At 62.0% G+C, this 57,671-nt stretch carries 50 protein-coding genes (2 of these 50 cut by a window edge); 31 read left to right on the top strand and 19 right to left on the bottom strand.

Translation table 11 applies throughout. From position 1 onward, the window contains the following. Positions 1-215 carry the beginning of a DUF899 domain-containing protein gene (locus QTL94_RS17490; protein ID WP_289802676.1) on the bottom strand. It extends 580 nt beyond the left edge of the window, so only the first 215 of its 795 coding nucleotides appear in the window; its start codon is at positions 213-215; its stop codon lies beyond the left edge, outside the window. Between the two features lie 121 nt (positions 216-336). Here QTL94_RS17490 and QTL94_RS17485 point away from each other — a divergent pair, with 121 nt between their 5' ends. Both QTL94_RS17485 and QTL94_RS17480 read left to right on the top strand, forming a co-directional pair. After that, positions 337-1,569, top strand: a complete 1,233-nt coding sequence (locus QTL94_RS17485) for a winged helix-turn-helix domain-containing protein (protein ID WP_289802675.1) — start codon at positions 337-339, stop codon at positions 1,567-1,569. Then, positions 1,566-2,198 (top strand): Vgb family protein, encoded by a 633-nt coding sequence (locus QTL94_RS17480; protein ID WP_289802674.1) that lies wholly within the window; start codon positions 1,566-1,568, stop codon positions 2,196-2,198. The genes QTL94_RS17485 and QTL94_RS17480 overlap by 4 nt, the downstream gene beginning before the upstream one ends. On the opposite strand, the gene QTL94_RS28360 is transcribed toward QTL94_RS17480, so the two are convergent. Beyond that, positions 2,195-2,614, bottom strand: a complete 420-nt coding sequence (locus QTL94_RS28360) for a siderophore-interacting protein (RefSeq protein ID WP_354666066.1) — start codon at positions 2,612-2,614, stop codon at positions 2,195-2,197. The two genes, QTL94_RS17480 and QTL94_RS28360, sit on opposite strands and share 4 nt — an antisense overlap. Before the next feature lie 4 nt (positions 2,615-2,618). Further along, a complete protein-coding gene (locus QTL94_RS28355) occupies positions 2,619-2,807 on the bottom strand; it encodes a siderophore-interacting protein (RefSeq protein WP_354666065.1) in 189 nt (62 codons plus the stop codon). Positions 2,808-3,704: 897 nt separating this feature from the next. Here QTL94_RS28355 and QTL94_RS17475 point away from each other — a divergent pair. The 4 genes from QTL94_RS17475 (at position 3,705) to QTL94_RS17460 (ending at position 7,966) form a co-directional block, all read left to right on the top strand. Beyond that, a complete protein-coding gene (locus QTL94_RS17475) occupies positions 3,705-5,579 on the top strand; it encodes a TPR end-of-group domain-containing protein (RefSeq protein ID WP_289802689.1) in 1,875 nt (624 codons plus the stop codon). 109 nt (positions 5,580-5,688) lie between these two features. After that, a complete protein-coding gene (locus QTL94_RS17470) occupies positions 5,689-7,020 on the top strand; it encodes a gluzincin family metallopeptidase (RefSeq protein ID WP_289802673.1) in 1,332 nt (443 codons plus the stop codon). A 20-nt stretch (positions 7,021-7,040) separates the two neighbouring features. Continuing rightward, the gene (locus QTL94_RS17465; RefSeq protein WP_289802672.1) at positions 7,041-7,607 is read left to right on the top strand and encodes a hypothetical protein; all 567 of its coding nucleotides are present in this window, start codon (positions 7,041-7,043) and stop codon (positions 7,605-7,607) included. Between the two features lie 32 nt (positions 7,608-7,639). Beyond that, complete coding sequence (locus tag QTL94_RS17460) at positions 7,640-7,966, top strand: hypothetical protein (protein WP_289802671.1); 327 nt, start codon at positions 7,640-7,642, stop codon at positions 7,964-7,966. A gap of 295 nt (positions 7,967-8,261) precedes the next feature. Here QTL94_RS17460 and QTL94_RS17455 read toward each other — a convergent pair whose 3' ends face one another. Genes QTL94_RS17455 through QTL94_RS17435 form a run of 5 tightly spaced genes read right to left on the bottom strand, consistent with a single transcriptional unit; the run spans position 8,262 to position 14,411 of the window. After that, positions 8,262-9,332 (bottom strand): LLM class flavin-dependent oxidoreductase, encoded by a 1,071-nt coding sequence (locus QTL94_RS17455; protein WP_289802670.1) that lies wholly within the window; start codon positions 9,330-9,332, stop codon positions 8,262-8,264. Positions 9,333-9,383: 51 nt separating this feature from the next. Further along, positions 9,384-10,538 (bottom strand): acyl-CoA dehydrogenase family protein, encoded by a 1,155-nt coding sequence (locus QTL94_RS17450; protein WP_289802669.1) that lies wholly within the window; start codon positions 10,536-10,538, stop codon positions 9,384-9,386. A gap of 15 nt (positions 10,539-10,553) precedes the next feature. Then, positions 10,554-11,591 (bottom strand): ABC transporter substrate-binding protein, encoded by a 1,038-nt coding sequence (locus QTL94_RS17445; RefSeq protein ID WP_289802668.1) that lies wholly within the window; start codon positions 11,589-11,591, stop codon positions 10,554-10,556. 10 nt (positions 11,592-11,601) lie between these two features. Further along, complete coding sequence (locus QTL94_RS17440) at positions 11,602-12,780, bottom strand: LLM class flavin-dependent oxidoreductase (protein WP_289802667.1); 1,179 nt, start codon at positions 12,778-12,780, stop codon at positions 11,602-11,604. A 23-nt stretch (positions 12,781-12,803) separates the two neighbouring features. Then, positions 12,804-14,411: an ABC transporter substrate-binding protein gene (locus QTL94_RS17435; protein WP_289802666.1), complete on the bottom strand. Its 1,608-nt coding sequence runs from the start codon at positions 14,409-14,411 to the stop codon at positions 12,804-12,806. Between the two features lie 276 nt (positions 14,412-14,687). Between QTL94_RS17435 and QTL94_RS17430 the strand changes: the two genes are divergently transcribed. From QTL94_RS17430 to QTL94_RS17395, 8 genes are all read left to right on the top strand, one after another. Then, positions 14,688-15,677 (top strand): ABC transporter permease, encoded by a 990-nt coding sequence (locus QTL94_RS17430; protein ID WP_289802665.1) that lies wholly within the window; start codon positions 14,688-14,690, stop codon positions 15,675-15,677. Then, a complete protein-coding gene (locus QTL94_RS17425; RefSeq protein ID WP_289802664.1) occupies positions 15,674-16,678 on the top strand; it encodes an ABC transporter permease in 1,005 nt (334 codons plus the stop codon). The genes QTL94_RS17430 and QTL94_RS17425 overlap by 4 nt, the downstream gene beginning before the upstream one ends. Next, positions 16,678-17,670, top strand: coding sequence for an ABC transporter ATP-binding protein (locus QTL94_RS17420; RefSeq protein ID WP_289802663.1), 993 nt, complete (start codon positions 16,678-16,680; stop codon positions 17,668-17,670). The genes QTL94_RS17425 and QTL94_RS17420 overlap by 1 nt, the downstream gene beginning before the upstream one ends. Next, positions 17,651-18,586, top strand: a complete 936-nt coding sequence (locus tag QTL94_RS17415) for an ABC transporter ATP-binding protein (RefSeq protein WP_289802662.1) — start codon at positions 17,651-17,653, stop codon at positions 18,584-18,586. The genes QTL94_RS17420 and QTL94_RS17415 overlap by 20 nt, the downstream gene beginning before the upstream one ends. Positions 18,587-18,599: 13 nt before the next feature. Then, positions 18,600-19,658, top strand: a complete 1,059-nt coding sequence (locus QTL94_RS17410; RefSeq protein ID WP_289802661.1) for an aldo/keto reductase — start codon at positions 18,600-18,602, stop codon at positions 19,656-19,658. Positions 19,659-19,735: 77 nt separating this feature from the next. Next, complete coding sequence (locus QTL94_RS17405; RefSeq protein ID WP_289802660.1) at positions 19,736-20,977, top strand: acyl-CoA dehydrogenase family protein; 1,242 nt, start codon at positions 19,736-19,738, stop codon at positions 20,975-20,977. Positions 20,978-21,010: 33 nt separating this feature from the next. Next, a complete protein-coding gene (locus tag QTL94_RS17400; RefSeq protein ID WP_289802659.1) occupies positions 21,011-21,973 on the top strand; it encodes an amidohydrolase family protein in 963 nt (320 codons plus the stop codon). 69 nt (positions 21,974-22,042) lie between these two features. After that, complete coding sequence (locus tag QTL94_RS17395; protein WP_289802658.1) at positions 22,043-23,458, top strand: FAD/NAD(P)-binding protein; 1,416 nt, start codon at positions 22,043-22,045, stop codon at positions 23,456-23,458. 69 nt (positions 23,459-23,527) lie between these two features. On the opposite strand, the gene QTL94_RS17390 is transcribed toward QTL94_RS17395, so the two are convergent. After that, positions 23,528-25,144: an ABC transporter substrate-binding protein gene (locus tag QTL94_RS17390; protein ID WP_289802657.1), complete on the bottom strand. Its 1,617-nt coding sequence runs from the start codon at positions 25,142-25,144 to the stop codon at positions 23,528-23,530. A 287-nt stretch (positions 25,145-25,431) separates the two neighbouring features. Here QTL94_RS17390 and QTL94_RS17385 point away from each other — a divergent pair, with 287 nt between their 5' ends. Next, the gene (locus tag QTL94_RS17385; RefSeq protein ID WP_289802656.1) at positions 25,432-26,442 is read left to right on the top strand and encodes a LysR substrate-binding domain-containing protein; all 1,011 of its coding nucleotides are present in this window, start codon (positions 25,432-25,434) and stop codon (positions 26,440-26,442) included. 15 nt (positions 26,443-26,457) lie between these two features. On the opposite strand, the gene QTL94_RS17380 is transcribed toward QTL94_RS17385, so the two are convergent. Genes QTL94_RS17380 through QTL94_RS17365 form a run of 4 tightly spaced genes read right to left on the bottom strand, consistent with a single transcriptional unit; the run spans position 26,458 to position 30,592 of the window. After that, positions 26,458-27,678 (bottom strand): acyl-CoA dehydrogenase family protein, encoded by a 1,221-nt coding sequence (locus QTL94_RS17380; protein ID WP_289802655.1) that lies wholly within the window; start codon positions 27,676-27,678, stop codon positions 26,458-26,460. A 13-nt stretch (positions 27,679-27,691) separates the two neighbouring features. Beyond that, positions 27,692-28,033 carry a DUF3088 domain-containing protein gene (locus QTL94_RS17375; RefSeq protein WP_289802654.1) on the bottom strand — a complete coding sequence of 114 codons (342 nt, stop codon included), beginning with the start codon at positions 28,031-28,033 and terminating at the stop codon, positions 27,692-27,694. Between the two features lie 9 nt (positions 28,034-28,042). Further along, on the bottom strand, positions 28,043-29,401 hold the full coding sequence (locus tag QTL94_RS17370; protein ID WP_289802653.1) for an LLM class flavin-dependent oxidoreductase: 1,359 nt from the start codon (positions 29,399-29,401) through the stop codon (positions 28,043-28,045). A gap of 12 nt (positions 29,402-29,413) precedes the next feature. After that, entirely contained in the window at positions 29,414-30,592 is a 1,179-nt protein-coding gene (locus QTL94_RS17365; RefSeq protein ID WP_289802652.1) for an acyl-CoA dehydrogenase family protein, read from the bottom strand. Between the two features lie 351 nt (positions 30,593-30,943). Here QTL94_RS17365 and QTL94_RS17360 point away from each other — a divergent pair, with 351 nt between their 5' ends. The 4 genes from QTL94_RS17360 (at position 30,944) to QTL94_RS17345 (ending at position 36,296) form a co-directional block, all read left to right on the top strand. After that, entirely contained in the window at positions 30,944-32,542 is a 1,599-nt protein-coding gene (locus tag QTL94_RS17360) for an ABC transporter substrate-binding protein (RefSeq protein WP_289802651.1), read from the top strand. 18 nt (positions 32,543-32,560) lie between these two features. Continuing rightward, positions 32,561-33,646 (top strand): rhodanese-like domain-containing protein, encoded by a 1,086-nt coding sequence (locus QTL94_RS17355; protein ID WP_289802650.1) that lies wholly within the window; start codon positions 32,561-32,563, stop codon positions 33,644-33,646. 92 nt (positions 33,647-33,738) lie between these two features. Further along, on the top strand, positions 33,739-34,992 hold the full coding sequence (locus tag QTL94_RS17350) for an acyl-CoA dehydrogenase family protein (protein WP_289802649.1): 1,254 nt from the start codon (positions 33,739-33,741) through the stop codon (positions 34,990-34,992). Continuing rightward, complete coding sequence (locus QTL94_RS17345; protein ID WP_289802648.1) at positions 34,989-36,296, top strand: NtaA/DmoA family FMN-dependent monooxygenase; 1,308 nt, start codon at positions 34,989-34,991, stop codon at positions 36,294-36,296. Before QTL94_RS17350 ends, QTL94_RS17345 begins: the two co-directional genes overlap by 4 nt. Before the next feature lie 54 nt (positions 36,297-36,350). Here QTL94_RS17345 and QTL94_RS17340 read toward each other — a convergent pair whose 3' ends face one another. Genes QTL94_RS17340 through QTL94_RS17320 form a run of 5 tightly spaced genes read right to left on the bottom strand, consistent with a single transcriptional unit; the run spans position 36,351 to position 41,221 of the window. After that, the gene (locus tag QTL94_RS17340; protein ID WP_289802647.1) at positions 36,351-37,502 is read right to left on the bottom strand and encodes a MalY/PatB family protein; all 1,152 of its coding nucleotides are present in this window, start codon (positions 37,500-37,502) and stop codon (positions 36,351-36,353) included. Next, complete coding sequence (locus tag QTL94_RS17335) at positions 37,499-38,257, bottom strand: SDR family oxidoreductase (protein ID WP_289802646.1); 759 nt, start codon at positions 38,255-38,257, stop codon at positions 37,499-37,501. The genes QTL94_RS17340 and QTL94_RS17335 overlap by 4 nt, the downstream gene beginning before the upstream one ends. After that, positions 38,257-39,183 carry a dihydrodipicolinate synthase family protein gene (locus QTL94_RS17330; RefSeq protein WP_289802645.1) on the bottom strand — a complete coding sequence of 309 codons (927 nt, stop codon included), beginning with the start codon at positions 39,181-39,183 and terminating at the stop codon, positions 38,257-38,259. Before QTL94_RS17330 ends, QTL94_RS17335 begins: the two co-directional genes overlap by 1 nt. A 14-nt stretch (positions 39,184-39,197) precedes the next feature. Then, positions 39,198-40,562, bottom strand: coding sequence for a dihydroorotase (locus QTL94_RS17325; RefSeq protein ID WP_289802644.1), 1,365 nt, complete (start codon positions 40,560-40,562; stop codon positions 39,198-39,200). Next, positions 40,559-41,221 (bottom strand): aspartate/glutamate racemase family protein, encoded by a 663-nt coding sequence (locus tag QTL94_RS17320; RefSeq protein ID WP_289802643.1) that lies wholly within the window; start codon positions 41,219-41,221, stop codon positions 40,559-40,561. The genes QTL94_RS17325 and QTL94_RS17320 overlap by 4 nt, the downstream gene beginning before the upstream one ends. A gap of 204 nt (positions 41,222-41,425) precedes the next feature. On the opposite strand from QTL94_RS17320, the gene QTL94_RS17315 reads away from it, so the two are divergent. After that, on the top strand, positions 41,426-42,127 hold the full coding sequence (locus QTL94_RS17315; RefSeq protein ID WP_244499446.1) for a GntR family transcriptional regulator: 702 nt from the start codon (positions 41,426-41,428) through the stop codon (positions 42,125-42,127). Positions 42,128-42,151: 24 nt separating this feature from the next. Here QTL94_RS17315 and QTL94_RS17310 read toward each other — a convergent pair whose 3' ends face one another. Further along, positions 42,152-43,942 (bottom strand): ABC transporter ATP-binding protein, encoded by a 1,791-nt coding sequence (locus QTL94_RS17310; protein WP_289802642.1) that lies wholly within the window; start codon positions 43,940-43,942, stop codon positions 42,152-42,154. Between the two features lie 153 nt (positions 43,943-44,095). On the opposite strand from QTL94_RS17310, the gene QTL94_RS17305 reads away from it, so the two are divergent. From QTL94_RS17305 to QTL94_RS17255, 11 genes are all read left to right on the top strand, one after another. Continuing rightward, positions 44,096-44,953 carry a sulfurtransferase gene (locus tag QTL94_RS17305; protein ID WP_289802641.1) on the top strand — a complete coding sequence of 286 codons (858 nt, stop codon included), beginning with the start codon at positions 44,096-44,098 and terminating at the stop codon, positions 44,951-44,953. Between the two features lie 228 nt (positions 44,954-45,181). Next, positions 45,182-46,747 (top strand): ABC transporter substrate-binding protein, encoded by a 1,566-nt coding sequence (locus QTL94_RS17300; protein WP_289802640.1) that lies wholly within the window; start codon positions 45,182-45,184, stop codon positions 46,745-46,747. Positions 46,748-46,827: 80 nt separating this feature from the next. Beyond that, positions 46,828-47,838, top strand: coding sequence for an ABC transporter permease (locus QTL94_RS17295; protein WP_289802639.1), 1,011 nt, complete (start codon positions 46,828-46,830; stop codon positions 47,836-47,838). A gap of 4 nt (positions 47,839-47,842) precedes the next feature. Further along, positions 47,843-48,682: an ABC transporter permease gene (locus QTL94_RS17290; RefSeq protein ID WP_289802638.1), complete on the top strand. Its 840-nt coding sequence runs from the start codon at positions 47,843-47,845 to the stop codon at positions 48,680-48,682. Positions 48,683-48,690: 8 nt separating this feature from the next. Beyond that, positions 48,691-50,076 carry an ABC transporter substrate-binding protein gene (locus tag QTL94_RS17285; protein ID WP_289802637.1) on the top strand — a complete coding sequence of 462 codons (1,386 nt, stop codon included), beginning with the start codon at positions 48,691-48,693 and terminating at the stop codon, positions 50,074-50,076. An 8-nt stretch (positions 50,077-50,084) separates the two neighbouring features. Further along, positions 50,085-50,471 (top strand): VOC family protein, encoded by a 387-nt coding sequence (locus QTL94_RS17280; protein WP_244499447.1) that lies wholly within the window; start codon positions 50,085-50,087, stop codon positions 50,469-50,471. After that, positions 50,471-52,546, top strand: coding sequence for an SUMF1/EgtB/PvdO family nonheme iron enzyme (locus tag QTL94_RS17275; RefSeq protein ID WP_289802636.1), 2,076 nt, complete (start codon positions 50,471-50,473; stop codon positions 52,544-52,546). The genes QTL94_RS17280 and QTL94_RS17275 overlap by 1 nt, the downstream gene beginning before the upstream one ends. 331 nt (positions 52,547-52,877) lie before the next feature. Then, positions 52,878-53,138: a YMGG-like glycine zipper-containing protein gene (locus QTL94_RS17270; protein ID WP_083199321.1), complete on the top strand. Its 261-nt coding sequence runs from the start codon at positions 52,878-52,880 to the stop codon at positions 53,136-53,138. A gap of 337 nt (positions 53,139-53,475) precedes the next feature. Further along, the gene (locus tag QTL94_RS17265) at positions 53,476-55,023 is read left to right on the top strand and encodes an AbgT family transporter (protein ID WP_289802635.1); all 1,548 of its coding nucleotides are present in this window, start codon (positions 53,476-53,478) and stop codon (positions 55,021-55,023) included. 45 nt (positions 55,024-55,068) lie between these two features. After that, entirely contained in the window at positions 55,069-56,271 is a 1,203-nt protein-coding gene (locus QTL94_RS17260) for a M20/M25/M40 family metallo-hydrolase (protein ID WP_502944146.1), read from the top strand. Positions 56,272-56,465: 194 nt separating this feature from the next. After that, positions 56,466-57,671: the 5' portion of an SLC13 family permease gene (locus tag QTL94_RS17255; protein ID WP_289802633.1), read on the top strand. The gene runs 630 nt beyond the window's last position; only the first 1,206 of its 1,836 coding nucleotides appear in the window; its start codon is at positions 56,466-56,468; the stop codon falls past the right edge of the window.

Here is a 57,671-nt window from a genome sequence, read left to right as displayed (position 1 = left end):
ATGAGCAGCTGCGACCGACCCTTGAAGAGGTCGGCGAGGGAGGCGCTGCCCTTGGCGGTCTCAAACCGGTAGTCCTTGTCGATCCGAACCCATGGCAGTGCCCGGCGGCGCTCTGCCAGCATATCGCTTTGCCGTGTCAGTTCCTTCTCTTCCGCAAGCAGGTCGAGCCGCGCGGCAAGCCACTCTTCACGTGTGCCCGTGATGTGCATCGTCATTGTACTTCTCCTCTTGATCTCTGTCGGTGCAGTGTACCGCCCCTTGCGGTCGCTTGATGGTCGTGAGCAGACTAGGGTCGAAGCGGGAGAGGGTGGGAGTTACAAGTTTGGCGGGATTTCGATGGACGAGGTGATCATCGCGGCAGCGAGGCTGCTTGCGACCGGCGATCTCCTTGGTGCTTTAAAGAGGGTGGCGTTGCGAGACGATGCGCCGGCGCTCGCGCTTCGCGGTATCGTCATGGCACAGCTTGGTGATCTCGTCCGGGCGAAGGTCCTACTGAAGACGGCGGCCCGCGCCTTCGGGCCGAGGGAAGCTGTCGCGCGGGCGCGCTGTCTCGTCGCCGAAGCAGAAATCGCACTGGTCTCGCGCGATCTTGCCTGGCCGGCCAAGACGCTGACCGCCGCTCGAGAAGTGCTGGAAGCTCATGGCGATCGCCTGAACGCGGCGCATGCGCGCCATCTCGAAGCGAGGCGGCTGCTCCTCATCGGCCATCTCGACGAAGCCGAACGGCTGCTTGTTGGCGTCGATCCAATACAGCTTCCGGCCTCCTTGCGAACGGGATACGAACTCGCCATCGCAGGGATCGCCATCCGCCGCCTCAAAACCGACGTTGCACGCGCGGCGCTCCATCGCGCAGGAAACGCCGCGCGCGAGTCGGGCATTTCTTCGCTGAGTGCCGAGGTCGACAGAGCGTCCGAAGTCCTCAGAGCGCCGGCGGCACGGTTGGTCGGGCAGGGCGAGGAGCGCTTCCTGATGCTACAGGAAGTCGAGACGGTACTGGCATCAGGCGCGCTTGTGGTCGATGCATGTCGCTATGTCGTCCGAGACCGTGACATGATCGTTTCGCTGACGACGCGACCGGTGCTGTTCGCGCTGATGCGTGCGCTGGCGGAGAATTGGCCGAGAGATGTGTCGCGGCACATCCTCGTTGCCCGTGCGTTTAAGGGGAAGGACGCCGATGATTCCCATCGTGCGAGGCTGCGGGTCGAGATTGGGCGGCTCCGCGGCGAGCTTCATCATATCGCCGATATCAGCGCTACCAAGGACGGTTTCGTGCTCGCCCCTCGGCGCGCCACCAATGTGATTATCCTGGCGCCACCGGTCGAGGAGCAGAATGGCGAGATCCTGGCATTCCTGGCGGATGGGGAGGCTTGGTCGAGTTCAGCGTTGGCGATCGCAATCGGATCGAGTCCGCGCACCGTGCAGAGGGCCCTTGATGCGCTTGCTGAAGCAGGCAAGGTACAATCGTTTGGACGAGGGCCGGCACGCCGTTGGACGATCCCATCGCTGCCAGGCTTCCCGTCAACTTTGTTACTCCCAGGTCCACTGCCAACCAGTAGGATAGACCAATGAAACAGAGCAAGGCTGAAATACTTCGCGAATATGGTCCCTTTCCTGACGTCAATCACGTGGCGGGTGTCACCTATGACGGCCGACATGTCTGGTTTGCCTCTGGCGACAGGCTCAATGCGCTCGATCCCGATGCCGGCGACGTTGTGCGCTCGATCGACGTTGCCGCACAGGCCGGCACGGCCTTCGACGGACGCTATCTCTTTCAGATTGCGGAAGGGCAAATCCAGAAGATCGATCCGAAGACGGGTACGGTGCTGAAGACGATCCCAACGCCCGCCAAGGGGGGCGATTCCGGCCTCGCCTGGGCGGAGGGGACGCTTTGGATTGGAGACTATCGCGGTCGAAAGATCCATCAGATCGATCCGGAGACGGGTGCGCTTCTCCGCAGCATCGACTCCAACCGGTTCGTTACCGGTGTGACGTGGATCGATGGCGAACTCTGGCATGCCACCTGGGAAGGCGAAAAGAGCGATATCAGGCATCTTGAGCCTGAGAGCGGGCGCGTACTGGAACTCATCGAGATGCCGCCCGGTCTCACGGTCTCGGGGCTTGAGTCAGATGGAGGTGATCGTTTTTATTGCGGTGGCGGCGATAGCGGCAAAGTCCGCGCGGTCCGTCGGGCGCGCTAACCCGAAGGCTGGTGGCATTGGAGCGACGTGTTCCGGTTCGATGTGTAACAAACGGGACGCTGTCGTGGCTTGCCGATAATCCAGTTGCCGATTGCCGTGACGGAATCCTTGGGCCATCCGCGTTCGTCGCATGGAAGCTTCCGGATTCCAGTCGTCGCTTTTGCTTCGCCGGCGACCCAGATGTAACCGGGCACCGACGGAAACTGGATGGCTTCGAGGATCTGCGGCAATCTCGTCGGCCCATTAATTCCTCCAAAGCCGGCGTGCCAGGTCACATCGCGGAGCGCGCAGAGGTCCGGCAGGGTGTCGTCCAATTTCGGAACTTCGACGTGAGCGATAAAAGGGCGTTCGCATGTCTTCTCATCGAGTATGCGTACAACTGCGGGTGATCCCGTCGCGTCGGCAACAAACAACATCCACCTAGCGTCGTCCAGCGGCGTGTATCTGTGGAGCAGTGACGCCGGTTTCGTCACGCGGGATTGCGTTCATCGCCCAATCCGAGGCGATGCCGCCTTCATGCACGACGAAATCGACGGTAATGGATGCCGCTTCGCGGGCCCATCGTCGGACCGTGTAAGACCGGAGACTTGAGCGCAGGTGGGCTGGCATCTGCCACCGGCCGTCCACCAGGTTGGGAGATCACGCGGCCGCGCTTCCATCGGGCGATGCGCTCCCTTTCGACCATGATCATGCCATCCCGCTAGTTGCCAATCTGTCCGATGCCGCGAGTTCCGCTGGAGATCATCCCGTCATCGGTGGAAAAGCTCAGCCATTCACCAGCATTGAGCGCCGTCGCCGGACATCCGTCGGGGGCAGGCCTGCCCGCACGAGCCCATGACTGACCGCAAGATTGAGCAAGCCACCGTCTTCACTTGCATCAAAAGCGGATCAGTTCGATATCCCGGTGGGCCGCGCCGATCTGTACGGCGATTGCACTGTCTGGCCCGAGCGTAGGACGCCTCCGTCGGCAAGCTCCACTCGCCTTGTTTCGGCGGTCGAGGTCATGATGTCGGATCGTGCCTTGAGGATCAGGCCCGGGGCGACATAACCGGCTGCTAGCGGGCCTCCGGTTCCCAACCGTCCGCCGGCGACGAGACCGCGGCGGGATCCGTGAGGAGTTTGCTGGTCATGCCGTGGATTTCGAGTGCCTCTGCCCAGATCTCGCGATGCTGGTTGCTGCGCGCCAGCCAGCGGGTCGCGATGTCGAATGCGACCGGATAGTGGTCGATAGTGCGATCTTCGCGGCAACCTCGATGCGAACACTAGTGGATATTAATCATATCTTGTTTCTTTCCTCGATGAGTCCACTGCGATGTCGAAGTCCGCGACAGTAGTTTGCCGATGTTCACCGCGTCGCAGGCGACCTGTTCGAAATCGCGTCGGAACTCAATTGCCGGTTTAGCAGCACGGGAATATTTTAGTTGTCAGCAATAGAAACGTCCGGCAACATTGCTGCCTAGCTGATTGAATTGAGTGATGTTGCCACCAGTAGGTCGGGGGACGGGCATGTGCGCCGAGCATGTTGAACGTCGATTGGCGGCTATCCTCGCTGCCGATGTGGTGGGCTACAGCCGTCTGTTGGAGGCCAACGAAGAGGACACGCTAAATGCTCTTCGTCTTCATCGCAGAGAGCTCTTTGATCCCGCCGTCGCAAGTCACGGCGGGCATATAATCAAAGTAATGGGCGACGGTTTCCTGGTCGAGTTCGGCAGCGTGCTCAGCGCCGCACGCTGCGCTGTTGAAATCCAGCGCGGGATGCTGGAGCGCAACGTCGGTATTCCAGCGGACAGACATATCGCGTTCCGGATAGGCCTCAATTTGGGTGACATTGTCTTCGATACAGATGACTTTCATGGGGATGGCATAAACGTTGCCGTGCGGCTGCAAGCGCTCGCTGCTCCCGGCGGCATCGCCTGCTCGGCGCCTGTGCGTCATGAAGTCGGAAACAAGCTTGGTTTCGACTTTGCCGACCAGGGCGAGAGGACCGTCAAGAATATCTCGCGTCCAGTGCATGTCTATTTTGCCGACTGGGGCAACGAAAGCTTGAGCGACCAGCTTCATATTGCCGTGGGCACTCACACACAGGCATCATCCAGCAAGCCGTCGGTTGCGATCCTGCCGTTCGCCAACATCAGCAATGACGCAGCGCAAGAGTTTTTTAGCGACGGCATCACTGAGGACATCATCACCGACCTGTCGAATGTTTCAGGTCTGTTTGTGCTGAGCCGCAACACCGTCTTCACGTGGAAAGGCCGAACCGAGAACCTCCAGCGTATCGCCAGAGAACTCGGCGTCGCCTATGTCGTCGAAGGTAGCGTCCGCAAGGCCGGCAACCATGTGAGGATCAATGCCGAATTGATCGAGGCGGCAAGTGACGGTCACGTCTGGGCCGCGCGTTACGACCGTGACCTGACTGACATCTTCGAAGTCCAAGACGAGATCGCAAAGGCGATCGTCGAGCAGCTGAAAGTCAAGTTGCTCCCGGAGGAAAAGCGGGCGATCGAGCAGGCGCCAACGGAGAGCGTGGAGGCTTACACGCACTATTTGAGGGGGCGCGAGTACTACCACATCGCCTCGAGATCAAACCATTTGATGGCTAGGCAGAGCTTTGCAAGGGCGATCGAATTGGATCCAGGTTACGCTCGCGCCTATGCCGGCGTAGCGGTTTGCGACGCGCGTCTCCGCTCTCAGTTTGGCTTGGAGATCTCGGTGAATGACATTCTTTCAAACACGGCAAAGGCCCTCGCCATCGATCCGAATCTGGCGGAGGCGCATGCGGCCCGAGGATTTGCATTGGCGGTCGCCGGCAATCGCGCCGAGGCGGTTTTCGCATTCGAGCAGGCTTTGTCACTCGGCCCGAGTTGCCACGAGGCCAATCGGTATTACGCTGAGTTTTGCGTCACCGAGGGGCAATTCGAGCCTGCGGCGAGATACTTTCAGCGCGCGTTGGAAATCAAGCCGGCGGATTACGGTGCACCCATCATGCTTGTGAACGTCTTTCGTTCACTCGGACAGTTAGACCGGGCACAGAGCTACGCTCGTATCGCGATCAGGAAGGCTGAGCAGGAAATGCGGTTACATCCGGAAAACGCTAACGTCGCTTGTCTTGGAGCGACCGCCTTGGCTTTTCTTGGTATCAGCGATCGGGCGCTGGAATGGCTGGCCCGCGCTCTGGAAACCGACCCAAACGACATAAACATCCAATACAATGCTGCCTGTACCTATGCGCTGCTCGGCGAGGTTGATCGAGCGATCGATGTGCTGGAAGGCTGGATGCCTCAAGTCGGCGCTGAGATGAGGCTTTGGTTCATGCACGATTCCGATCTGGATTCCATTCGCGAGAACCTTCGGTACCTGAAGTTGGTTGAGCTTTACGCATAATACCCCTTTACATTTAGCCAACTGTTTTCAATACTACTTTACGACGTGCTAAAATTCATCGGACGGCGATGGCCGGCTTTGGCAAATACAGGGTCTTTTGGAGGGGTGGATGGGCACCCGATTCAGACTTTTTGTACAGCCTCCTTTTGAGCATGCTCGGACCAGTCCCGAGACTATTGAGGTGTCATCTCCGTTGGGGAGTTTAGCAGCGGGACCAGCTGACAGACTCATGTTTGTTGTGGAGCCGGTCGGCAAGACCCGTCCTTACGGTGTGAACCGTGGGCCGCTGGGGACGCCGTACATTTATCTGCCTCCCTGGACGGGAAAGATCTCAGAGCCGGCGGTTCCTGACGAGTACGGCAACTTCGACTACCTTCAGCCTAGTATGCCTGGCTTCGAAGCAGCGCATGTCTTCGGTTGCGTCCGGTTCACGCTGGATGTGTGGGAGCGTTATCTCGGGCAGTCGCTTGTCTGGCATTTTCGCGATCACTTCGATCGCATGGAAATTTCTATCCTGCCGCAATGGAACAATGCTCAGTACGGTTACGGCTTTCTTGAGGTCGGCAGTCAGTTCGAGAAGGATGGACGCATCCTCCCCTTCACCCTGGATTTCGATGTTATCGCCCACGAGGTCGGGCACGCGATCATTTTCAGCGTACTTGGCGTGCCGCGCCCGGGAACCGAATACCCCGAATACCTCGGCTTTCAGGAGGCCTTCTCCGACTGCGTGTCGCTGATCGCGGCCATGCATTTTCCGTCTGTAATCGACAATGTTCTCGAGGAGACGCGCGGCAACCTCTACCGGGCAAACAGTCTCTCGCGCTTTTCAGAATTTTCGCCGCATCGTCAAATACGGTCTGCAAACAACAAGCGGACAATGGCCGAGTTCGCTCATGGGTGGAAGGATGAGCACGAGCTCTCGCAGCCGCTGACCGGTGCAATGTTCGATATCCTTGTCGACATCTTCCATGAAAGCCTGGTGGAGCGCGGTTTGATTTCGCGCGCCGTTGAAGATCTCGCGGATATTGCCGAGTTCGATCCAACCGCCGAGGCGCGGGTCCAAAATGCTTTCGACCGCGCGTTTGCGCGAAATTCGGATGGGTTTGTCGAGGCGCTGCTCGATGCGAGAGACATCGTCGGGAGCTATATGGCGGAAACCTTGTGGACTCTTGCCGCGGACTTTCTGGACTATGGCGACGTCGTGAGCGCGATGCTCGCGATTGATAAGGCCGAAAGTGGTGGCCGATTCACAAGGATCATCAGCAGGAATTTCGGGCGTCGGGAAATCGGTGAGGTACATGCCGGCATGCACCTCAAAGGCGGCGAGCGTCGTAGCCACGTCTTCTCTGCGCGTACACTCCTGCCGATAGACTATCTCGAATGTCCGAAGATGGACTATCGCGAGAAGCTTCTACTGTCGAGATTAATTAGCGGTCAATAATCAGGTCGATGGAGGGAAACGTGGCAGACAATGAAACCTTGCTCGGCGTATCATCAGTGTACTTGTTCGGGCGGACGCTTAGCGATGTGATTTTCAGAGGCAGTGTTTACGACCCTCTAGGAATCCCTCGCGCAGGAGTGAACAATTTTCTGAGAAACCAGCTTGCTGCGGACGGCGCCAAACTCGCGCGAATCTATGCGTTCTCTTTCGAGGGTGCTTTTATCGAACTTAGCCGACCGGCAATCTTCGTCGTCCACGGCGCAGGTTCGGATCCCGATGATCCTCCTCCCAGCGATCTGGGATATGAGAGGTTATCTCGGTCCCCCGGTTCGAGCGCCCGAACGGGACTTGGCGCCCAAATCGGATCTCTTGCCAAGGACATGAGGGTTTGGATCTATGACAAGGGCGACCTCTCGATGAGGCTCGATGCCGAAACAGGAACCTTTGAACAAATCCTGCTTGCAGGTGAGGTTTCGACTGACCTTCGAGCAGGAATGTCTAGATCGGGCGGCGCCCTGTCACGCTCTGGCGGCGTAATGTCTAGATCGGGCGGGTTCATACCTCGCAGATCAGGGGATAACGATTAATCTACAGATAGTGACGGATCTTGGAGGCTAACATGTCTGGCAACAAGGCGGAAGTTGAGATCGATAGCTTAAGCGAGCCGCAAGTGGAGGTGTCTTTGGATGACTACAAGCCTTTTAAACTCATAGGTCATGGCTTTAGCAGAAAGACGATCGATGCATACGTATGCACTAATGAATACGGCAATGTCGTCGTTCCAAACATCGATGTAACCATTGACACGAATGCAACGAGCACCGACCGCTTTCTGTCGGTAATCGCTCACGCGGGGCTTGGCGCTGAAACTGGGAAGGTCTTCTGGGTTGCCGTAAGCCTGAACGGTATCTTCCAAAGCGCCCGAGAAGGATTGGAGGTCGTTTGACTTTCGAGAGCGGTGATCACTGCGGGGCCATGCCTCCTCAGCGTTGTGACGCGGCATGGCTACATCGCACCTGACGGGATCGTTCGCGGGAAGCCGATGACGGTTTTTGACAAGATATCCCCGTGTTTTCACCGTTGCTCCGCCTGTCGGGATGAGGCGCGTCTGGGAACGGCAGAGCGAGCCATCGTTTGCGGTTGAAATCTGGCCGTATCGTTTTCCAGGATTTATGCGGCGGGCTAGGTGGCGAAAGGAAAGGTCCAACTAGGGTGTTGCTCAACATCCGGCCACTCACACCTCAACGGCGCAGCAAAGGCAGCAAGTCATTCCCCTGACGCTTGATCTCGTTGAGGTAAGGCGTGTCCGAGAGCACGAAATGGGTGATGCCCAAGTCCTGATACTTGCGCAGCGACCGCGCGACGTCTTCGGCCGAACCGACCAGCCAGGTCGTGCCGGCGCCGCCGCCGCCATATTTGCCGGGAGCGGTGTAGAGGTTGTCGTCGAGAACGTCGCCGGCCTGGTGCAGGTCGAACAGTCGCTGCTGGCCGACGGCGACCGCTCGACGGTGGTCGCTCCAGCTGGCGCCGTTGCCCTTTGCCATCTCCGCCACCTTCGCTTCCGCGTCGGCCCAAGCCTGCTCGGTCGTGTCGCGCACCAGCGCGGTGATCCGGAGCCCGAATTCGAGCGGTGGCAGATCCCGGTCGAGTTCGCGGCTCAGCGCCCTCAGGCGCGCGATGCGTTCGCGGATGCCATCGAGCGGCTCGCCCCAGAAGAGCTGGACATCCGCCTCGGTGGCAGCCACCCTTTCGGCCGCCTCGGAGGCGCCACCGAAATAGAGTTTCGGATGGCGGCGATCGCCGTTTGCCCTGATGCGGGGCACGACGGTTGATTCCGAGACGCCGAAGTGCTCGCCGTCATAGCTCACGTTTTCCTCAGTCCAGAGCCTGCGGACCAGCCGCATGAACTCCCCGGTGCGGGCGTAGCGCTGCGACTGGTCTCCCTCACTGTCGCCATAGGCGGCGAGATTGTCGAGGCCGGAGACGATGTTGACGCGAACCCTGCCGCCGGTGAGATGATCGAGTGTCGCAGCGGCGGAGGCGAAATTCGCGGGCCGCCAGTAGCCGGGGCGGATCGCGATCAGAGGCTCGAACGTCGTCGTGCTCGCCGCAAGGGCTGCGGCGACGGTGAAGGTGTCTGGTCTGCCCCAGCCGGTACCGATGAGCGCGCCTTTCCAGCCATGCTCCTCGAGCGCGCGGGCCTGTTCCGTCAGCGCGGCGAGGCCGTTGTGATTTTCGACAACGGTGTCGCCACGATGGCCCGGCCTTGTGTCATTTGGGATGTACCAAAGGAATTCGCTGTCTTTGCTCATGTTGGCCTGCGCTTGTGAAATCAAACAGTGAAATCCGAGATCGCCATTCCGCTATCGCGATGCGAGACGCTCGATCGCGTTGCGGGCGGCGATGGTCCGGATCATGTGGCTTTGCGGCGCATGGGAGCGCGCCGTGATGGCGTCGCGATGATGGCGCTCCAGCTGGAAGTCGCGGTTGAGGCCAGGATTTCCGGCAAGCTCGAGGGCGAGGCTCGTGATGGCGACCGCGTTGTCGATAACGACATGACGGACATGCATGCCATCAAGTCCGACGACCTTCCCGGCATCGACGTCCTCGCCGAGCGAGCGCAGCAATCGGGCATTGGTCGCCAGCCGCACCTCGATCTCGCCCAGGCCGTCCTGAATGCGGGGAACGGTCGAGAGCGGCGCGCCGAGGCTTGCCGGTGTGTGGTGGGCAGCGAAGGCGAGCACCCGGTCGCGCGCGGAAAGCGCAACACCGTGGTAAACCGCCGCAATCAGCGAAAAGAAGAAGGCGGTCGCATGTTCCTCGCGGCGCAGCGGCTCCGAGGCCGGCTGGGCTTCGATGATGTCTTCGAGCGGAATGACGACGTCGTCGAGAATTATGTCGTCGCTGGCGGTCGCGTGCATGCCGGCGGCGTTCCAAGCCTTCTCGATGCGCAGGCCGGGGCTGTCTGTCGGGACGAGGAAGGAAGCCAGGCGCGGTTCCGGCTCGTCCGTCAGTGCCAGTAGCGCTACCCATTTGAGAACGGGAATACCGGTGACGTAGCTCTTGTGGCCGGTGATGCGCCAAGTGCCGCCGTCGCGGCGGGCGATGGTCTCGGGCAGCGCGCCGTGGGCCGGGGAGCCGATGCGCGGCTCGGCTTGGGCGGCGTTTATCAGGGCGGGGCCATGCCTGTTGGCCGAGAGCACGCGGTCTGCGAGGTGCGCCGGCCACTTGGCGAAGCGGCGCAGGCTGTAATGGCTGTTGTAATGCATGGCGAGCACGAGCGCGGTCGAGGGTTCGCCGCGCGCGATCTCGCTGATCACCGCTTGCGCCTCGGCAAGGCCGCCGCCGTGGCCGCCATGCTCGGGCGCGTTCACCAGCCCAAGCAGGCCGGCCTCGAAGAGACGCGTGAAGTTCTCGAAGGGGAACTCTCCCGTTGCGTCATGGTGAGCGGCGCGTTCGGCAAAATCGACAGCGAGGCGCCGTGCCTTGTCGACCGGATCGATCTTTTCCTGAAGCATGATGTGCTCTCCCGATCAGGCCACTGCGCGCCGGTCGAAGGCGTCGATGTGGCGCCGGTCGACCCAGTCGGCGATGTCGAAATCTGCGGCGAGGAAGCCGAAATCGCGCAGGAAGTCCTTGTAGTGGCCGATCGCATCCACCAGATCGGGCTGGAGGCCAAGACCCAGGTGCTTGTGGATATCGGGGCCGTTGGCAGCGAGAACCTGCTCTTCCGTGGCACCCGCCTCACGCGCGACGAAGCGCCGTGTTTCATCGGGATGCGCTTCGGCCCAGGCGCTCGCCTTGAAGATCGAGTCCAGCAGGCGAGTGACGAGATCCGGCCGCTCGTCCGCCAGCAGTTCGTCCACCGTCAGGACGCGCGGCGAGCCGGAGTTGATACGAATCTTCGGATCGGGGTGAAAGCCGAACTCGGCCACCTGCACAGCGCCGATCAGGTTGGCGACATTGATGCCGGCCGTGCCCTTCACGTAGATGGCATCCACATCACCGCGGATGAGGGCCGCGACTTCCTCGCCATAGGCCTGCCGGCGCTTCAGCCCGAAGAGCGATGGGCCTTCCTGCGTCGACAGCACCGAGTCCGAGAGCGCGATGTCGATGATCTCGACATCGTCGAGCGCCAGACCTTCCAGCGAGAGTGCCGAAAGCAGCCCCTTCAAGGCGGTGGCGCGCATGAAGTCGACGATGCCTTCCGGGCGACGGGCAATGCCGAAGCGGCGCCCCTTCAGGTCCTTCATGGTCTTGATGCCGGTTTCCCGCAGGGTGATAATCGCCTGGAACTCGTCGGTCCAGGTAATCCCGATCAGCCGCGTCTTGCGGCCCTCGGAGCGGGCGCGGATCGGCGGGACATTGCCGCCATGGCGAAACGACCAGTCGAGCGTGTGGTTGAAGTGGCTCTGGCGGATGTTGCGGTCGGGAGAATCGATGATCGACTTCAGCGTCACGCCGTCCTTGCGGAAGTTCTCCTCGAGATAACCGAGTTGCGCGGCAAGGCCGACGGGTGTCGGCACCGGGCAGCGCGTGTACCAGATTTCGGAAATCGCATTACGTGTCATGGCGGTTCTCCTAGTGGCGCAGGCCGGCTTGCTTCATCAGCGGCAGGACCTCGGCGCCGAAGAATTCGAGATCGTCGCAGAAGTCGAAGAAGCTGAGCTGCAGGCCATCGACGCCGGCCTCCTTCAGCTTGACGAACTGATCGACCACCTGCTCCGGTGAACCGATGACGCGGATGTTGCCGCCGATGGAGCGGTATGGATCCTGGGGATCGCGGCCCTTCCATGCCTGCGCGTCCGAGTTCAGCGACTGGAAGCCCTGCGGCGAACGCTGGTCGGCATGGGCGACGATACGGTCGGCGAGTTCCCAGGCCTCCTTCTCCGTCGGCCGGCAGATCACCATCGGGTTCAGCAGTGTGCGCACCGTGCGCCCGACGCCGATCGCCGCGTCCTTGACGCGTTTCGTGTGCGCCGGCAGCGATTGCAGTGCGCTGTCGATGTCGGCGCCTGTCGGGCTGGTGATGAAGACGATATCCGAGTAGCGGCCGGCAAAGGCGATGCCGGCATCCGAACCGGTGGCGTTGACGAGGATCGGGCGGCCGAAATTGGGTTTCGGCGTGACGAAGCCGCCGCCGAGCTTCCAGCTGCTCTCGCCTTCGAAGGAGAAGTTCTCATCGTCGCTCCACAAGCGCTGCACGACCTCGAGGAATTCGGCCGCCAGTTCATAGCGCTTGTCGTGCTCGATGCGCGGCCAGCCGAACATTTCGTGTTCGACCGCGCGGTGGCCGGTGACCACATTGATGCCCCAGCGTCCGCCGGTGATGTGATCGAGCGTCGCGCCGAACTTTGCCAGATGCAGAGGGTGCCATGGGCCGTAAAGCACATGCATGGTCGAGATCAGCATGATCTTCTTGGTGAGACCCGCAAGTGCTGCCGTCGAGACGAAGCTGTCGAGCGCTTGGCCGTCGAAGATGCCGCCATAGCCGCCCTTCGGCAGCCACTGCGACAGAGCGAAGACGAGATCGAAGCCGAGTTCCTCGGCCTTCAGCGTCAGTGCCTTGTTGTAGTCGAAGCGCCAGTCGGTCGAGCGCTCGAGCGTCGATTGCGTCCAGCCGCCTGCCTGTATCGGCAGGAAGAGGCCGAGCAGCACGGGCTGCTTCAGCGCCTGCGACAGGGGACTATCCGGGAAGTCGGTCGGGGCGGCGAATTTTGGCAGGCCGACGATCGAGCCGGGAAGATGTTGAATGGACATGGTTGTTCTCCCGTTGATCCGGCTCAGGACGCTGCGACATAGGCAAAGGCAAGGCTGCCCGCGATGCCTTCGCCGCCGATGGTGTGGTCGGAAATCCGCTTGTTGTAGATCGTGAGTTCCGGCTGGCTGACGATGTCGATCGCCGGAACGTCCTCGACGAGGATCTGCTGGATCTGGCGCCACTGCTCGACGCGCTTGGCCGGATCGACCTCGATGGCGGCCGCTTCGAGCAGTTCATCGACCTTGGGGTTGCTGTAGGCGGCGCCGTTCGAGAAAGGGACGCCCGGCTTGAAGTTCTTGCTCCAGTAGAGGCGCTGCACGCCGACCGTCGGATCGAAGAGGTTGCTCATGCCCTCGAAGGCGAAGTCGAAATCGCGGTCGGTGTAGATGCGCTTGGTGTAGGTCGCGAAATCCTGGCTGCGGACGGTGGCGTCGATACCGACCTTGGCGAGCGCCTGGCGGATATATTCAGAGCCGCGTGGATAGGTCTCGCCGCTCGGCACGTAGTCGAGGTTGATGCGGGCGCGGATGCCGTCGGCGCCGCGCGGATAGCCGGCTTCGTCGAGCAGCTTCTCGGCTGCGGCGAGATCGATCGGATAGGTCTTGAGGTCAGGCACGTACCACTTGGCGAGATTGGGATTGATCGGGCCGGGAATGGCGGCACCGTAGCCGTAGTTGATGGTGTTGAGGATGACGTTGCGGTCGATGACATGCGCGAAGGCACGACGTACGCGCACATCCTTGAATAGCGGGCGCTCAAGGTTGAACTCGATGCGGCTGACGCCGTTCTGGTATTGATAGCCCTTGGTCTCGAAGGCAAGCGTCTCGACGGCCTGAAGGCGCTCCAGATCGCTGAGCGGAACCGGCGTTGATGGCGCCAGATCGATTTCGCCGGTCTCGATCGCGATCGAGCGGGCGGCGGCATCCGGAATGAAGCGGATGATCAACTGGTCGAGATAGGGGCGGGGCTGGTCCCAGTATTCGGCATTGCGCTCGTAGACGATATGGCTGCCGCGCACCCATTCCTTGAACTTGAAGGGGCCGGTTCCGATCGGCGCCAGGTTGGCCGGGTTTTCAGCGACCTTGGTGCCTTCGTAGATGTGGCGCGGCACGATGGGCGTTTCGGCGGCTGCGAGCGCGGTGATCAGATAGGGTGCCGGCTTGGAGAGCTTCAGGACGGCGGTCTGCGCGTCGGGCGTTTCGATGTCGACGAGATTGAGGAAGGTGTTGCGGCCGCGCGGGTGCACTTCCTTCAGCGTCTTGATCGAGAAGGCGACGTCGGCGGAGGTGAAGGGCTGGCCGTCGTGCCATTTCACGCCGTCACGCAGCTTGAAGGTATAGGTCAGCCCATCGGGACTGATGGTCCATTCCTTGGCCAGCAACGGCTTCGGATTGAGCTCGAAGTCGTAGGTGAGAAGGCCTTCCGTGGTCTTCGGCGAGACATAGACCGCGTTATAGGCCGTATGCGCGATCGTCGTCAGGACGGGCGGCTCGGCAGCCAGCAGAAGCGTTGCCGAACCGCCGCGCGTCGCGGTGGCCGCGAAGGCTGGTAGCCGACCCGTCGCGGTGACGCCGAGCGCGACCGAGGCGAGCAGAAAGCTGCGGCGTGTGGGTGCGGGAAATAGTGACATCGTGTTCAACCCTCATGATCCAGGGGCCGTGCCGGCCCGCTTCAGTGCCATTCCGCGGATCGATCCTGCTTTAGAGATTTTTTGCCCCATCAGTGCATTGGAGTGGGATAAAAACCTAAAATGTGTCGATATGCGGTATTAGATTGCTAAAAGTGCGTGAAAGTCCGCTTACGTTGGAATTATCTACCAATATGGATTTGACAAAACCCACAGATTTAGTCAACTACTAAGCGGCACGACGAGGTGAAATCTTTTCAGATCGCGAGGTAGGAGCACATGTCGGCTTACAGGCGGATCGGTCGAACGATCAGCAGGACGATCATTCAGGCTGTGCCTACGATGCTTGGGATCGTCATCCTCAATTTCTTCCTGCTGAAGCTGGCGCCCGGCGATGCGGCCGATGTGATGGCGGCCGAATCCGGTTCGGCCACGGTCGAGACGATGGCGGCGCTGCGCGAACGCTTCGGGCTGGACAATCCGATCCTGGTGCAGCTCGCCAACTACCTGAACAATCTCGCGCATTTCAGCCTCGGCTTTTCGCCGCGCTACGGCATGTCGGTCGCCGATCTGATCGGCCAGCGCCTGCCGGGCACGCTTCTGCTCATGCTCGCGGCGTTGACGATCGCAATTGCGGTCGGATTGCTTCTCGGTTCGCTGATGGCTACCTTCTCAGGGCGTCTGCCGGATCGCATCATCTCGGTGATTTCGCTGCTGTTCTATTCGATCCCGGGCTTCTGGATCGGCCTGATGCTGATCCTGCTCTTCTCGGTCAAGCTCGGCTGGCTGCCGAGTGGTGGCGACAGCACGATCGGCTCGCGGCTCACGGGTTTCCCGGCGCTGCTCGACAGAGCCCGCTACATGGTGCTGCCCGCAACCTCGCTCGCGCTCTTCTATCTCGCGATCTATGCTCGGCTGACGCGCGCCTCGATGCTGGAGGTGAAGTCGCAGGATTTCGTGCGCACCGCGCGCGCCAAGGGGGTCTCGCCATTCGTGCTGACCACACGGCACGTGCTTCGCAACGCCCTCATTCCGATCACCACCATGGCCGGCATGCACTTCGGCGGGATGCTCGGCGGCGCTGTCGTGGTCGAGACAGTCTATAGCTGGCCGGGCCTCGGGCGCCTTGCCTTCGAAGCCGTCATGGCGCGCGATTTCAGCGTGCTGCTTGGCATCCTTTTGCTTTCGTCCTTCCTCGTGATTGTCGCCAACGCGGCTGTCGACCTCCTGCAGGCGTGGATCGATCCTCGAATTGGAGCAAGCCGATGAACAGTCAGAAACTCGGAACATTGGCCGGTCGGGCGATCGACTTCGCGCCGCAGGCAAAGGCGGAGACTGCCCCGCAAGTAGCGGAAGCGCCGAAGCAGCCGCGCTGGACGCATATCCATGCGCCCGATGTCCGCGCCTCGGTTTCAGGTATTGCCTGGCGCGGCGTGAGTCGGGAGCTCAAGATTTTTCTTGCGAACTACAACGCGCTGTTCGGCACTGCGATCCTGCTTCTGGTTGCCCTCTCGGCGCTGTTTGCGCCGCTTATCTTCCCGGGCGATCCGCTGGAGATGGTGGCGCGGCCCTTTCTCTGGCCCGGGCGGAACCCGGCCTATCCGCTGGGCACAGATTCGATGGGGCGCGACGTGCTGGCCGGCATCGTGCATGGCGCACGCATTTCGCTGACCGTCGGGCTGGCGGCAACCGCGCTCGGGCTGACGGCGGGGATAGTGATCGGCGCCGTTGCCGGCTATTTCGGCGGACTGGTCGACGATATCCTCGTCAAATTCATCGAGATATTCCAGACCATTCCGAGCTTCGTGCTGCTCGTCGTTCTCGTCGCCATCGCGCAGCCGACGACGGCAACCGTGACCATCGCGATCGCGATCGTCTCCTGGCCGACGGTGGCGCGGCTCACGCGTGCTGAATTCCGGGCGATCCGTGAGAAGGATTATGTCCAGGCCGCTCGCAGCCTCGGCTTTGGCCACAGCCGCATCATCTTCCGCGAGATCCTGCCCAATGCGCTGCCGCCGCTGATCGTGACGTCGTCGGTGATGGTGGCAAGCGCGATCCTGATGGAATCGGCGCTCTCCTTCATGGGCCTTGGCGATCCCAACCGCGTCTCCTGGGGCTCGATGATCGGCGCTGGCCGCGATGTTATCCGCACTGCCTGGTACCTGACGGCGTTGCCCGGGCTGGCGATCGTCTTCTCCGTGCTATCGCTGAACCTGATCGGCGATGGTCTGAACGACGCGCTGAACCCGCGCTTCTCGGAGGATCGCTGATGGCCAGGCTTCTCGAGGTTTCCAACCTCTCGGTACGCTTCGCGTCCGCCGAACCGGTGAAGGATGTGAGTTTCTCCGCCAATCCCGGTGAGATGCTCGCTATCGTCGGGGAATCCGGCTCCGGCAAGTCGTTGACGGCGCTTGGCCTGATGGGCCTGCTGCCGCGACATGCAAAGGCTGGCGGTCAGATCCGTTTCGACGGGCGCGACCTTGTGGGCCTCCCGGAACGGGACCTGCGCCGCATCCGCGGCCGTGACATCGCCATGATTTTCCAGGAGCCGATGACCTCGCTCAATCCGGTGCTGACGATCGGCGACCAGATCATCGAGGTGCTGCGCATCCATGAGGACCTGAGTCGGCGCCAGGCGCGTGAGCGCGCCATCGAGTTGCTCGATCTTGTCAGCATCCCCGAGGCGCGCCGCCGCATCGACGAATATCCGCACCAGCTATCCGGCGGCATGCGCCAGCGCGTGATGATCGCGATCGCGGTCGCCTGCAATCCGAAGCTGCTCATCGCCGACGAAGCGACGACGGCGCTCGACGTGACCATTCAGGCGCAGGTGCTGCAATTGCTCGATAATCTTCGCGTGCAGCTGAACATGGCGGTCATCCTGATCACCCACGATCTCGGCATCGTCGCGCAATGGGCCGATCGCGTTGTCGTCATGTATGCCGGGCGCAAGATCGAGGAGGGGCTTCCGGGCGAGGTGTTCGAGACGCCGTATCACCCCTATACCAACGGCTTGCTCTCGGCATCGCCGCGCCTGAAGGCCGATTATCACTATCGCGACGGGCCCCTCTCCGAGATCCCGGGCTCGATCGTTTCGGCGGCGGGCGAAAAGGGCTGTTCGTTCCGCCCGCGCTGTCCGGTCGCGCGACCCTCATGCGCTTCCTTGGTGCCGCAACTGATCTCGTTGCCGACCGGCCGGCAGGTGGCGTGCCCCTATGTTCCAGCCATTGCGGAGAAGGCCCATGTCGCTTCTGTCGGTTGACCGGCTCTCGACCCATTACGCCGGTGCCGGCGGCACCGTGCGCGCCGTCGATGGCGTCTCGCTCGAGATCGGCGAAGGCGAGACGGTGGCGCTGGTCGGAGAATCCGGCTGCGGCAAGTCCACGCTCGGCAAGTCGTTGGTGCGGCTCGTCGATCCGTCGTCTGGAAACGTTACCTTCAAGGGCAGGGACGTCACCGCCATGGCGGGGCGCGAGCTGCAGTCGGTCCGGCGCAGCATCCAGATGATCTTCCAGGATCCCTTCGCCTCGCTCAACCCGAGGCAGACGATCCGCACCATCCTGACGGCGCCTTTGGCGGTCCACGGCATCGGCGAGCGCAAGCAGCGCGAAGCGATCGCCGCGCAGATGGTCGCGCATGTCGGCTTGCCGGCGGATTCGCTCGATCGATACCCGCACGAATTTTCCGGCGGCCAGCGTCAGCGTATAGGCATCGCGCGAGCGCTGATCCTGCAGCCGGAACTGGTGATCTGCGACGAGCCCGTTTCGGCGCTCGACCTGTCGATCCAGGCGCAGATCCTCAATCTCCTGGTCGAGATGAAGACGGAGCTGTCGCTCTCTTATCTGTTCATTTCGCATGACCTCTCGGTCGTGCGTTATTTCGCCGATCGTGTGCTCGTCATGTATCTCGGCCGCATCGTCGAAAGCGCGTCGACGAGCGAACTCTGGAAGGGCGCCAAACACCCCTATACGCAGGCACTGCTCGCCGCCGTGCCCGATCCGTCGCGGCGCAAGCAGGCGGCGCCGATAACGGGCGACCTGCCGAGCCCGCACGATCCGCCCTCCGGCTGCCGTTTCCATACGCGCTGTCCGCTCGCCACCGATCTCTGCCGGTCTGAAGACCCGGCATTCCGCCAGTTCGGCAACGGCCACGCCGCCGCCTGCCATCACGCTCAGTAAGAAGGAGAAGACTATGGTCGATTATCGCTATCTCGGGCGCAGCGCGCTCAAGGTGTCACCGCTCAGCTTGGGAACCATGATGTTCGGCGGGCCGACGCCCGACGACGTGGCGTTCCGTATCATCGACAAGGCGCGCGAGCAGGGTATCAACTTCATCGATACGGCCGACGTCTATCACGACGGCAAGTCGGAAGAAGTGGTCGGCAAGGGCATCAAGGCGCATCGCGATCACTGGGTGCTGGCGACGAAGTTCGTCAATTCGCACAAGAAGGGTCCGAACCTCGGCGGCCAATCGCGCAAATGGGTGATCGAGACCGTTGAGAATTCGCTCCGCCGCCTCAACACCGACTACATCGACATCCTCTATTTCCACCGCGCCGTCTTCGGCGCGCCGCTGGAAGAGCCGGTGCGCGCGATCGCCGACCTGATCCGCGCCGGCAAGCTCCGCTACTTCGGCGTCTCCAACTTCCGCGGCTGGCGCATCGCCGAAGTCGCACAGTTGGCCGATGAACTCGGCATCGATCGTCCGGTAGCAAGCCAGCCGCTCTACAACATCGTCAACCGCACGGCGGAGGCCGAGCAGTTGCCGGCCGCCCATCACTACGGCTTGGGTGTCGTCTCCTACTCGCCGCTTGCCCGTGGCGTTCTGACGGGCAAGTACGAGCCGGGCAAGGAGCCCGCCGCCGACACCCGCGCCGGCCGCGGCGACAAGCGTATTCTGGAAACCGAATGGCGCCCTGAATCGATCGCCATCGCCAGCGAGATCGCCGCGCACGCTACCCGCAAGGGCGTCTCTCCGACCGAGTTCGCGCTCGCCTGGGTCCTGAACAACAAGCTCATCTCGGCCGCCATCACAGGGCCGCGCACGGAAGAGCACTGGGACAGCTACATCCGCGCGCTCGACGTCAAGCTCGACGCCGAGGACGAGGCGCTGGTCGACCGGCTGGTCACGACCGGCCACCCCTCCACGGCAGGCTTCAACGATCCGAGCCATCCGGTCGAAGGTCGCGTGCCGCGCAGTGCGGCAGCTGGCGCCGACAACGTTGTGCCGCTGGCGCGCGCCGTCGCCTGATCATGACCTCTTGATCACAAGACAGGGACCCGCCGCTGAGGCGGGTTCCTCCAACCTCTGACCGAGAAGGATCGCGCATGCCGAATACCGCTCCCACATCACTGTCCCCAACGCCCGCGCAAGAAGGCGGTGAGCTCTCGACGCTGCTTGCGAAGATCCCGACGCTTGCGGCAGAAATCGCGAAGGAAGCGGCCAAGCGTGACCTAGAGCGGGAACTTCCCTTCGAAGCCTTTCGCCAGTTCAAGGAAGCGGGGCTCGGCGCGCTGCGGATTCCCGTCGCGCTCGGCGGACCGGGCGGATCGGTTGCCGATTATATCGAGATGATCATGGCGATCGGCGCGGCGGATTCGAATGTCGCGCATGCGCTGCGCAGCCATTTCAACTTCACCGAAACCCTCATCCTCACACCCAACACGGCGATCGACCGCACGCAGCTTGGCCGGGTTCTGTCGGGCAGGCTCTTCGGCGGCGCGCATACCGAACAAGGGACCAAGCGCCCGGGCGAGGTGACGACGCGGTTGACGAAATCGGGTGATCACTACCGGCTCAACGGCCGCAAATGGTATGCGACGGGCACTGCCTTCTCGGACTTCGCCTCCTTCAGCGCCAGGAATGATGACGGCGAGTTCGTCAGCGTCCTGCTCCCGGTCGATCGCCCCGGCATCTCTATCCTCGACGACTGGGACGGCATGGGCCAGCGGCTGACCGCGAGCGGTGGCGTTCTGCTCGAAGATGTTGAGGTGCTGCCGCACGAGATTTCGACGCGCGGGCTGAACACGCTGGTCGGGCGCCACACCTCAACGCTGCGGCAGCTCCACCTCGCGGCCTCGATGGCTGGCGCGGTGCGCGGCGCGTTGGCCGAAGGCACCGATTATGTCCGCCGGCAGGCACGCTCGGCCGCCCACAGCGCCGCCGAAACCGCCAATGTCGACCCCTTCGTGCAGAAGATTTTGGGTGAGATCGCTGCCGGCTCCTTTGCCGTCGATACGCTGATCCGCGAAAGCGCCCGCGCGCTGGACAAAACGGCAGAGCTTTTCGGCGCGGGCGATCCACAGGCACTCGAAGCGGCACTGATCGAGAGCGCGCTGACGACGGCGCGCACCCAGATCGTCGCCTCGCAAATCGCATTGGCGGCCGCGACCAACGTCTTCGAACTCGGCGGCGGCTCCGCGACTTCGCGCCATCTCAACCTCGACCGGCACTGGCGTAACATCCGCACGGTGCTCAACCACAACCCGCTGCTGCACAAGGCGCGCGTGGTCGGCGACTTCTACATCAACAGAACCACAACGCACCTGGAGGAAGGCAAAGTCTTCTAAAGCCATCCACGCAGCGATCGTCACGGAGTCACCATGAGCAAGCTCGATATCGTCGATTTCCATACGCATTTCCTGCCTGAGGGCTGGGAGGTCTATCGGGCGCCGGGTCGGCCGCTCGATCCGCTATGGGCACGGATCGGCACGAAGATCTCCGATCTCGATGCGCTGATCGCCGACAGCGATGCGGCCGGTATATCGCGGCGGGTCATTGGCGTTGCCCTCTCCATGGTCGCGGCGCCCGATGCGGATCTCGGCGTGGTCAGCCGTCGGCTGAACGACGATCTCGCCGCCACGGTTGCGCGCCGTCCGGATCGCCTCTTTGCCCTGGCGACCGTGGATGCATTCGGCGGTGAGGCAGCCGCGGCCGAGGCGCGGCGCGCCATCGTCGAGCTCAACCTGTCCGGCCTGTTTCTCGACAGCGCCAAGGGCGATAGACTGATCGATGCGCCGGAAGCGCGACCCGTGCTCAGGGTCGCGGCGGAGCTCGGTGTTCCCGTCTTCCTGCATCCGATCAATCCCGAGCCGCTTTCGACGCAGCTGTCTGGCCTCGGTAGGCTCGGCACCCGCCTGAGCCGAGGCACGATCAACGCTGCCGCTGCGATTTCACTGGTGACATCAGGCGTGTTCGAGGAATTGCCGGAGCTTCGCGTCGTCATCACCGCGCTCGGTGTCTCGGCGCTGGCGCTGACCGGCCCCTTTGGCGAGCTGCCTTCCATTTTCGTCGACGCGCCGGCCGGCAAGCGGCGTCATCTCTATATCGACATCATGCCCTCTGAGGCGCGATTCATTCGCTTCGTGACCAGCCTTGTTGGCGCTGATCACGTGCTGACCGGCAGTGACTGGCCGATCCTCGGACACGACCCGACGCAGGACGGACTGGCGGCAGCCTTTAGGGCGGCTGGACTGAGCGAGCATGAGGCGGAGCTGATTGCCAGCCAAAACGCGCTTGAACTGCTGAAAGGTCATCGCCGCGACCGTGACCGGCTTATCGCATAAGGGCATCCGCCCGCTTTTTCAGATCACGACATATCACGCCCCGTCGACCCCGATGGGAAAGGAGGATCATTGCGTATCGATCGTATTCCGCATCACTCGGTCGCCATCGTCGGCGGCGGCTTTGCCGGCGCGGTGACGGCGCTCAAGCTGCTCGACCGAACCGAGGTGCCGCTGGCGATCACCATCATCGAGCGGCGCGAGGAGCTCGGTCGAGGCATTGCCTACAGCACGCCGGAGCCCGTTCATCTCGTCAACGGACCGGCGGAGATATTCTCCCTCCATCCTGAAGCCCCCGGTCATCTCCCGCGCTGGCTGGTCGAGAACGGCCCGGCACATGGCTGGACGCCGCCGGCAGAGGTGGGATCGAGTAGCCCGCCGCGCTATCTCTACGGAACCTATGTGCGCGACGAACTCGCGCGGGCGGTGGCCAATGCGCGGCTTGGCTCGACGTTGCGGCATGTAAGGTCGTCGGCATCTGCACTTGTCGCCGCGCCGAATAGAATCCGGATCACCACCACCGACGGTGCCGTTGTCGAGGCGGACGAGGCCGTGCTGGCGCTCGGCGCCTTCCAACCCCGGCTATCGGCAACAGAATCCCAACTTGCCGGCCATCCGCGCTTCGCGGCCAATCCGTGGGACACGCGCGCGCTCGATCGGCTCATCGACTGCAACGAGATCCTGCTGATCGGTTCCAGCCTGTCGATGGTCGATGCCATCGCCAGCATGGAGGTGAGGGGCTATCGCGGGCGCTACCGTGTGGTATCGCGCCGCGGTCAGTTCGTGGAAGGACGCAGGACCGTCGAGGCGGCACGCGACTTTCTGGCCGATGGGCCGTTGCCGACGACTGCCCGCGAGCTGTTGTCGCGCGTCAAGGCGGAGCGGCGGGCGATTGCGGCTGATGGCGCGGACTGGCAAGGTCTGCCGCTGGCGATCCGGCCGCATATTCTCTCGCTGTGGCAGGGCGCCAACGATCGCGAGCGGTTGCGATTCACCCGGCATCTCAGGGCCTTCTGGGACGTCACCGCGCATCGCTCGGCGCCGGAGAGCCATGAGATCGTCGAGAGCGTCACTGCGGAAGGCCGGCTGACGCATGGCCGCGCTCGCATCCTCGGATTTGCCGCCGAGGACGGCGATATCACCGCCAGGCTGAAGACGGGAGCTGATATCGAGACCGTGCCATTCGACGGCGTGATCGATTGCCGTGGACATCAGCTGCATGACTGGCGCCGCATCGCGGACCCCTTCGTGAAGAGCCTGCTCGCCAGCGGCGAGGTACGTCCTCACAGCACCGGCTACGGCATCGATGCGACGCCGGCGGGTGACCTCATCAACGAGGAAGGGGTTGTTCACCGTAACCTCAGCGCCATCGGTCATCCGCTGCGCGGCGTCGCGTGGGAATCGAGCTCGATCACCGAGCAGCGTACCCAGGCGATTGCGCTTGCCGATCGCATCCTGGCGAAATTCACGCCGATCCGCGTCGCCTGATCTTATCTTTGAATGCAGAAAGGGGCGCCGCGAGGCGCCCCTTTCCTGTGCAGGTCCCGCCGCCGCACCTCAGCCTTCGCCATCCTTGATGTAGACATCCGCGAAGTTGGACTGCACGCCTTCCGCTCCGATCGTGTGGTTCTTGACCCGCTTGTTGAAAACTGTGACGTTTTCGAGCGCGATCAGGTTCACGACCGGCACGTCATCGGCAATGATCTTCTGGAAGGCGAAGAACTGCTCCTTGCGTTTCGCATCGTCGATCTCGACGGATGTGGCTTCGAGCAGCTTGTCCACCTCCGGGTTGGCATAGTGGCTGGCGTTCGAGAAGGGCAGGCCGAGCTTGAAGTTCTTCGACCAGTAGATGCGCTGCACCCCGAGCGTCGGATCGAACTGGTTGCCGAGATATTCGGCCGTCACGTCGAAGGCACGGTCGGTGTAGACCTTCTTGATGTAGGTAGAGAAGTCGTAGGAATCGATGGTGGCGTTGATGCCGATCCGCGTCAGGTTCTGCTTCAGATATTCGGCGACCCGCTTGAAACCTTCATTGTAGGAGTTGTGCGTGAGACGCAGATTGAAGCGCACGCCGTCTGTACCGCGCTTGTAGCCTGCTTCGTCGAGCAATTGTTCGGCCGCTTTCAGGTCGAACGCATAGGGCTTGATCGATGTGTCGAGATAGCGCGGCAGGAAGGTGCTGATCGGTGTCGGCGACACGTGGCCATAGCCGTACCAGACGGTGTTCAGGATGACGTCGAGGTCGATCGCGTGGGCAATCGCGCGGCGAACGCTGACGTTCTTAAGATACTCATTGTCGAGGTTGAAGATCAGCTGCGTCTGGTCGCCCTTGGTCTCGTAGCCGCGGGAATCGACAGCGATATTGGGGAGCGCCTTGACGCGCTCCAGATCGCTCAACGGGATCGGATTGTCGCCGCCGATATCGAATTCGCCGGTCTCGAAGCCAGCCGCGCGAGCGGCGCCATCAGGCACGAAGCGCACGATGACCTGGTCGAGATAGGGTTTGCCGGCGTCCCAGTAATCAGGGTTGCGTTCCAGGATGATATGCGATCCACGCACCCACTCCTTGAAGACGAATGGCCCGGTGCCTATCGGGGCGCTGCCGTTCGGATTGGTCGGCACATCAGCGATCGCAACGCCGTCATAGACATGCTTCGGCACGATCGGCGATTCCGCCCCGTAGAGCGCACTGAGGAGATAGGGAGCCGGCTTGGAAAGCCGGATCACCGCGGTGAGCGGGTCCGGCGTTTCGACCTTCGTGACATTGGCGAAGGTGCCGCGACCACGCGGGTGAACCTGCTTTAGAAGCTCGATGGAGTAGGCCACGTCATCCGACGTGAAAGGCTTGCCGTCATGCCACTTCACGTTCGGGCGGAGCTTGAAGGTGTAGTTCAACCCGTCGTCGCTGATCGACCATTCGGTGGCGAGCTGCGGCTTCGGCGTCAGGTCGAAATCATACGTCAGCAGGCCCTCGGTGATCTTCGGGCTGACTTTCTGGGTGCCGCCGGCGGTATGGGCGAGCGCCAGGATCGTCGGCGGCTCCGGCTCGACAATGAAGTTCAAGGTGCCGCCCTTTGCCGGTGCCGCAGTCTCGGCAAAGGCGTTGAGCGGCAGGAGCGAAATGAGCCCCGTGGTGGCGAGAAGTTTGTTGAGTTGGCGTCTGCTGATATCCATGAATACCCCCTGAATTGCGATGGACGCCTCTATCGAAGCGTCGTCGCTCGCATCATCGGGCAGCGTGGCGCAAAACCGGAAGAATGTTTTTCTCCCTGTCCGGGAAAGGAAAACTTCGCGTCCGTGGTCGTCGGATGCCTTTAATCTACTAAAAATATAGATAATTCTCAAAAATGAGTTTTTGCATCTCCGATTGGCGCTCGCGACGCAAGAAAATGTTCCCTCGGCGGGGACGGAAGCAAAGTCGGTTCTCGTCTTCATAGGCGGGTTTGTGGTGCAATCAGTTCATGAGCACGTTCGCCGACTCCCGCAGAAAAGCAATCCAGCCGACGCTTGCTCGGCTACCGCCGCTGACATCGCTGCGGGCCTTCGTCGCGACCGCACGACATCTGAACTTCGTTCGCGCCGCCGAAGAGCTGCATGTGACCTCGGCGGCGGTCGGCCAGCAGATTCGCCTGCTGGAGGATTACCTCGGCCAGCCGCTTTTCAATCGCGTGCGGGGCCAGTTGCATCTGACACCGGCCGGGCTGGCCCTGGTGCCCGGATTGACCGGCGCCTTCGATGCCGTTCTCGCCGCCATGGCCCAGTTCGTCCAGAGTGATGATGAGCAGCCGATCCGCATATCCGTCGCACCGTCCTTCGCCAGCAAATGGCTGATTCCGCGGCTGGATGCGCTGCGCCGCGCGGCTCCCGGGCTGCAGGTGCTGGTCGATGCCTCGACGCAGTTGATCAACCTCGATGCCGGCGACGCCGATTGCGTGATCCGCTACGGCAGCGGACCGTATCCGGGGCTCATTGTCGATCATCTCTTTTCCGAAGCCGTGCTGCCGGTCTGCAGCCCGGAGTTCGCCGAGACGCATGGGCTATGGGACAGGCCGGAGGCGATCGAGAATGTGCCGCTCCTGCATGAGGAGGGAGCCGAGCGTGATCAATCCTGCCCAGACTGGAGCGGATGGCTGCGTGCTGCCGGTCTTCCCTATCGCCCGTCGCAGGGCGGTTTCCGGCTCAACCAGTCGTCGCTGGTTCTCGATGCCGCGCTGGCGGGGCAGGGGTTGGGGCTCGGAAAGATCAGGCTGGCGGAAGCCGACATTCGCTCGGGACGGCTGGTGAGCCCGTTCGGCGTGCCGCAGCCGGTCAGTTCCTCCTACTTCTTCGCGACCACGGCGCATACGGCGCGGGTGATGCGCGTCGATCTGTTTCGCGAGTGGCTGCTTGCCGAGGCGCGCGCGCTGCAGACGATGGACGAGATCATCGCACGCCGCATCCGACCGGCCGTCGACATGATGGCAGCCGAGTAGGGTCGCCATCCAGGCTCATTGGAACACACCCGGCTCGGGATAATCGCCGGTCAGGAACCATGAACCGACGTTGCGGGTCTTGTACTCGGCCGGATTGTGGAGCGTGTGGATGCGGACATTGCGCCAGAAGCGGTCGAAGCCATAGGGGCGCACGGCCGAACGGGCTCCCATCACTTCGAATATCTCGCTGGTGACCTCCAACGCGACCTTGCCGGCCAGCACATTGGCCGAGGCGACCGCGATTGCCGTGGCGCCTCGTTCTTCCGCCGTCAGCGCCGCGCCCCTGGCATAGGCGGCGTCGATGGCGGTCAAGGCACGGTCGGCTAGTGCTGTGGCGGCTTGTACCTTGGTCCAGAGCTCGCCGTATTGCCGCTTGATCCAGGGATCGTCGGCGTGGCGCTCGACGCCCGAATAGATCCAGGGGCGGGACTTCGTGATGGTGTAGTCGCGCGCGGCTATGAGGGCGCCCTGGGCGCTGCCGATGAAGACGTTGAGAAGAACGCTCTGCTGCTGCTGAGGCGCCAGCAGCGATATGGCGTCCTTCGGACGCTCCGGCAGGATTTCGGCATCCGTGATCGAGACATCCTTGTAGAAGACGCGGCCGCTGCCGGTCTGCCGCTGGCCGATCCCATCCCAATCGTCGGCAATCGTGATGCCGGACCGGCTGGCGGGGATATAGGCGAAGCTGCGGGCATTCGTCTCCTCGTCCTCCCACGCGACCATCAGATAGTCGGCGACATGCGAGCCGGAGGCGAAGGGGCGATAGCCGTTCAAAAGAACGCCGCCTTCGACCTTCCTGCCGAAGAGGCTCTTGGAGAAGCTGTTCGTGGTGTTGCCCCAGAACCAGCGGCCTTCGGCCGAGCGTCGCAGGATCGCTGCCAGACGTTCGTCGTTGGCGTTTGTCAGGGCATTCTGGATCGGGCTGAAGTGGTAGCCGAAGAGATGGCCAAGCGAGCCGTCGACCTTGGCGAGTTCGCGCACGACCCGCAGCGCCGTGGAATAGGGCTGTCCCTCGCCGCCGAATTCCTTGGGAATGACGAGGTTGACGAGGCCGCTTTCCTTGAGCAGCCGCACCTGCTCGGTGGGGCGCCCGCCTTGTTGATCGCGCTCGACGGCATCGGTTGCGAAGATGTCGCGAAGTTCGACGGCCTTGGCGAGATAGGGATCGGTTCGGTCCGGATCGAAGAGCACGGGCGGCAGTGCGGCTGGTTCGAAGCCTGCGGGCTTTACGGTCATCGTCGTTCCTCCGTCAGTCGTGCAGTTGCGGAAAGCCGTGTCGCTCGGCAAGAAGCTCGAGGATACGGCTGGTCTTGGAGACGAAGCGCTTGCCTTTCCAGTCCGCGGCGTCGGGCGGCGGATTGGAGCCAAGCACCAGCACCGGCAGGGACTGGTTCTCCTCGCCCACCGCCTCGATCACTCGCGCGCGTGGACGGGGAAAGGGAACGCGGTGGACGTCGAGACGGCTCGCCAGCTCGGGGAAGCTTGCAAGGAGCCCCTCGATAGTGTTGCAATGCGGGCAGACGAAGGTCTGGCCGGGCTGCTTCGGATCCGAGAAGCCGGGGGCGATGAGAAAAAGAATGTCGCGGCTCATGTTTTTCCCTCACTCGGCCGCGACGGCGCCGCTACGGGCGGCGAAACTGTTTTCGGGGCGCTTGAGGCCAAGGTTCTCGCGCAGCGTCGTGCCCTCGTATTCGTGGCGGAAGAGGCCGCGCCGGCGCAGTTCCGGCACCACGAGCTCGATGAAATCGGAAAGCCCGCCCGGCATGATCGGCGACATGATGTTGAAGCCGTCGGCGCCGTAATTCTCGAAGCGCTCCTCAAGCTGATCGGCGATATCATCAGGCGTACCGACGACCTGCCAGTGGCCGCGCGCGCCGGCGATGCGGAGATAGAGCTGGCGGATGGTCAGGTTCTCGCGCCGCGCGAGATCCAGAACCAGCGCCTGTCGGCTCTTGCCGGCATTGGTCGCGGGCGGATTTTCCGGCACCGGACCATCCAGCGGATAGTCCCTGAGGTCGACGCCTGACAGCTGCGAAATCAGGTTCAGGCCGACCTCAGGCTGGATGAGCTCCTGCAGCGACTGGAACTTCTCCTCGGCTTCCGATCGCGTGCGGGCGACAATGGGGAAAATGCCGGGCAGGATTTTCAGGTCGTCATGCGAGCGGCCGTATTTGGCAAGTCGGCCCTTGACGTCGGCATAGAAGCCGGTCGCTTCCTCGAGCGTGATCTGGGCGGCGAAGATCGCTTCCGCCGTGCGGGCGGCAAGTTCCTTGCCGGGCTCGGAGGCACCCGCCTGGACGACAACCGGACGGCCCTGCGGCGAGCGCGGAATGTTAAGCGGCCCGCGGACCTTGAAGTGCTTGCCGTTGTGATCGAGACGATGCAGCTTGGCCGGGTCGAAATAGCGGCCGCTTTCGCGGTCGCGCGGGAAGGCATCGTCCTCCCAGCTGTCCCAGAGGCCGAGCACCACATTGGCGAATTCCTCCGCCCGTTCGTAGCGGTCGGAATGAAGGATCTGTGTTTCGTGGCCGAAGTTGAAGGCGGCGTCGGGGTCGGAGGAGGTCACAAGATTCCAGCCGGCGCGGCCGCCGCTCAGCCGGTCGAGCGAGCCGAACTGCCGGGCGAGATTGTAGGGATCGGAGTAGCTGGTGGAGGCGGTGGCGATCAGCCCGATGTTGCGGGTGACGGATGACAGCGCGGACAGCAGCGTGATCGGCTCAAACGGATAGACGCCGCTGTGAGCCTTGCGGCTTGCCGCCTCGACATCCTTGATGCGCGCGGCAACGCCGTCGGCAAAGAAGATCGTGTCGAACTTCGCCGCTTCGGCGAGCTTGGCCAACTCCACATAGTTCTCGAACTCGGTGCCGACGGAAGCCTTGGGATGACGCCAAGCGGCGACGTGGTGCCCGGTAAAGAGCAGGAATGCGCCGAGTTTGATCTTGTCCTTACGTTTCGCCATTGCGGTTCCTTTTCAGCGATAGATGGCCGGCACGGGGAATTCGCCGGTCAGCAGCCATGTGCCGACGGTGCGCTTTTTGTACTCGGCGGGATTGTGAAGCGTGTGGGTCCTGACGTTGCGCCAGAAACGGTCGAAGCCATTCGCGGTGGTTGCCGAGCGGGCGCCCATGACCTCGAACGCCTCGCTGGAAACGGCAAGCCCGACCTCGCCGGCATAGACGTTGGCGGTCGCGATATCGATCGCAGCGGCGCCACGGTCGGCGGCGGTCAGCGAAGGGCCCTCGGCATAGGCCGCATCGAGGCTGCGGGCCGCCTTGTCGGCGAGTTCGGCTGCTGCAAGCGTCCGGATATAAAGGTCGCCATACTGGCGCTTGATCCAGGGGTCGTCGATGTGCCGCTCGACGCCGGAATAGATCCAGGGCCGCGAACTCGTTGTCGTATAGTCGCGCCCTTCTTCCAGTATGCCCTGTGCGCTGCCGACGAAGACATTGAGGAGGACGCTTTGCTGGAGGAGCGAGGTGAGCGAAGACCACGGCGTCAGCGGTACGTCGGGCGCGCTGATCAGCTCGTCGTCATGGATTTCGAGGTTGACGAAGCGCACTGTGCCACTTCCGGTCTGCCGCTGGCCGATGCCGTCCCAGTCGTTTTCGATAACGATACCTTCGCGGTCGGCGGGGACGGCGGCGGTCAGTCGGGCGCCATCGGCGTTCTCCCAGGAGATCTGGATGTAATCGGCCACATGCGAGCCGGAGGAGAAGGGGCGGCTGCCGTTGATGATCCAGCCCGTGGCGGTTCTTTCGCCGCTCGATGTCTTCGAGAGGGCGTTGCCGGAATTGCTCCAGATCCAGTTGCCAGCGGCTGAACCAGTCAGCCACTTCTCCTTCTGCGCGGCCGAGCCGCGAAACAGGATGAGGTTGAGCGGCAGGTGGTGATAGCCAAAGAGATGGGCGAGCGATCCATCGGTGTTGGCAAATTCCCTGACGATGCGCAGGATCGTCAGCCAAGAGGCGCCCTGGCCGCCGTATTCCCTGGCGATCTGTGCCGAAGGCAGCCCGCTTTGCTTCAGGAGCCTGATCTGGTCGACGGGCCTGCCGCCCTGTTTGTCTCTCTCGATGGCATCGAGATGAAACGCTTGGCGGAGTTCGCTCGCCTTGGCCAGAAGTGTGTCGTCGGTATCTGTTTCGAACGGCATCTTACCTCCCGGGAATGACGGTAAAAGGGCGCGTATGCCCCGCTATCTCTCGTCAACGGTTGGCTGGCCGGCCGTTCAAGTCCAGAAATATCTGTTTGATTTCGCGGAAAGAAATTCTTTCGCCGGGGCGTTGGATTTTCGTGTTTCGCCGGCGTGTTCTTCGACGAAACCTCATCCTGTCAAAACATGAAAATTGAGCAGCTTTTCCTTTGGATCGGGCTGCCTACGAACAGCCTTTCGAACGCAATTTTTCTTTCCTCGGCGAGAAGAAACTTTGACTTCGCCTTTCCGGACGCAGCACTGAAGCTCCCCCTCAGCGGACCAAAACCCAACCAAAGAGGAGCTCTTCGCGTGTCCATCAACCGTCGCAGTTTTAACCAGCTGATGTTGCTTGCGAGCGCCAGCACCTTGCTCCCGTCGATCGCCTTCGGACAGAGCGCCGCGCCCGCAACAGGCGGCACCTTGAACTGGCTCTACCGGGTTGATCCCGGCAACGCGCTCTTCGCCATCAACACCTCGTCGGGCACAGGCCAGGCGATCGGTCCGAAGATCGTCGAGGGTCTGTTGACCTTTGACCTCGACGTCAGGCCGCAGCCGCTGCTGGCAACGGAATGGTCGGTTTCAGACGACAATCTTCGCTATACCTTCAAGCTCCGCAAGGGCGTGAAGTGGCACGACGGCAAGGACTTCACCTCCGACGACGTCGCCTTCTCGATCTTCCGGCTGAAGGAAGCGCATCCGCGCGGCCGCATCACCTACCAGAACGTCGTGGCGGTCGAGACGCCCGATCCGCTCACGGCGGTCATCGTCCTGTCGAAGCCTGCTCCTTTCCTGCTCGCGGCGCAGTCGAGCTCGGAATCGCCGATCGTGCCGAAGCACATCTTCGAGAAGCTGGCGCCAGGCGACGGGCAGACGCTGCAGACCGCGATCGGCACCGGCCCGTTCAAGCTGACGGAATGGGTGGCCGGCAGTCATCTGATCTTCGAACGCAACCCCGACTATTGGGATGCTGGAAAGCCCTATCTCGACCGCATCATCCTGCGCGTCGTCACCGACCCGGCCGCTAGGTCTGCGGCGCTTGAAACGGGCGAAGCCGATATCGGCGACAATCCGGTGCCGCTTGCCGATCTGGACCGGCTGAAGCAGATCCCGAGCCTCATCGTCGACACCACCACCTATGCCTATTCCGGTCCGCAGCAGCAGCTGTTCTTCAACTACGACAATCCGCTGTTTGCCAAGCGCGAGGTCAGGCTCGCCATCGCCCAGGCGATCAACCTGCAGGAGATCGTCGACGTCGCGCTCTATGGCTACGCGCAGGTGTCGCCGAGCCCTGTGAGCACCGCCCTGCCGCAATGGTACGACAAGAGCGTCGTGGCCCATCCATATGACACGGCCGCCGCCGAGAAGCTGCTGGACGAGGCGGGCTATCCGCGCAAGGCCGATGGCAAGCGCTTCGATCTGAGGCTGACCTATAATTCCTACTTGCCGCAAGGCTATGCCGATGTGCTCAAGAGCCAGCTGGAGAAGATCGGCGTCGGCATCGAGATCAAGAAATACGACCTGCCGACCTTCCTGAAGACCGTCTACACAGACCGCGCCTTCGATCTGGTGGTGGAGTCGCTCTCCAACACCTTCGATCCGTCGCTCGGTATCCAGCGCGCCTATTGGAGCAAGAACTTCAAGATCGGCCTGCCGTTCTCCAATGCCAGCCACTATTCGAACGCCAAGGCGGACGAACTGCTCGAGGCGGCCGCGACCGAGCCGGATGAGAAGAAGCGTTGGGAGGTGTGGAGCAAGTTCCAGCATCTGATCCACGACGAAGTGGCCTCCGTCGACCTCGTCGCCGCCGGCGCCCAGATCGTCGCCAACAAGCGGGTGAAGAACTACGTCACGGGATCGCAGGGGCTCAACTGGAGCTTCGGCGACCTGTGGCTCGACCCGAACGCTTGATATCGAGGAGCAGGAAACATGACTAAATATCTGATAGACAAGGCCACATTGATCGGTTGGCTGGGCGATGGGCTGGAACTGGCGGTGCTTGATATCCGCCCGGCCGAGGACGTCGGCTATGCGTCGCCGCTGTTTGCGACCAACCTGCCCACTGAGCAACTGGAAGCCGAACTCGACCGCTTCGTGCCGCGTCGGGTCGTCCGCACGGTTCTGGTTGATGGCGGCGACGGTACCGCCGAAGCGGCGGTCAGCCGTTTGCGGCAAGCGGGCTGGACGGACATCCATTTCCTGAAAGGCGGTATTCCCGCCTGGGTGGACGGCGGCAAGGAGCTTCCGACATTCGATATTCCGGGCGTTCCCTTCGTCACCAGGGTGCGCGAGGAGAGGCAGACGCCGGTAACGTCCGCTGCGGAACTGAAGACGCTCCGTGATCAGGGAACGGATGTCATCGTGCTGGATACGCGCACGCTTGCCGAATACGAGAAGGCTCATGTGCCAGGCGCCGTCGGCGTGCCGGGAGCGGAACTTTTGCTGCGGTTCAGGGACCTTGTTCCCTCGGCGGAAACAATGGTCGTCGTTTCCTGCGCCGGCCTGCCGCGCGCCATTCTCGGAGCGCAGACGCTGATCGATGCCGGTGTCGCCAACGCCGTCTCCTATCTCGACGACGGGACGCGCGGCTGGACGGATGCGGGTTTCGAACTGGAGACCGGGCGCACGGCATCCTACGGCGACCCAAGCGAAGAGGCCCGCCAATTCGCAAGCGAGCGCGGCGATAGCCTTTCTGCAAGCGATGGACTGACGTTCATCGATCGGCAGACCGCCGAGCGATGGAACGCCGATCCGGCGCGCACCACCTACCTGCTCGATGTTCGTACCCCGGAGGAGTTTGCGCGCACGAACCTTGCCGGATCGATCTCCTCGGAGGGCGGCCAGTTGCTGGGCGTGGCCTATCGGACGATCGCAGTCCGTGGCGCCCGCGTCGTCCTGGTCGATGATCTGCTGGGTTCACGCGCCCGCATCGTCGCCCACTGGCTCGCCCGCCGTGGGTACGAAATCGCGATCCTGCTTCACGATTTCGAGGCGGAAGAGCGGGCGGCCGCTTGAGGCGAGGCTCGCCTTGGCCGGAACGGGAACCGAGCTTCGGATACCGCCGTCGTCAGCCGGCGGTATTCCGGCTGCAAACAGGAAACAACATCATGACTGATATCAATGGGGCCTGGGGCGCACCGCCGAGCGAGCGCTTCGAGCGTCTCGCGCAGACCTTCAGGCCTGTATTCGCCCGCATCGGCGAGCGGGCTGTCGACCGCGACCTCGCACATGAATTGCCCTTTGATGCCTACGAGTGGCTGAAGACATCGGGCTTTTCGCGGCTGCGGTTGCCGATCGCCTGGGGAGGCCTGGGCGCAACCTTGCCGGAGCTTTTCGGTCTGATCATCGAGCTTGCCGCGGCCGATCCGAACCTCACCAACGCTTATCGCAGCCACTTCGGCTTCACCGAGGATCTGCTGAACGCGCCCGACAGCGCCTGGCGCGATGCCTGGCTGAAGAGGCTCGGGCAGGGCGAGACGGTCGGAAGCGGGTTTTCCGAAGTTGGCGACACGCCGCTTGGCAGCTATTCGACGCGACTGGTCCGCGATGGCGCCAACTGGCGTCTCGACGGCGAGAAATTCTACACCACCGGCTCGCTTTACGCGGACTGGATCACGCTCGGCGCGATCGACGGCGACGGGCAGCTGATCGGTGCGCTGGTGCCGACATCGGCTCCGGGTGTCGAAATCGTCGACGACTGGGATGGCTTCGGCCAGTCGCTCACGGCGAGCGGCACCGCCCGTTTCCGCGATGTCGAGATAGCCGACGAACTGATCAAGCCGAGCGCGGTGCGCTTCAGCTATTCCGGCGGGTTCTTCCAGTTGGTCCATCTGGCCTCTCTCGCCGGCATAGGCCGCGCCGCAGCAAACGATCTGGCTCGGCATGTGGCTGCCCGAAAGCGGGTTTATAGCCGTGGCAACGCCTCCCGATCAGCGCAGGACGCCCAGGTCCAGCAGGTGGTGGGCAAGGTGAGGGGCGCCGCCTACAGCGCGGGTGCGATCGTTCTGCAGGCCGCCAGGGCGCTTCAGCGTGCCTACGAGGGCAATCAGGGCGGGGATCAGGAGCAGATCGCGCTGGCCGGTCGCAATGCCGAGCTCGAGGTCAGTCAGTCGGTGACCGTCGTCACCTCCCTGATCCTTGATGCCAGCACGGTGTTGTTCGATGCGTTGGGTGCATCCGCCGCCAAGCGCGGCCACGGTCTTGACCGCCACTGGCGCAACGCTCGCACCATCGCGTCCCACAATCCGCGCATCTACCACGATCGCATCGTCGGCGATTTCGCCGTCAACGGCACGATTCCGGGGCCGCAGGCTGGCGTGGGCGTCGCAAGAGAAGAACAGGCAGAACGGACTGACGCATGAGCATTCAAAAACGTCGTATGAACCTTAATGTCGGGCTGAATTCCACTGGCTACCTCGCGAATGCATGGAAATACCGCAGCGGCGATCGGCACGATATCAACGATCCCGCCTATTACCGGCGCCTGGCGGAAATCGCCCACAAGGGGCTGTTCGACGCTGTATTCTTTTCAGACCATCCGGCCCTGATGACCGAACCGCTCGGCCGCCCGTTCCATACGATCGATCCTCTGATCCTGTGCACGGCACTGGCCGCGCAGGTGCCCGATATCGGCTTTGTCGTCACGGTCTCGTCTACCTACAATTCGCCCTATAACTTCGCGCGCCGCACCCAGTCGCTCGATATCGTTTCGGGCGGGCGCCTGATCGTCAATATCGTCTCGTCGTTCAATCCTAACGTCGCCGCCAACTTCGGCAGCGCGGCGCTGCCGCCACGCAACGAGCGCTATGCGCGTGCGACCGAATTTCTCGACGTGGCGAAGAAGCTGTGGGCGAGTTGGGATCCACGCCGCGAAGGCGACGTTCCGCCCGATCGCTTCTGGGACAGCACGAGCGCCGTTGCTATCGATCATGACGACGCCATCTTCCAGGTGCGCGGCCCCCTCAATGTCCCGCGCGGCCCGCAGGGCCATCCCGTCATCGCCCAGGCGGGCGCATCGGACGGCGGCATCGAGCTTGCGGCCCGGCACGGCGAAATCATCTACTGCAACATCCTTTCCAAACCCGCAGGGAAAGCCTTCGGCAACAAGGTTCGCGAGAGGGCCGTCTCGCTCGGCAGGGATCCATCCGGCATTCGCATCGTCCCCGGCCTCGTCGTCATCCTGGGTGAGGACCGCAAGGAGGCGCTGCGCAAGCACGAGCTTTACAGTGGGACGGGATCGGAAGATGGCCTGCTGGATCGTTTTGTGCGCGAGCATGGATTGGACCGTGACCGTTTCGATCCTGATGCCGTGCTGGACTACGAACGTTTCGTGCCCGATCCAAACAGGCAGCAGGCCGTGGGGATGGGGCTTGGGCTCTCTGACTTGTTGCAGCATGAGAAGCTGACGGCGCGTCAGGCGGTTCGCCGCTCCGAAGGGCATCACCGGCTTCTGCTTGGTACGGCTGAAGACGTGGCGGCAGAGATGATCGATCTATGGGAAGACGGCACGGTGGACGGCTACACGCTGCAACCCCCTCGGGCGCCGGACGACATCATCGAGTTCGTCGACAAGGTCATCCCGATCCTCCAGGATCGGAACGTCTATCCGCGCCAATATGAGGGGCGAACGATACGCGACAGATATGGGTTGCCCTATCCGGCTTGAGACGGATAGGACCTTTGGATACCCGTTAGCAGGTGCCACACCGGCTGCGAGTTGCTACCCCTCTAGCGCTTGCTCCATCCGCTCCAAGGCGTCGTCGAGCAGTTGCCGTGGGCAACCGAAGTTGAAGCGGATGAAATTGCCATAGCCGTCGCCGAATTCGGAGCCGGCGCTGAACCCGACCTTGCCTTGATTGAGGAAGTGCGTTTGCGGATCCGGCGAAAGCCCGAGCGCCGTGCAGTCAAGCCAGGCCAGGAACGTTCCTTCCGCCTTGATGAGACGGATCGCGGGGAAGCGACGGGCGATCTCTGCCGACAGATGATCGCGGTTGGCTGCGATATACGACAGCATGTCCGTCTTCCACTTGCCGGCGCTTGAGAGTGCCGCAAGCGTCGCCTCCAGCCCGAGGATATTGACGCTGTCGACCATGCCGAGCCGCGATTGCGCGAATGTCTCGCGCATCGCCTTGTTCTTGATGATCGCGAATGCAGTCTTCAGGCCGGCAATATTGTAGGTCTTGCTGGCGGCCATCAGCGTGATGGTGCGTTCCGCTGCATCGTCGGAGATGCTGGCGATCGGGATGTGATGACGTCCGTCGAAGAGCAGTTCGCAATGGATCTCGTCGGAGATGATGAGCGTATCGTTTCGGCGGCAAAGCGCGGCGATGTCGGTCAGCTCTTCCCTGGTGAAGACCTTGCCGGTCGGGTTCTGCGGGTTACAGAGGAGAAGGGCCTTTGACTGGGCGAGTTTGCCGGCGAAGGCGTCCCTATCCATGACATAGCCGGCATCGGTTGCAGTGAGCGGTGCCTCGATCCGCTTCAAGCCCCAATGCGCCGGCGCATTGAGGATCGGACGATAGACCGGCGTCTGTACCAGAACGCCGTCGCCGGGCTGAAGCATCGCCTTCAGCGCCATGTTGAAGCCCGGTTCTACGCCTGGCAGGAATACGATCTCTTCCGGAAGGATTGTCCAGTTGAACTTCTCCTGCATGTCGGCAACGATTTGCGCGCGCAGCTCGTCGCGCGCGACACCGTAGCCGAGAAGCGGATGCTCAAGGCGGTTTCGGATCGCCTCGACAATTTCGGGTGCTGCGGGGAAGTCCATGTCGGCAACCCACATGGGCAGGACATCGCCCGGATATTTGCTCCATTTGGAGCTGCCGGTGCCGCGACGCTCGTGAACGATGTCGAAGTTGACCATACGTGTCATAGCCCCTTGATCATACCGCCATCAACGCGGATCGACGAGCCGGTAACGTAGCTCGCCTGGGCGCTGGCGAGAAATACTGCCACTGCAGCAAACTCTTCGGGCCTGCCGTAACGACCTGCAGGTATATCGTTGCGTGAGGCGGATTGCACGTCCTCGATGCTCGCGCCCGTCTTCTCTGCCTTGATGCCGTCCAGTTCGCGGACGCGATCGGTGTCGATACGTCCAGGCAGGATCATGTTGACGGTGATGCCGTGTCGGGCAACTTCAGCAGCCAGCGTCTTGGACCACCCGGCGACGGCCGCCCGCACGCCATTGGAAAGCGCAAGGTTCGGAATGGGTTGCTCGACGCCGGATGAGCCGATCGTGATGATCCGGCCCCACTTGCGAGCAATCATGCCCTCCAGCATGGCATCGGAGATGGTGAAGATCGATGAAGCCATGGCCTCGAAGGCCGCCAGCCAGCTTTCGCGAGACTGACCGAGCGCCGGTCCGGCTTTCGGTCCCCCTGAGTTGTTGACCAGGATATCGACGCCTCCCTGTTCGGTCAGCGATGCGATGAGCTTTGTCACCGACGCCGGATCTGCGAGGTCAACAGCGATCGGCGTGATGTTGGCGGAAGGCTCGATCTTGTCGGTGTTGCGGGCTGCGGCAAACACCTTGACCCCCTCGGCGGCAAGACCCTCTGCGATCGCAGCGCCCAGGCCGCGGCTTGCGCCGAGAACGAGTGCCTTTTTTCCGGAAATCTGCAGATCCATTACTTCAACGCCTCCAGCTTGCGTTCTTGTCGTTCGATAAGTTTCTCGACTTCCCTGATTGCCATCGCGCTGAGAGCCGCACCCGGGCGTCTTTGCGCCGCGCTGGCGATTGCTCCCCGCTTGGCGAGCACATATTTGCGCACGGCAAGGCCGAGGCCCGGTTGCTGCTCGTAGCGCATGAGCGGCAGGTAGGCATCGAAGATGTCCTGTGCGTCCTCAAACCGACCGGCAGCGCTCAAGCGGCAGACGTCCACCATCATTTCAGGATAGGGGAAACCGGTCATGGCGCCATCGGCGCCGCGCTGCATTTCCTCCGGCAGGAAAATGCCGGCGTTGCCGCAGAGGATCGAGACGCGCCGTCGGCCCTTGGCCTCCGCTCCGCGCAGGTCCGTGATCTTCTGCAGTCCCGGCCAGTCTTCGTGCTTCACCATGGCGATGCTCGGGTGGGCCTCGAGGATCGAGCCGAGTGTCCTGGAGGCGATCTGCACGCCGGTGGACAGCGGAAAGTCCTGCAGAACGACAGGAACATCCGTGCCGACGGTTTCAACCACATTGCGATAGTAAGTGATGATCTGGTCATCGGTTCGCAGAGAGGAGGGAGGCGCGACCATGACGCCGGCCGCGCCGAGATCCATGACTGCCTTGCTCAGTTCGCCGATTGCCGCAAGCCCCGGCGCAGACACGCCGACGACCACCGGCTTGCCTGCCGAGCGGTTCAGCGTCAGGCGCGTGACCTCGATCGACTCCGCCTGGGTCAACTTCGGGGCCTCGCCCATCATGCCGAGAATGGTCAGGCCGTCGGCGCCTTTCTCGAAGTAGAAATCGACCATCCGGTCGACGCTCGGGCGGTCGAGTGAGCCGTCTTCGTTGAACGGGGTTACGGCAATGACGAAGACGCCTTTGCTATCTGTTGTGATGAGCGACATGTGCTGATCCGATCCTATTCAAACCAGTGAGAGTTGCCGCGGCGGACATAGCGTCCGGATCCGGGCTGATTGATGATGGACAGGCCATCCCACGCGAGGCTTCCGCCCAGATAGGTGCGGGTTACCGTGACTGAAAATGCGCGGCCGTCGAAGGGGCTCCAGTGCAGCTCGTCGTTCGCCCGCGAAGAGTCCCATACCTGGGCCTTGCGCGAAAGGATGGCGAGGTCGGCATCGGCGCCGAGCCTGATCGCGCCCTTTTCGGGCCACAGACCGAAGAATTTTGCCGGCCGCTCGCAAAGCTGCTCGACCGTCACCGCGGCGGCATCGAGGCCGCGATTGTCAGCTGCCGTGTAGAAAGCCGGCAACAGCGTTTCCAGTCCGGGTACACCGGCGCCGGCGTCGAAGATCGACGGCGTGAACTTGTTGTCGACTGGCCAGCTGGAATGGTCGGAGCTGACAAAGGCGACTCGGCCCGACAGCACTTCTTCCCAAAGCGCGTCGATCTGACCGGGACGGATCGGCGGGTTGACCTTCATGCGCGCGCCGAGCGCGGCGCCATCGCGCTCCGGGTCGAACCAGAGATAGTGGACGCAGAGTTCACCGGTGGCTCGGAAGCCATCGGCGAGATAGTTATCGACCAGGTGGAAGCCGCGCGGTGTCGTCAGGTGGACGATATGCGCGTGGGCGCCAGCCGCAGCCCCGAGTTCGAGAAACTGCGCGGTCGCTGCCAGTTCCGCGGCCGGCGGCCGGCTCTCGGAGTGGGCCTCGATGCCATCCCGGTTAGCGGCCTTTGCGGCAGCGATATAGGCCCGGACGATCTCCTGGTCTTCGTTGTGCACACCCAGCGGAATGACAGTATCGGAGAGGGCATTGAAGACCGCGAGGATCTGGTCGGATGCGATACGAGGAAAGCGCGTCGGGCTGCTTTCAAACGTTGAAATCTTGAAGGCGACGACGCCACCCTCGATCAAGGGCTGGATGTCCTCGGTCGTCTGTCCCGGCAGGACGGTGCCGTAAAGCGCGACGTTTGCGTGGGCATGCTCCTCGATCGCGGCAATCTTGTCGTTGAGACGCTCAAGCGAGTTCAGCGGGGCGGGATTGTCGTAAGGCATGTCGACGATGGTCGTCACCCCGCCGGCAATCGCCGACCTGGTCGTCGACCGGATACCGGGAAGCCCGCCATAGCTGCAGGCATGCGTCTGGCCGTCGACCACACCGGGGATGATCAGATCGTCGCCGGCGTCGAAGGTCTCGGTTGCGGCCGGCGCGTCGCCGGTTCCAATGGCGGCGATCTTGCCGTCCCTGACGGCAATCCAGCTATCTTCAACCGGTCCGTCCGGCAAGACGGCAGTGCCGCGCACCACGAGGTCAAACATCATTGTCTTTTCTTTCCATAAGCCAGATCAAGATTGGTGCAGGCGAGCGCGACGCCTGCCTGGACCGGATCGATGACGGGAATGCCGAGGCTGTCCTGCATGGCCTGCCTGTATGATCCGAGACCGGCGCAGCCGAGAATGACGACGTCGGCGCCGTCTTCGTCGCGCAGCAAGCGAGCAGTGCGTGAGACGGTCTCGACAACGTCGCCGGCCATCAGTTCAACGACCGTCATGTTGATCGACCGATCACCCGCAAGGCGCCGGTCGAGCTCGAGCGCCTTCAGGTAACGCAGATGCCGATCGATGGAGGATTGCCCGAGCGAGATGATGCCGAAGCGGGAACCGAGGCCCAGCGCTGCGAGGTAGGCGGATTCGGCGATGCCGAAGACCGGTCGGTCTACCAGCTTCCGAACCTGCGCGATGCCGGGATCGGAAAAACACGAGAGGACGAAGGCACCCGCGGAAGAGGCCGACACGGCCTCGATTATGTTTGGAATGACCGCGGCAACGTGATCGTCCGTTTCAATGCCAGGCGGCGATTTGGCGAGCTCGATACAGTTGATGCGGTGGGATGTCGTCGCGCGGACAGGACCGAGGCAGGCCTCCATGGAGCGCGTGACGGACGCCGAACTGTTGGGATTAATGACGAGGATGTCGGACACAGCATGCACCTGTTGGGCACTTCCACTGGACGGGGAAGCGCATTGCGCAATAGATATATTACGTAGTATATCAGAGAAGGGCGACTGTCAAAGTCCTCTGTGAGGATGGCGCGCAAATGCCTGTGATATCAAAAGTCTTTGACTTGCCCGCAATGTCTGGCGACAAAGGCATCTGGCCCTTATTCGGGCAACTGGAGATGGGTTTTGAACAAGACTGACACCTTGGCAACGGCTTCCGAGAAGCGCGGCAAATCACTGACCGAGCAGGCCTATGCCATATTGCGCGAGCGGTTGATCCTTGGCGAACTTGCACCGGGCGCAGCCGTTTCCGAGCCGGAGCTCGCCGAGCAGCTGCAGATGAGCAAAACGCCGGTGCGTGAAGCTCTGGCGCGCCTCTGCGTCGAGGGCTTCATGGAGGCCTTTCCGCGGCGCGGCTACCGCGTGACGCCGGTGACGGTGCAGGACATGAACGATCTCTTTGCGGTACGCGGTATGCTCGAGGGCACAGCGGCGTCGCTGGCCGCGAAGAACCTGACGGAGCAGGAGCTGGACGCGCTCGATCGATTGGCCGATGCGAGCTACGTGATGGGCGAAGGGGTCAGCACAAAGACCTTTGTGACCTCCAATGAGGAGTTCCATTCCGCGATCGCACGCGGCTCGCGCAATCCACGCCTCCACGCTCTGGTCATGAGCCACCTGGAAGAGTGCGCCCGGCTTTTCTACATGGGGACGCGCGTGCGCGACATTAATCCCGAGACGGCAAACGACCACCACAAGATCGTGGCTGTGCTACGCGAGCGTGACAGCGAGAAGGCGCGCCAGGCGATGGTCGAGCACAACGAGAACACCCGACAGGGGTTGCTCAACGCGCTCATCTCCAATGCACACGGCGGCTTCACGCTGTAGCGATACAACCCGACCGCGTCGTCGCTACTGCTTGACGAGGTGACCGCTGGCCACTTCGCGGTAGATCGCCTTTGTCGGAACATAGTCCGCCGGACGCACGGCGCTGCCGAGTTCTACGCCCGGCAGACGTGTTCGCGAGTGCCGGCGGCTCGGATCTGCGACCGGAACCGCATCGAGAAGGCGTCTGGTGTAAGCATGTTGAGGATCGTCGAAGACTTGCGCCCGCGAGCCGATCTCGACGATCTCGCCCAGGTACATCACGGCCACGCGGTGGCTGACACGCTCAACGACGGCCATGTCGTGGCTGATGAAGAGGTAGGCGATCTTAAGCGTCTCCTGCAGTTCGAGCATCAGGTTTACCACCTGCGCCTTGATCGACACGTCGAGGGCGGAGACCGCCTCATCGGCAACGATCAGGCCCGGATTAAGCGTAAGCGCACGGGCGATGCTGATGCGCTGGCGCTGGCCGCCGGAGAATTCGTGCGGGAACCGACGCGCCATATCGGCTTTCAGCCCGACGCGCTCGAGGAGGTCGACTGCCTTTGCCTGTGCCTCTGCCTTCGGTGCCAGCCCATGAGCGATCATCGGTTCCGCAATGGCATCGCCCACCCGCATGCGCGGATTGAGGCTTGAATAGGGATCCTGAAAGATCATCTGCATCTGCCGGCGCTGGCGTGTTAGCGTGGCCGATGTCATGGCGCGGACGTCTGCGCCATTGATGCGGATGCTGCCGCTGACAGGCTCGACGAGCCGCAGCACCGAGCGGCCGGTCGTTGACTTGCCGCAACCCGATTCACCGACAAGCGACAGCGTCTCGCCTTGGTTCAGGTCGAAGGACACGTCTTCAACCGCGTGAACACGGCCGGTCACGCGTCCGAGGACGCCGCTCTTGATGTCGAACCGGGTGACAAGGTTGCGAACTTCCAGCACGGGTTTCGTCCCGGCGCCGGCAACTTCCCGCTCGGCGACCCGCTTGCCGCTTTCGACGTCGATCAAGGGGAAGGTCGCGGGGTTCTCGTGTCCAGCCATCGACCCGAGCTTGGGCACGGCAGAAAGGAGAGCGTGCGTGTAGTCGGTTTCGGGCTTGGCGAATATCTCTTCCGTTCGTCCGGCTTCGAGCGCGCGCGAACGGAACATGACGACCGTCCGGTCGGCGATTTCAGCGACCACACCCATGTCATGGGTGATGAACAGAACGCCCATCTTCTCTTCATCCTGCAGGCTTTTGACGAGCTCAAGGATTTCCGCCTGGACCGTGACATCGAGTGCGGTGGTGGGCTCGTCGGCAATCAGAAGTTTGGGTCGGCAAGCGAGGGCCATGGCGATCATGACCCGCTGCAGTGTGCCGCCAGACAGTTGATGGGGATGTTCGTCGAAGCGCTTGGCTGCGGCGGGAATGCGAACGCGATCCAACAAGGCGATCGTCTGAGCGCGCGCTTCGGCGGTCGTGACGGGCCGGTGGCGGCGGATTGCCTCGGCGATCTGGCGGCCGACGGTCATGACGGGATTGAGCGATGTCATCGGCTCCTGGAAGATCATCGCGATCTCGTTGCCCCGGATGTCCTGCATCTCTCGCTCCGGCAGGGCCAGCAGTTCTCGACCTTGGAGCTTCACGCTGCCCTCGACCCGCGACGTTCGTTCCGGCAGCAGCCGCATGATGGACATTGCCGTGACGCTTTTTCCTGAGCCGGACTCGCCGACGATCGCCACAGTTTCACCGGCTGCGACCGTCAGGCTGACATCGTTGACGACTGGCACCCATTGACCGCTGCGGCGGAAAGAGGTTGTCAGATGTTCGACAGATAGAATGGTCACGCAGGAAACTCCGATGGCGAGTGGCCAAGGCCTCGTATATGGGGCCGCGTCCGGAAAATGTTGTAGTATACTACGTAAGATATTTCATCTTGCCAAGCGGCTTCCGATGGGGGAGGATGTCGCGATAACTCATCCGTATAGAGAAGTCGGCGCATGACTGGTGATGTTCGCAGAAAGGTTCTTCTGACGGCTGTCGAGCTGGATGAACTTCGCAGATCCGGCCACGACGTGACGATCCTCGCGGTTCATTCGATCAATCCATACACGGGCGTGCCGTCTTTCAAAGGCCAGCGGATCGAGGGGGCAATCGATACCGAGGCCTATTCCGATTTTCAGGCTCCTGCTTCCTTCGAGCGTGGCCAGCGACCGCTGCCCGAGATCGGCGTTCTTCAGGGAAAGGCCCGTCGCTGGGGCCTGCGGCCGGAAACCACGGTCGTCATCTATGACGGCGATCGAAGCATGACCGCCGCAAGGGCGTGGTGGGTCCTGAAGTGGGCCGGGTTGCCCGATGTCCGCGTGCTGGATGGCGGCATGCCTGCATGGATCGCGGCGGGGTTGCCGACGACGGAGATGGTTGCGACGCCCGAAGTCAGTGATATTGCACTGTCGCCTAGCCACATGCCGGAACTTGATGCCGAGGGTGCCTTGCGGATTGGCAGGGAAGGTGTGCTGCTCGATGCTCGCATACGACCAAATTACATCGGCGGGCCTGTGTTGTCCGGCCAGCCGGCAAGGGGGCATATTCCCTATGCCATCAGCGCACCGGCGCCCGACAACGTGACCGATTACGGCAACTTCACCGATGGGCCGACTCTCACAGAAATGTATCGCGCGCTCGGCGCCGACGGATCTTCGGAGGTCGGAGTCTATTGTGGTGCCGGCATGTCGGCAGCACATACGGTTCTGGCGCTGGCCTCGATCGGAATAGAGGCTTCCATGTATCCAGGTTCATGGTCCGCCTGGATCAGCGATCCGACGCGACCGGTGATCACGGGCGCCGATCCTCTGTAGGCCCGTTTGTCTTGGTTTCTGTTCTCAGAATGCGCGAATAATCGGCATATTTTTTCTTATATTGCATAAATAATGTGCGATTTTGGCGATTGTTTAAAGAGTCGCCAAGCCGGCTTTACAGCCGACTTTCTCATGATATATTTCGTAGTATATCACGGATTGTTGGATGTAGCGGCAATTCGCAGGGAACAGCTTGGCATGAAGCTACGGCTACGAAAGGGTGGTAGAATGAAGTTCTGGAAGGGATTTGCGGCGGCGGCGTTGGTTGCCTTGCCGTTCGTTGCTGGCAGCGCTCAGGCGCAAAGCGAGGATCAGCTCAAGACGTTGGTCATTGCCGTTCCGTCCGATCCGGTCAGCCTGGAGCCGGGCACCAATAAGGCGGAGCCGATCGGCAGTGAGATCATTCTCAACGTCTTTGACACGCTTGTTGCGTGGACCGCGCCCGATTTCAAGCAGCTGGAAGGCCGTCTCGCGACGGGCTGGACTGTCTCTGCTGACGGCAAGGAGTTTGATTTCAAGCTTCGCGATGGCGTGAAATTCCAGGACGGAACGGCTTTCGATGCCGCCGCCGTGAAGTTTTCGCTGGAGCGAACCAAGGCGTCGAACTCATACGTCAAGGCGACGTTCGATCTGATCAAGGACATCGCTGTCGTCTCGCCAGGCGAAGTAAAGATCACGCTGAGCGCGGCCTATCCAGCCTTCCTCTCGATCCTGGCGCAGCCGCAGTCGGCGATCGTAAGCCCTGCCGCCGTGGCGAAATACGGCGACAAGTTTGCCGCCAATCCGGTCGGCACCGGTCCCTTCGTCTTCAAGAGCGCACAAGCTGACACCAACGTCGTTCTCGAGGCCAACCCCGATTACTTCCGTGGCGCGCCGAAGCTAGCCAAGATTATCTACCGTGTTATCCCGGATGCCTCGACCCGGCGGCTGGAGCTTGAAAGCGGTGGCGTTGATGTCGTCCAGCAGCAGGGGCAGCTGTCGGCGATCGCCGCAGAAGACATTGAAGCGCTGAAAGACAACAAGGACGTCAAGGTTCTGGAAACGTCCAGCCAGATCATCCGTCAGCTCGAGTTCAACAACAGCAAGAAGGATGGCCCCTTTGCCAACGTCAAGGCGCGGGAAGCAATTGCTCACGCGATCGATTATGATGGCCTGCTGCAGGGTGTCTTTGGCGGTACCGCAGAGCGCGTCTATGGTCCGCTGACCAGCAACAGCTGGGCCTTCAATCCGAAGATGAAGGAGCTCGCACCGACCTACGATCCCGAGCTCGCCAAGAAGCTGCTCGCGGAAGCCGGTGTCGACCCGTCCAGCATCAACCTGAAGCTCTATAGCTTCCAGGGGCCGCTGTGGGGCGCGGTCGCCACGTTCGTCCAGGCGAACCTTGCCGATATCGGTATCAATGCCACGATCGAACAGACGGAGTTTCCGGCACTGCGTGCTCTGCAGACCTCCGGCCAGTTCGATGTCGCACTCGACGGCCGTCAGCCGTGGTACAACGATCCTGACGCGCACATTACCATCGGTTACCTGTCATCGCTGGCCGATGCAGCCATGACCTTCCGCATGCCGCAGGACAAGGATCTCGACGATCTCATCGTCAAGGCACAGCAGACGTCCGATATCGAGGCCCGCAAGCAGCTCTACTTCCAAGTCCAGGAGGAAGTCGCCAAGCGCGTGCCTGGCGCCTATCTGTTCAGCCCCAAGCTGATCGTGTTCACCCGCGCCAATGTCGAAGGGCTGGTCATCAACAGCGCGCCGCCGCTCAACGAATACTGGTCCGTCTACAAGAAATGACGTAGCCACGCTTAAAGACAGGCGACCACCATCTGGTCGCCTGTCGAAGAGGGTGGTCCCCGATAAGTGAGTAGGAAGGCATGGCGAGTTTCATCATACGCCGACTGGTCGCGCTGATACCCGTCATGTGCATCGTGCTGGTGATCGTCTTTTCGCTGGTCCGGCTGATCCCAGGCGATCCGGCGGTCACCTTGCTCGGTCCGGGGGCGACACAGGCACAGATCGACGCGCTGCGCGTCCAGCTCGATCTCGATCAATCTGTGCTGCTGCAGTTCATCCATTATGTCGGTGGACTCCTGCAGGGCGATTTCGGCATCTCCCTGAAGACCGGCCAGCCGGTTGCCCAGGAAATCCTCTTGCGGCTGCCGGCAACGATCGAGCTTTCCGTCCTTGCCGTCATCGTCGCTGTCATCTTCGGCATTCCGATCGGCGTCCTGTCGGCAATCCGGCCGAACTCCTTCTTCGATCACGTCACGCGCGTGATGTCTCTGGTCGGCGTGTCGATGCCGGCCTTCCTGCTGGCGCTCATTCTCCAGCTGATCTTTGGCACCTATCTCGGTTGGCTGCCGGTGTCCGGCCGGATGAGCCCCTTCATCACGTCCGAGCCGGTAACCGGGTTCGCTATCCTCGATGGCATCATTACCGGCAATTTCGCGGCCGCGTGGAATGCGCTCCAGCATCTCATACTCCCAACGACGGTACTGGCGGCCTTCCTCGCTGCAACGCTCGGGCGTTTCGTGCGCAACACGATGCTGGATGTCATGGGCGAGGATTTCATTCGTACCGCCAAAGCCAAGGGACTGCGGCGCAGCGACGTGATCCTCAATCATGGTCTGCGCAATTCCCTCCTGCCGGCGATTACCGTGATTGGTCTGAAGTTTGCCGAGATGCTCGGTGGCGCCATCCTGACCGAGACGATCTTTGCGTGGCCGGGAATCGGTCGCTACATGTTCGAGGCGATCAAGAACCGTGATTATCCCGTGATCCAGGGCACGACACTCGTCTTTGCCCTGCTTTTCGTGATCACCTCGATCATCGTGGATGTGCTTTACGGTGTTCTCGACCCGCGCGTCCGCAAGAAGATGAAGTGAGATCATGGGCGAATTCATCACATTTCTGAGACGCAATACGCTCGCTGTCGTTGGGCTGATGATCCTGCTTGCGCTTGTGCTTCTGATCGCCGTTGGACCAATGCTTACCCCTTATTCGCCAACGAAACTCGATGTGTTGCACAAGCTTGCGCCTCCAAGCTTTGCCCATTGGCTTGGCACCGATGCGTTCGGCCGGGATATCCTGACTCGCATCATGTATGGGGGGCGGGCTACGCTTACGATCGGCGTCGGCGTCGTGGCGATCGCCTTCGTGGTCGGCGTCTTCTTCGGCACGCTTGCGGGCTTCGCAGGCGGCTGGACCGATAGCATCATCATGCGCATCGTTGACGCGATCCTGGCATTCCCGGCACTGGTGCTTGCCATCGCGCTGGCCGCCGCCTTCGGTCCGAGCCTGCAGAATGCGATGCTTGCCGTCGCCATCACGCTCGCTCCTCAATTTGCCCGCGTTGCGCGCAGCCAGGCGCTCAGTATAGCCGTGAAGCCCTATGTCGAAGCGGCAATTTCGCTAGGGCTGCCCAATAGCCGGATTCTTTCGCGGTATATCTTCGTGAACGGGCTGGGCCCGCTGCTGGTGCAATCAACGCTCGCGCTCGGCAGCGCGATCCTCCAGACGGCGAGCCTCGGGTTTCTCGGTCTCGGAGCGCAGCCGCCGCTGGCCGAGTGGGGTGCGGATGTTTCGGCAAATCTGCAGTATGTGCGCAGCGCGCCCTGGGTTGCCCTGGCACCGGGTATGGCGATCCTCCTCGCCGTTCTGTCGTTCAATCTGATCGGCGACTCCCTTGCCGACTGGTTCAACCCGCGCCGCCGTAGCGAACTCGATTGAGGGGCACCTTGGACACACTGACGATCAGCCTCGAGAAGGTGGATTTCCTTCCGCCGAACCGCGTAACGGACGATACCAGCGTCCTGACGCTGAAAAATCTCGTGTTTGAACCGCTCTTGAAATGGGAGAACGGCTTTGTGCGACCGGCTCTCTTTGAAAGCTGGAGCCATTCTGCCGACGGTCGGGAGTGGCGCTTCGTGATCCGCGACGGCGCGGCCTTTCACGACGGAAAACCCTGCGTCGCTGACGACATCCTGCAGTTTGTCAGTGGTATTCTCGATGCCGTCGATACATTCGGCATGAAATGGTCATACGCGCGTTATCTCGAACATGCCCGTATCACGGCCGACGACGACCATGTGGTGCGTGTTGAAAACCCCGAGCCGATTGCCGACATCCTCGACATCTTCTCCGAGTTCTACATTTGCCGTCTTGATTCCTCGGGATCGCCTGTTTTCGGTACCGGACGCTACCGTGTGACGGAGTTCGAAGCGGGCAAGCGCGCCGTACTGGAAAGGACAGACGGCAGATCAGGCCCGGCCCGGATCGTTGCTGTACCGGAGCGCCATGCAAACGCGCGCTACGACGCATTGAAGCGTGGCGTGGTCGATGCCGTGCTCAATCTCGAGCGGATCGACGAGCGGGTGGCCTTCGATGAGGACTTCGCGTGGGGCAGGGCCGTCAATACGCTGTCGGTCATGTACTATCTCAATTGCCAGCAAGGCATCTTCCGCTCGCCGGAGGCGCGGCTTGCCGTCAATCATGCGGTCGACACGGCTGTGATCGCAGACGAGATCTTCCACGGGCTGGCTGTTCCATCCTCCACGATCGTCAGCCCATTTCACCTCGGCGCGGCAAGGGCCCAGCTTTCGCCGATCGGCTATGATCCGGCAAAGGCGCGCGAGTTGCTGGAGGGTGTTGATGCAAGCGAGACCATTCGGCTGCGTACGCCGACCTTCATGCCGGAACGGGCGCCCGAGGTAAGCCGCTTCGTGGCCGCAGCGCTCGAGGCGGTCGGGCTGAAAGTCGAAATTGAGACCGAGCTCGATCGTCCAGAATACGCCCGACAGATTGGTCGCAAGGAAATGGGCGACATGGCGATTTTCGATTCCTCGCCACATAGCACCTACCGTATCCTGAACGATAAGATCTCCAGCAAGACGAAAGCTGTTTGGTGGCAGGGCTATTACGATCCGCAGACGGAGGCGCTGATCGAGGCGGCCAATCAGGCTGTCGATGACGAAGCCCGGGACGTCGCCTATGCACGCTGCCTGACGCGGCTTCACCAAAATCCGCCCTGGCTATATCTGGTCCATCCTGTCGACGTCTTTGCCGCGCGCAGAGGTATCGGCGGCCTTTCGATCGACCACAAGGGCACCCTCAACATCCGCTAGAGCAGGACATGACGATGGAAAAAGACTACTCGATCACCTTCTTCTACTATGAAGATATTCATGCGGTTGCACCGTTTTACGAGAGCGTGCTCGGCCTCGAACTGGTGCTCGACCAGGGGCTTGCACGTATCTATCGCATCGCTGGCAAGTGCTATTTCGGGATTGTCGATGGCAATCGCGGTCACCTGAAGCATCAGGAAAAAAGTGCCGTGCTGCTGACCATCGTCGCTCAAGATGTCGAAGGCTGGCACAAGCGGATGAAGGACGCGGGTGTCACGGGGCTGTCGGAGATCTTGCGCGGCACTTACTGCGAGCACTTCTTCTTCGAGGATCCCGCCGGCTACGCCATCGAGATCCAGCGTTTCCACAATCCAGATGTGGCGAAGCTGTTCTGATGAGCGCCGGGCCGACGATGACGCTCGCGGAGTTGCGCGAAAGGCTCTTTTCAAAAGCCGAGGACCATGGCCGAGCGGCGCTGCTGGCGCTGCCGGACGGTTCGGTGGCTGATCTCCGAAGCGGCTATATTCCACTTCTCGTCAACTTCAGCTTCGAGGACAAGGCGGCCAAGGGATTGCGAAAGCTGAAGGATCAGGCTGCTCCTGAACCTGCCGTGTACTTCTCGGCGCTTGAGATGGCCCGCGATCATGCGTCACTGATACTCACCGGCGAGACAGGCAGCGGCAAGACGAGTTTCGCGCGTCATCTGGCGCTGGCAGCGGCCGGTGGGCGAACGGTGCCCGGCGAGGTGCCACGCAACGATCTCGGTGCCGTGCATGACGAGGGGTGGGAGATGGGAGACATCCTGCCGCTTTACCTCTCGGTCAAGGCCGGTGCGAGCCTTGCCGAGTTGGTGGACGACGCGCTGCCCGGGTTGGAAAGCCTGCTCGCCACCAGCGCATGGACGAACTCGGAAACGAGCCTCCTGGTGATCCTCGACGGTGTCGAGACTGCAGGCGAGCATGGTCCCGAACTCCTGAACCAAGCGCTGGCGTTCCAGGCGCGCTATCCCCGCATCCGGTTGCTTGTGCTCGGAGAACACTCGGTCGTCAAAGGCTGGGCCTTGCCATCGTCCTTCACGCGCTACGATCTGCTGCCGCTTCTCAAGGCGCAGCGGCGAGCCGCCGCGGATCGGCTTGCCGGTATTGATCTCGATGAACGAGGAATCGCGCTCGGCGAAGCTGCCGGCAACCCGGCGCAGTTTGCCATGGCGCTCACGAGCGGTGACCACGGGCAAACCGCGGAAGGCATTGTCGACCGATGGCTGGCCAAAGTCGCCGGCGATGCGCAGACGGCCACGTTTCTCTGCGGTCTTGCCTTCGACGCGCTTGCGGGAAAGCTGGAGGATGCTGAGCTCTTTCCTGTCCTCCGTATACGCCAACTGCTGGCGGCGCGGCATTTGATTTCGTCGCCGGCTGAAGCAGCTGTGGCGGCATTTCGCTCAGGTCCGGACCTTTGGGCGCCAGTACTTCGCAGCCTTGCCAGGCGGCTTGCAGGATCCGATGCCGCAAACGCTCTGGTCGGAGCGCTTGTCAGTGGAACCGGTGACGAGGTGCTTCGTGGTGCGCTCCTTGCCGCGGAGTTGCAGACGGAACCGGGATCTCTCAGAAACCGCATAGCCGCGCATATCCACGCCATTATCGACCGGGGTGTCTTGTCGGCACCGGAGCGCGAGAAGGCTGGTCGAATTCTGTCCGTCTGGGGCGATCCCCGTGATCTCGAGGCCCTGGCAGATGTCCCCGCCGGTCGCTTCACCTTTGGCTCGAATACCCATCCGAACTCGGCGCCGCCTCATATGGTCGAGGTTCAGGCCTTTCGCATCGGCCTCTATCCGATGACCAATGCCGCCTACGGTGTTTTCGTGCGCGAGACCGACCGGCCCTGGCGCAGTCCCGACGGCTTCGCTGAGGACCGTCGCAACGCGCCCGCAACCGATCTCACTTGGCATGATGCGCGCGCCTATTGCGATTGGCTTACCGACCGTTGGCGCAGGGAGGGGCGGATCAGCGCCGAGGAGATCGTGCGGCTCCCGACCGAGCCTGAATGGGAACGGGCCGCGCGCGGCGACCAACCGGATTTCGGTGATGAGACGATCGTCTATCCCTGGGGTGCGGCGTGGATGGCCGACGCCGCCAACTCGGAGGAGGCCGGGTTCAACAATACCTGCACGGTTGGTCTTTTCCCGAAAGGCCGGTCTGCCTATGGCTGCTACGACATGACCGGGCAGGTCTGGGAGTGGGGCACGACGTTGTGGGGCGAAGACATGGCGGCGCCGAGCTTCCAATATCCTTATCGCGACGATGGCCGAGAGGCGACAGACGCGCCGGCAGCAATCCGCCGTGTCCTACGCGGCGGTTGCTTCTCGAGCAACCGACTGAAGGCGTGCTGCACTTATCGCGGCAGCCTTGAACCTGATGGCTTCTGGCGCGGCAACGGCTTTCGCATCGTTGTCGGCAAAACCCAGCCAGTATGACGCTGACGGGATCCCGAAGACCGCTCGCCCAAATGCATGGCGAGCGGACGGGCGCATCGATATTGAGCTGCGCCTTATCCATTTTGAGTGAAGTCCCTCTCAAGGGATTGTTTTTATTTCCGATTGTCTGGTGTGGTGCTGCGGCGCTTTTGTAGCTTCGCTAAGTCTCTTGCGAGCGATGATCCTTGCTATGCTCCTGCATCGCTTGGAGAAATTTGAACTCAGAGCTTACTTTCTGGATTCTATGCCGATCACAGAGTGTCTTCGGCAATCCTATACTCTTTAGGGATGGCGCCATTAAATTTCATTATGCGCCACATGAGGAGACACAATGAAGAGGTTGATTCTGTTCTCATTGGCCGGCTTGGCGCTAGCAAGCTGCACGCCCACCCAACAGGGTGCCGGTATCGGTGCGGCCACCGGTGCCGTTGTTGGTGGCGCCGTCAGGAATGACGTTCGCGGTGCGGCGGTCGGCGCTGCGATCGGCGGTGTATCTGGCGCCGTGATCGGCAATGTAGCGGGACGACCGGGCCAGTGCGAGTTCCGGGATCGCAACACCGGTCGCACTTATGTAGCGGCTTGCCCACGTTGAGATGATGCCTGGCCGCTTGCGGCCGCGCAGCTTTTGTCGTGCTCTGGTCGGGTTAGGGATTCTGCTGGGGGTCGGCTTTTGCAAACGCGGTGCGCAGCCGGCACGGCGCGGGACGTTTTCAGCTAGTCTTAAAAAGCAATGGAATGGTTGGCGCATTGCATGAAGCTCTGACGGCGCTCGATGCCCGGCCAATCCGGTCGAGCACAGTCCGGCGCAGCTGACCGTCATTGCAGGCATGACTATCCGGTATTCGACGCCTTTTCAGAACATACGCTCATTCGAACCTCAATTCTAATGCCCTCGGGGCGCAATCCTTTGGTTCAATTGGAGGCAGGACATGGCCAATGCCAATGTCGCATCAAAGACCACGATGCAGCGGTTTCTCGACGGCGTCGAGAAAGTCGGGAACATGGTTCCACACCCTGTGGTCATCTTCCTGATCCTGATCGGCATCGTCATCGTTCTATCGGCCGTGCTCGGCGCCTTCGGAGCGGCGGTCAGCTATGAGCGCATCAACCCCGATACCCACGCGGTTGAGCAGGCATCGACGGCTATACGCAGTCTGCTGAACATCGAGGGTATCCGCTTCATGTACTCCTCGCTTATTCCCAACTTCATGAGCTTTACGGCTGTGGGGCTGATGATTGCGGCGATGATCGGTGCCGGCGTTGCCGAAGAATCGGGGCTTGTCACGGCCCTGATCCGCAAGCTCGTCATTGTCTCACCAAGCTGGGCGCTGACCTACATTCTTGCTTTCGTCGGTATCCTTGCCAGTATCGCGGCTGATGCCGGCTATCTCGTTCTGATCCCGCTTGCCGGCGTTGCCTATCTGGCTGTCGGGCGGCATCCGCTGGCCGGCCTCGCGCTCGGTTTTGCGGCTGTGGCCGGCGCCTTCACGGTGAACATGCTGATCAAGCCGCTCGACGCCGTGCTGGTTGAGTTCACCAATGACGCAGCTCACCTCGTCGATCCGAACCGGTCAATCGGTCTGGCCTCCAACCTCTGGTTTTCCATTGCTTCGGTGCTGTTCTTGACGGTGATCATCGCCTTCATCACCGACCGCATGATCGCACCGCGGCTCGGCACCTACGATCCGGCCGCTGCCGAAGGTGGCGTCCAGAACCAGGGGGCAACGCTCTCCGAACAGGAATCGCGCGGACTGCGCTTTGCACTGTTCGGCTTGATCGGTCTCCTCGTGGTCTTCCTGTTCCTGACGCTGCCGAGCGGTGCGCCGTTGCGCAATCCGGATACCGGCGAACTGATCGGCAACTCGCCGTTCATGAACGGGCTGATCGCGCTGATCATGCTGATCTTCCTGGTGACCGGTTGGACCTATGGTATCGGTGCTGGCACTCTGAAAACGCTGGCGGAAGTGATCGCGGCGATCGAAAAATCGATCAAGAACATGGGCGGGACGATCTTCCTGTTCTTCGTCCTCAGCCAGTTCGTCGCCTACTTCACCTACACCAATATCGGCACGGTCATGGCACTCAGCCTGTCCGGCGTGCTGCAGGCAGCTAACATCGGTGCGCTGCCGCTGCTGATCGGTTTCATCGTCGTCGTGGCGATCATCGATCTGCTGCTGACGGGGGCGATTGCAAAATGGGCGATCTTCGCGCCGGTTTTCGTGCCGCTGCTGATGAAACTCGGCGTCGAGCCGGAAGCTGTGCTGGCCGCCTATCGCGTCGGGGATTCGCCGATGAACGCGATCACGCCGCTCAACGCCTACTTCGCGCTCGTCGTCGGCTTCGCTCAGAAATACGACAAGTCAGCCGGCGTCGGCACCATCGTATCGCTGATGCTTCCCTATGTAGTGCTGATGTTCGTGCTGTGGACCGGTCTCTTTGCGGTCTGGAAGGCCATTGGTCTGCCTTGGGGCCTGTAACTGCAGCCCTGAACGAAACAAGATGCAAACAATCGGATGGATAACATGAGCAACACCTCAATTCCTCTCGACGTCGCTGCGGCGGAAGAACATCTCATGCGCTTCCTCTCGGTGGAAGGTATTACCGGGCAAGAGAAGAACATCGGTCTTGCCGTCGTCGATGCCCTGAAGAAAATCGGCGTGCCGGAGTCCGCTATTCGCTTTGACGACGTCAACAAGCGCATTCCGCTGCCGACGGAAACCGGCAACCTGATCGTCGACATTCCCGGAACGCGGCCGGGACCGAGGCTGCTTTTCTCGACGCATCTCGACACAGTGCCGCTCTGCGCCGGTGCCAAGCCGCGGCGCGAGGGCGACCGTATCGTATCGGATGGCACGACGGCACTTGGCGGCGATGCGCGCACAGGTGTTGCCCTTCTGGTCGTCGTTGCCGAGACGCTGATCAAGAACAAGTTGCCGCATCCGCCGATCACCCTGCTGTTTACCGTGCGCGAGGAAAGCGGCCTGCACGGCGCACGCGAGCTCAATCCTGCCGATCTTGGCGGCGCGGCCATGTGCATCAACGTTGACGGCCAGATGGCATCGGAGCTGATTATCGGTGCCGTTGGCCAAGAGAACTGGGAAGTCGAAATCACCGGCCGCGCCTCGCACGCCGGCGTGGCACCCGAGAAGGGCATCTCGGCCACGATGGTCGGAGCCATGGCCCTGGCCGAAGCGCGCCGGGCCGGCTGGTTCGGCAAGGTCGTGAAGCCGGATGGTCGTGGCACGAGCAATGTCGGCATCTTCGGTGGAAAGGACAACAAGCCCGCAGGCGACGCCACCAACGTCGTGACCGACTATGCCTACCTGAAAGGCGAAGCGCGCAGCCCGGAATCCGTCTTCGCGACCAAGATTGCCAACGGATACAAGGAGGCCTTCGCGAAGGCTCAGGCCGAGGTGACTGCCGACAACGGCGACACGGCAGAGGTGAAATTCAGCCAGGTCGCGTCATATCCGCCGTTCGAACTCGGCAAGGATACGCCGGTTGTGAAACGCGCCACCAAGGCGCTGAAAACCCTCGATATCGAACCCGTCTATGTCTTTTCAAATGGCGGGCTGGATGCAAACTGGCTCGACAAACACGGCGTTCCCACCATCACCATCGGTGCAGGCCAGGCCGAGATCCACACGATCAAGGAATATGTGAACCTGAAGGAATACGAGAAGGGCTGCCGGATCGGCGTGCTGATGGCAACGCTGGAGGACTGACAGCCTGCCGGCCCTCGCTTCGCGGCCGTGGGCGATGAGGTCGGGTTTGGACGAATGATATCAAAACGCCCCGCCTGGGGCGCCGGGTCAACGACGCGGAAATTTCATTGCGGGGGTGAACGCGGCGGCGCTGGCCGGCGCGTTGGCCGGTGGTTTTGAAAGGGCTCGAGCGGGCCAAATAAGGAGCGGCGCGATTGAGCCCTATAGCATACACAGCCACCATCATTGCGGTTGCCGTCGTTCTGTTCGTGTGGAACAAGCTGCCGGTCGTCTTCGTGGCCATGCTGACTGCGCTGGCGCTATGGGCAAGCGGCGTTCTGACAATTGGCCAGGCACTCGGCGGCTTTGGCGACCCCGCGGTGATCTTCATTGCCTCACTTTTCGTCGTCAGCTCAGGGTTGGAGGTCACCGGCGTTACCGCCTGGGCCGGCCAGCTTTTGATCCGTGGCGCGGGTGAGGAGAGCCGGGCCCGTCTTCTGATCCTGACGATGGTACTGGTGTCGCTGCTCACAGCGCTTATCAGCGTCAATGGCGCTGTTGCGGCCCTTCTGCCCGTGCTTGTGGTCATCGCTGTCCGTCTAAAGCGGAATTCGTCGCAGCTGCTCATGCCGCTGGTGTTTGCCGCACATGCGGGCTCGATGCTCGCATTGACGGGCACGCCGGTGAATGTGCTTGTGTCTGAGGCGGGTCTGGATGCTGGTGTCGGTGGCTTCGGCTTCTTCGAGTTTGCTCTTGTCGGCGTGCCGTTGCTGGCCGGAACGATGGCGATCATCGTGTTGTTTGGAAAGCAGCTTCTGCCCGAGCGCAACGGTGCGACGATGCCGGCCGATTTCAGCCGCCACGCAAAAACGCTGGTCGAGCAATATGGGCTTGCCAGTGGCATCTATCAGTTGCGCGTGCGTGCGAGCTCACCGTTTGTCGGCACTGCTGCGTCGGCAGTCGATCTCTCCACACATCCGGGGCTGCAACTCGTTGCAATCCAGGAAGGGGAAACGGCCGGGCCGCTCCGCCGTCCCAATGTCGGCGAGGGGGATCACTTTCTGGTGCGGGGAGATGCCGAGACGGCCGCTGCCTTTGCGACCCGCATGCACCTGGCCTTCCGTGACGAGCAGACCGATGGTCAGGGGGAAGGCACCTTGTTCAACCGCAGTTCGGGCCTTGCCGAAGTCGTCATCCCGCCGCGCTCCGGTCTGATCGGCCAGAGCGTTTTCCCCGGCATGGTCACCGAAAGCGGCGACCTGATCATCCTCGCTGTACAGCGCGCGAGCGCCGAGATTGCGGCCGCCAACGCGACCAAGGACAAGGGCGGCATCGTCCTTCAGGCCGGCGACACGATGCTGTTGCAAGGGACCTGGAAGGCGCTCGATGTTCACCTCGACGATCCTGATGTTCTGGTGGTC

The sequence above is a fragment of the Rhizobium sp. S96 genome (assembly GCF_030382195.1).
In the GTDB taxonomy this organism is placed as follows: Bacteria; Pseudomonadota; Alphaproteobacteria; order Rhizobiales; family Rhizobiaceae; genus Rhizobium.
Note: the sequence above shows the minus strand (reverse complement) of the source record. Positions and strands in the feature narration are given on the sequence as shown.

Coding starts and splice junctions, on each gene's coding strand:
- QTL94_RS17445 (WP_289802668.1), bottom strand. CDS start 11,591: ATGACACGTAATGCGATTTCCGAAATCTGGTACACGCGCTGCCCGGTG.
- QTL94_RS17455 (WP_289802670.1), bottom strand. CDS start 9,332: ATGAGCAAAGACAGCGAATTCCTTTGGTACATCCCAAATGACACAAGG.
- QTL94_RS17340 (WP_289802647.1), bottom strand. CDS start 37,502: ATGACACGTATGGTCAACTTCGACATCGTTCACGAGCGTCGCGGCACC.
- QTL94_RS17325 (WP_289802644.1), bottom strand. CDS start 40,562: ATGATGTTTGACCTCGTGGTGCGCGGCACTGCCGTCTTGCCGGACGGA.
- QTL94_RS17435 (WP_289802666.1), bottom strand. CDS start 14,411: ATGTCACTATTTCCCGCACCCACACGCCGCAGCTTTCTGCTCGCCTCG.
- QTL94_RS17345 (WP_289802648.1), top strand. CDS start 34,989: ATGAGCATTCAAAAACGTCGTATGAACCTTAATGTCGGGCTGAATTCC.
- QTL94_RS17425 (WP_289802664.1), top strand. CDS start 15,674: ATGAACAGTCAGAAACTCGGAACATTGGCCGGTCGGGCGATCGACTTC.
- QTL94_RS17365 (WP_289802652.1), bottom strand. CDS start 30,592: ATGCCGTTCGAAACAGATACCGACGACACACTTCTGGCCAAGGCGAGC.
- QTL94_RS17405 (WP_289802660.1), top strand. CDS start 19,736: ATGCCGAATACCGCTCCCACATCACTGTCCCCAACGCCCGCGCAAGAA.
- QTL94_RS17385 (WP_289802656.1), top strand. CDS start 25,432: ATGAGCACGTTCGCCGACTCCCGCAGAAAAGCAATCCAGCCGACGCTT.
- QTL94_RS17355 (WP_289802650.1), top strand. CDS start 32,561: ATGACTAAATATCTGATAGACAAGGCCACATTGATCGGTTGGCTGGGC.
- QTL94_RS17375 (WP_289802654.1), bottom strand. CDS start 28,033: ATGAGCCGCGACATTCTTTTTCTCATCGCCCCCGGCTTCTCGGATCCG.
- QTL94_RS17350 (WP_289802649.1), top strand. CDS start 33,739: ATGACTGATATCAATGGGGCCTGGGGCGCACCGCCGAGCGAGCGCTTC.
- QTL94_RS28360 (WP_354666066.1), bottom strand. CDS start 2,614: ATGTTGTTTGTTGCCGACGCGACGGGATCACCCGCAGTTGTACGCATA.
- QTL94_RS17265 (WP_289802635.1), top strand. CDS start 53,476: ATGGCCAATGCCAATGTCGCATCAAAGACCACGATGCAGCGGTTTCTC.
- QTL94_RS17440 (WP_289802667.1), bottom strand. CDS start 12,780: ATGTCCATTCAACATCTTCCCGGCTCGATCGTCGGCCTGCCAAAATTC.
- QTL94_RS17420 (WP_289802663.1), top strand. CDS start 16,678: ATGGCCAGGCTTCTCGAGGTTTCCAACCTCTCGGTACGCTTCGCGTCC.
- QTL94_RS17330 (WP_289802645.1), bottom strand. CDS start 39,183: ATGTCGCTCATCACAACAGATAGCAAAGGCGTCTTCGTCATTGCCGTA.
- QTL94_RS17450 (WP_289802669.1), bottom strand. CDS start 10,538: ATGCTTCAGGAAAAGATCGATCCGGTCGACAAGGCACGGCGCCTCGCT.
- QTL94_RS17415 (WP_289802662.1), top strand. CDS start 17,651: ATGTCGCTTCTGTCGGTTGACCGGCTCTCGACCCATTACGCCGGTGCC.
- QTL94_RS28355 (WP_354666065.1), bottom strand. CDS start 2,807: ATGCCAGCCCACCTGCGCTCAAGTCTCCGGTCTTACACGGTCCGACGA.
- QTL94_RS17280 (WP_244499447.1), top strand. CDS start 50,085: ATGACGATGGAAAAAGACTACTCGATCACCTTCTTCTACTATGAAGAT.
- QTL94_RS17480 (WP_289802674.1), top strand. CDS start 1,566: ATGAAACAGAGCAAGGCTGAAATACTTCGCGAATATGGTCCCTTTCCT.
- QTL94_RS17430 (WP_289802665.1), top strand. CDS start 14,688: ATGTCGGCTTACAGGCGGATCGGTCGAACGATCAGCAGGACGATCATT.
- QTL94_RS17300 (WP_289802640.1), top strand. CDS start 45,182: ATGAAGTTCTGGAAGGGATTTGCGGCGGCGGCGTTGGTTGCCTTGCCG.
- QTL94_RS17275 (WP_289802636.1), top strand. CDS start 50,471: ATGAGCGCCGGGCCGACGATGACGCTCGCGGAGTTGCGCGAAAGGCTC.
- QTL94_RS17370 (WP_289802653.1), bottom strand. CDS start 29,401: ATGGCGAAACGTAAGGACAAGATCAAACTCGGCGCATTCCTGCTCTTT.
- QTL94_RS17260 (WP_502944146.1), top strand. CDS start 55,069: ATGAGCAACACCTCAATTCCTCTCGACGTCGCTGCGGCGGAAGAACAT.
- QTL94_RS17305 (WP_289802641.1), top strand. CDS start 44,096: ATGACTGGTGATGTTCGCAGAAAGGTTCTTCTGACGGCTGTCGAGCTG.
- QTL94_RS17335 (WP_289802646.1), bottom strand. CDS start 38,257: ATGGATCTGCAGATTTCCGGAAAAAAGGCACTCGTTCTCGGCGCAAGC.
- QTL94_RS17380 (WP_289802655.1), bottom strand. CDS start 27,678: ATGACCGTAAAGCCCGCAGGCTTCGAACCAGCCGCACTGCCGCCCGTG.
- QTL94_RS17290 (WP_289802638.1), top strand. CDS start 47,843: ATGGGCGAATTCATCACATTTCTGAGACGCAATACGCTCGCTGTCGTT.
- QTL94_RS17470 (WP_289802673.1), top strand. CDS start 5,689: ATGGGCACCCGATTCAGACTTTTTGTACAGCCTCCTTTTGAGCATGCT.
- QTL94_RS17410 (WP_289802661.1), top strand. CDS start 18,600: ATGGTCGATTATCGCTATCTCGGGCGCAGCGCGCTCAAGGTGTCACCG.
- QTL94_RS17400 (WP_289802659.1), top strand. CDS start 21,011: ATGAGCAAGCTCGATATCGTCGATTTCCATACGCATTTCCTGCCTGAG.
- QTL94_RS17485 (WP_289802675.1), top strand. CDS start 337: ATGGACGAGGTGATCATCGCGGCAGCGAGGCTGCTTGCGACCGGCGAT.
- QTL94_RS17475 (WP_289802689.1), top strand. CDS start 3,705: ATGTGCGCCGAGCATGTTGAACGTCGATTGGCGGCTATCCTCGCTGCC.
- QTL94_RS17295 (WP_289802639.1), top strand. CDS start 46,828: ATGGCGAGTTTCATCATACGCCGACTGGTCGCGCTGATACCCGTCATG.
- QTL94_RS17460 (WP_289802671.1), top strand. CDS start 7,640: ATGTCTGGCAACAAGGCGGAAGTTGAGATCGATAGCTTAAGCGAGCCG.
- QTL94_RS17270 (WP_083199321.1), top strand. CDS start 52,878: ATGAAGAGGTTGATTCTGTTCTCATTGGCCGGCTTGGCGCTAGCAAGC.
- QTL94_RS17390 (WP_289802657.1), bottom strand. CDS start 25,144: ATGGATATCAGCAGACGCCAACTCAACAAACTTCTCGCCACCACGGGG.